The organism is Duganella sp. CF402 (assembly GCF_900109645.1).
Lineage (GTDB): Bacteria > Pseudomonadota > Gammaproteobacteria > Burkholderiales > Burkholderiaceae_D > Rugamonas.
Genome location: NZ_FOBG01000002.1, coordinates 794,151 through 849,656, shown reverse-complemented (window position 1 = coordinate 849,656; position 55,506 = coordinate 794,151). Strand labels below are relative to the sequence as shown.

At 61.5% G+C, this 55,506-nt stretch carries 54 protein-coding genes and 1 pseudogene (1 of these 55 cut by a window edge); 25 read left to right on the top strand and 30 right to left on the bottom strand.

Features of this window, described 5'->3' with window-relative positions:
- A protein-coding gene (locus tag BMZ70_RS28935) for a hypothetical protein (protein WP_229205536.1) crosses the window boundary here: on the bottom strand, positions 1 to 196 show its 5' portion. Its footprint begins 53 nt before the window's first position; the window shows 196 of its 249 coding nt (coding positions 1–196); it begins with the start codon at positions 194 to 196; the stop codon falls past the left edge of the window.
- Positions 197 to 323: 127 nt separating this feature from the next.
- Between BMZ70_RS28935 and BMZ70_RS21845 the strand changes: the two genes are divergently transcribed.
- On the top strand, positions 324 to 779 hold the full coding sequence (locus BMZ70_RS21845; RefSeq protein WP_373922537.1) for a hypothetical protein: 456 nt from the start codon (positions 324 to 326) through the stop codon (positions 777 to 779).
- A complete protein-coding gene (locus tag BMZ70_RS21840; protein ID WP_092279378.1) occupies positions 740 to 1,663 on the top strand; it encodes a DUF2145 domain-containing protein in 924 nt (307 codons plus the stop codon). The genes BMZ70_RS21845 and BMZ70_RS21840 overlap by 40 nt, the downstream gene beginning before the upstream one ends.
- Here the strand turns inward: BMZ70_RS21840 and BMZ70_RS21835 are convergent.
- The 3 genes from BMZ70_RS21835 to def all read right to left on the bottom strand — a co-directional run bounded on the left by BMZ70_RS21835 (position 1,660) and on the right by def (position 3,890).
- The gene (locus BMZ70_RS21835) at positions 1,660 to 2,298 is read right to left on the bottom strand and encodes an NAD(P)H-dependent oxidoreductase (RefSeq protein WP_092279376.1); all 639 of its coding nucleotides are present in this window, start codon (positions 2,296 to 2,298) and stop codon (positions 1,660 to 1,662) included. The two genes, BMZ70_RS21840 and BMZ70_RS21835, sit on opposite strands and share 4 nt — an antisense overlap.
- Before the next feature lie 99 nt (positions 2,299 to 2,397).
- Positions 2,398 to 3,348, bottom strand: a complete 951-nt coding sequence (fmt, locus tag BMZ70_RS21830; RefSeq protein ID WP_092279374.1) for a methionyl-tRNA formyltransferase — start codon at positions 3,346 to 3,348, stop codon at positions 2,398 to 2,400.
- Positions 3,348 to 3,890, bottom strand: coding sequence for a peptide deformylase (gene def / locus BMZ70_RS21825; protein ID WP_092279372.1), 543 nt, complete (start codon positions 3,888 to 3,890; stop codon positions 3,348 to 3,350). The genes fmt and def overlap by 1 nt, the downstream gene beginning before the upstream one ends.
- Before the next feature lie 173 nt (positions 3,891 to 4,063).
- On the opposite strand from def, the gene BMZ70_RS21820 reads away from it, so the two are divergent.
- From BMZ70_RS21820 to BMZ70_RS21805, 4 genes are all read left to right on the top strand, one after another.
- Positions 4,064 to 5,155: a LysM peptidoglycan-binding domain-containing protein gene (locus BMZ70_RS21820; RefSeq protein ID WP_092279371.1), complete on the top strand. Its 1,092-nt coding sequence runs from the start codon at positions 4,064 to 4,066 to the stop codon at positions 5,153 to 5,155.
- Between the two features lie 8 nt (positions 5,156 to 5,163).
- The gene (dprA, locus tag BMZ70_RS21815; RefSeq protein ID WP_092279369.1) at positions 5,164 to 6,300 is read left to right on the top strand and encodes a DNA-processing protein DprA; all 1,137 of its coding nucleotides are present in this window, start codon (positions 5,164 to 5,166) and stop codon (positions 6,298 to 6,300) included.
- Positions 6,301 to 6,343: 43 nt separating this feature from the next.
- Positions 6,344 to 6,808, top strand: a complete 465-nt coding sequence (locus BMZ70_RS21810; RefSeq protein WP_092279367.1) for a Smg family protein — start codon at positions 6,344 to 6,346, stop codon at positions 6,806 to 6,808.
- A gap of 198 nt (positions 6,809 to 7,006) precedes the next feature.
- On the top strand, positions 7,007 to 9,661 hold the full coding sequence (locus BMZ70_RS21805) for a DNA topoisomerase III (protein WP_092279365.1): 2,655 nt from the start codon (positions 7,007 to 7,009) through the stop codon (positions 9,659 to 9,661).
- Here the strand turns inward: BMZ70_RS21805 and BMZ70_RS21800 are convergent.
- On the bottom strand, positions 9,633 to 10,289 hold the full coding sequence (locus tag BMZ70_RS21800) for a hypothetical protein (protein ID WP_092279363.1): 657 nt from the start codon (positions 10,287 to 10,289) through the stop codon (positions 9,633 to 9,635). The genes BMZ70_RS21805 and BMZ70_RS21800 overlap by 29 nt on opposite strands.
- A gap of 523 nt (positions 10,290 to 10,812) precedes the next feature.
- Here BMZ70_RS21800 and BMZ70_RS21790 point away from each other — a divergent pair.
- From BMZ70_RS21790 to BMZ70_RS29340, 8 genes and pseudogenes are all read left to right on the top strand, one after another.
- Positions 10,813 to 11,283 carry a hypothetical protein gene (locus tag BMZ70_RS21790; RefSeq protein ID WP_229205534.1) on the top strand — a complete coding sequence of 157 codons (471 nt, stop codon included), beginning with the start codon at positions 10,813 to 10,815 and terminating at the stop codon, positions 11,281 to 11,283.
- A 189-nt stretch (positions 11,284 to 11,472) separates the two neighbouring features.
- Entirely contained in the window at positions 11,473 to 11,895 is a 423-nt protein-coding gene (locus BMZ70_RS21785; protein ID WP_092279357.1) for a hypothetical protein, read from the top strand.
- A 33-nt stretch (positions 11,896 to 11,928) separates the two neighbouring features.
- A complete protein-coding gene (locus BMZ70_RS21780; RefSeq protein ID WP_229205533.1) occupies positions 11,929 to 12,357 on the top strand; it encodes a demethoxyubiquinone hydroxylase family protein in 429 nt (142 codons plus the stop codon).
- A 66-nt stretch (positions 12,358 to 12,423) separates the two neighbouring features.
- Positions 12,424 to 13,029, top strand: a complete 606-nt coding sequence (locus tag BMZ70_RS28610; RefSeq protein WP_207231576.1) for a hypothetical protein — start codon at positions 12,424 to 12,426, stop codon at positions 13,027 to 13,029.
- Positions 13,026 to 13,517 (top strand): hypothetical protein, encoded by a 492-nt coding sequence (locus tag BMZ70_RS28120; protein WP_130301085.1) that lies wholly within the window; start codon positions 13,026 to 13,028, stop codon positions 13,515 to 13,517. Before BMZ70_RS28610 ends, BMZ70_RS28120 begins: the two co-directional genes overlap by 4 nt.
- A 543-nt stretch (positions 13,518 to 14,060) precedes the next feature.
- A complete protein-coding gene (locus BMZ70_RS21765; protein ID WP_307184163.1) occupies positions 14,061 to 14,333 on the top strand; it encodes a type II toxin-antitoxin system HicA family toxin in 273 nt (90 codons plus the stop codon).
- Positions 14,330 to 14,662, top strand: coding sequence for a type II toxin-antitoxin system HicB family antitoxin (locus tag BMZ70_RS21760; protein ID WP_092279353.1), 333 nt, complete (start codon positions 14,330 to 14,332; stop codon positions 14,660 to 14,662). The genes BMZ70_RS21765 and BMZ70_RS21760 overlap by 4 nt, the downstream gene beginning before the upstream one ends.
- Positions 14,663 to 14,903: 241 nt before the next feature.
- Positions 14,904 to 15,086: pseudogene (locus BMZ70_RS29340) on the top strand (hypothetical protein); the annotation flags it as partial.
- A gap of 18 nt (positions 15,087 to 15,104) precedes the next feature.
- Here the strand turns inward: BMZ70_RS29340 and BMZ70_RS28115 are convergent.
- From BMZ70_RS28115 to BMZ70_RS21745, 3 genes are read right to left on the bottom strand one after another with little or no spacing between them, the layout of a single operon-like run.
- Positions 15,105 to 15,290 (bottom strand): hypothetical protein, encoded by a 186-nt coding sequence (locus BMZ70_RS28115; RefSeq protein ID WP_130301087.1) that lies wholly within the window; start codon positions 15,288 to 15,290, stop codon positions 15,105 to 15,107.
- 52 nt (positions 15,291 to 15,342) lie between these two features.
- The gene (locus tag BMZ70_RS21750) at positions 15,343 to 16,011 is read right to left on the bottom strand and encodes a hypothetical protein (protein ID WP_092279349.1); all 669 of its coding nucleotides are present in this window, start codon (positions 16,009 to 16,011) and stop codon (positions 15,343 to 15,345) included.
- Positions 16,008 to 17,027: an NADP-dependent oxidoreductase gene (locus tag BMZ70_RS21745; RefSeq protein WP_092279347.1), complete on the bottom strand. Its 1,020-nt coding sequence runs from the start codon at positions 17,025 to 17,027 to the stop codon at positions 16,008 to 16,010. The genes BMZ70_RS21750 and BMZ70_RS21745 overlap by 4 nt, the downstream gene beginning before the upstream one ends.
- 75 nt (positions 17,028 to 17,102) lie before the next feature.
- On the opposite strand from BMZ70_RS21745, the gene BMZ70_RS21740 reads away from it, so the two are divergent.
- The 3 genes from BMZ70_RS21740 to BMZ70_RS21730 all read left to right on the top strand — a co-directional run bounded on the left by BMZ70_RS21740 (position 17,103) and on the right by BMZ70_RS21730 (position 20,195).
- A complete protein-coding gene (locus tag BMZ70_RS21740; RefSeq protein WP_092279345.1) occupies positions 17,103 to 17,999 on the top strand; it encodes a LysR family transcriptional regulator in 897 nt (298 codons plus the stop codon).
- A gap of 18 nt (positions 18,000 to 18,017) precedes the next feature.
- Positions 18,018 to 18,500: a hypothetical protein gene (locus BMZ70_RS21735; protein ID WP_092279343.1), complete on the top strand. Its 483-nt coding sequence runs from the start codon at positions 18,018 to 18,020 to the stop codon at positions 18,498 to 18,500.
- A gap of 126 nt (positions 18,501 to 18,626) precedes the next feature.
- Positions 18,627 to 20,195: a methyl-accepting chemotaxis protein gene (locus tag BMZ70_RS21730; RefSeq protein ID WP_092279341.1), complete on the top strand. Its 1,569-nt coding sequence runs from the start codon at positions 18,627 to 18,629 to the stop codon at positions 20,193 to 20,195.
- 120 nt (positions 20,196 to 20,315) lie between these two features.
- Here the strand turns inward: BMZ70_RS21730 and BMZ70_RS21725 are convergent, their stop codons facing one another.
- The 4 genes from BMZ70_RS21725 to BMZ70_RS21710 form a co-directional block, all read right to left on the bottom strand.
- Positions 20,316 to 23,900: a M1 family aminopeptidase gene (locus tag BMZ70_RS21725; protein ID WP_092279339.1), complete on the bottom strand. Its 3,585-nt coding sequence runs from the start codon at positions 23,898 to 23,900 to the stop codon at positions 20,316 to 20,318.
- 9 nt (positions 23,901 to 23,909) lie between these two features.
- Positions 23,910 to 24,803 (bottom strand): ABC transporter ATP-binding protein, encoded by an 894-nt coding sequence (locus tag BMZ70_RS21720; protein WP_092279337.1) that lies wholly within the window; start codon positions 24,801 to 24,803, stop codon positions 23,910 to 23,912.
- Between the two features lie 167 nt (positions 24,804 to 24,970).
- Positions 24,971 to 26,167, bottom strand: coding sequence for an ABC transporter permease (locus BMZ70_RS21715; protein WP_092279335.1), 1,197 nt, complete (start codon positions 26,165 to 26,167; stop codon positions 24,971 to 24,973).
- Between the two features lie 3 nt (positions 26,168 to 26,170).
- Positions 26,171 to 26,950 carry an ABC transporter ATP-binding protein gene (locus tag BMZ70_RS21710; RefSeq protein ID WP_092279333.1) on the bottom strand — a complete coding sequence of 260 codons (780 nt, stop codon included), beginning with the start codon at positions 26,948 to 26,950 and terminating at the stop codon, positions 26,171 to 26,173.
- A gap of 112 nt (positions 26,951 to 27,062) precedes the next feature.
- Between BMZ70_RS21710 and BMZ70_RS21705 the strand changes: the two genes are divergently transcribed.
- Positions 27,063 to 27,497: a hypothetical protein gene (locus BMZ70_RS21705; protein WP_092279331.1), complete on the top strand. Its 435-nt coding sequence runs from the start codon at positions 27,063 to 27,065 to the stop codon at positions 27,495 to 27,497.
- A gap of 35 nt (positions 27,498 to 27,532) precedes the next feature.
- Positions 27,533 to 28,174, top strand: a complete 642-nt coding sequence (coq7, locus tag BMZ70_RS21700) for a 2-polyprenyl-3-methyl-6-methoxy-1,4-benzoquinone monooxygenase (RefSeq protein WP_092279329.1) — start codon at positions 27,533 to 27,535, stop codon at positions 28,172 to 28,174.
- A gap of 198 nt (positions 28,175 to 28,372) precedes the next feature.
- Here the strand turns inward: coq7 and BMZ70_RS21695 are convergent, their stop codons facing one another.
- Positions 28,373 to 28,798: an OsmC family protein gene (locus BMZ70_RS21695; RefSeq protein WP_092279327.1), complete on the bottom strand. Its 426-nt coding sequence runs from the start codon at positions 28,796 to 28,798 to the stop codon at positions 28,373 to 28,375.
- Positions 28,799 to 29,023: 225 nt separating this feature from the next.
- On the opposite strand from BMZ70_RS21695, the gene rplM reads away from it, so the two are divergent.
- The 4 genes from rplM to erpA all read left to right on the top strand — a co-directional run bounded on the left by rplM (position 29,024) and on the right by erpA (position 31,493).
- Positions 29,024 to 29,452 carry a 50S ribosomal protein L13 gene (rplM, locus tag BMZ70_RS21690; protein WP_056157909.1) on the top strand — a complete coding sequence of 143 codons (429 nt, stop codon included), beginning with the start codon at positions 29,024 to 29,026 and terminating at the stop codon, positions 29,450 to 29,452.
- 9 nt (positions 29,453 to 29,461) lie between these two features.
- Positions 29,462 to 29,854 carry a 30S ribosomal protein S9 gene (gene rpsI, locus BMZ70_RS21685; RefSeq protein WP_092279325.1) on the top strand — a complete coding sequence of 131 codons (393 nt, stop codon included), beginning with the start codon at positions 29,462 to 29,464 and terminating at the stop codon, positions 29,852 to 29,854.
- A gap of 165 nt (positions 29,855 to 30,019) precedes the next feature.
- Entirely contained in the window at positions 30,020 to 31,057 is a 1,038-nt protein-coding gene (gene argC, locus BMZ70_RS21680; protein ID WP_092279323.1) for an N-acetyl-gamma-glutamyl-phosphate reductase, read from the top strand.
- A gap of 85 nt (positions 31,058 to 31,142) precedes the next feature.
- Positions 31,143 to 31,493, top strand: coding sequence for an iron-sulfur cluster insertion protein ErpA (erpA, locus tag BMZ70_RS21675; RefSeq protein ID WP_092279321.1), 351 nt, complete (start codon positions 31,143 to 31,145; stop codon positions 31,491 to 31,493).
- 46 nt (positions 31,494 to 31,539) lie between these two features.
- Here the strand turns inward: erpA and BMZ70_RS21670 are convergent, their stop codons facing one another.
- Positions 31,540 to 32,661 (bottom strand): FAD-dependent oxidoreductase, encoded by a 1,122-nt coding sequence (locus BMZ70_RS21670; RefSeq protein ID WP_092279319.1) that lies wholly within the window; start codon positions 32,659 to 32,661, stop codon positions 31,540 to 31,542.
- 72 nt (positions 32,662 to 32,733) lie between these two features.
- On the opposite strand from BMZ70_RS21670, the gene BMZ70_RS21665 reads away from it, so the two are divergent.
- Entirely contained in the window at positions 32,734 to 33,402 is a 669-nt protein-coding gene (locus BMZ70_RS21665; RefSeq protein ID WP_092279317.1) for a TetR/AcrR family transcriptional regulator, read from the top strand.
- Here BMZ70_RS21665 and BMZ70_RS21660 read toward each other — a convergent pair.
- The 3 genes from BMZ70_RS21660 to BMZ70_RS21650 are packed head-to-tail and all read right to left on the bottom strand — an operon-like array spanning position 33,391 to position 37,270.
- Entirely contained in the window at positions 33,391 to 34,503 is a 1,113-nt protein-coding gene (locus BMZ70_RS21660) for a lactonase family protein (RefSeq protein ID WP_092279315.1), read from the bottom strand. The genes BMZ70_RS21665 and BMZ70_RS21660 overlap by 12 nt on opposite strands.
- A complete protein-coding gene (locus tag BMZ70_RS21655; RefSeq protein ID WP_229205532.1) occupies positions 34,500 to 35,708 on the bottom strand; it encodes an MFS transporter in 1,209 nt (402 codons plus the stop codon). The genes BMZ70_RS21660 and BMZ70_RS21655 overlap by 4 nt, the downstream gene beginning before the upstream one ends.
- Positions 35,705 to 37,270, bottom strand: coding sequence for a methyl-accepting chemotaxis protein (locus BMZ70_RS21650; RefSeq protein ID WP_092279311.1), 1,566 nt, complete (start codon positions 37,268 to 37,270; stop codon positions 35,705 to 35,707). Before BMZ70_RS21650 ends, BMZ70_RS21655 begins: the two co-directional genes overlap by 4 nt.
- Before the next feature lie 227 nt (positions 37,271 to 37,497).
- Between BMZ70_RS21650 and BMZ70_RS21645 the strand changes: the two genes are divergently transcribed.
- Complete coding sequence (locus BMZ70_RS21645; protein ID WP_092279309.1) at positions 37,498 to 39,375, top strand: DPP IV N-terminal domain-containing protein; 1,878 nt, start codon at positions 37,498 to 37,500, stop codon at positions 39,373 to 39,375.
- Here the strand turns inward: BMZ70_RS21645 and BMZ70_RS21640 are convergent.
- From BMZ70_RS21640 to BMZ70_RS21580, 13 genes are all read right to left on the bottom strand, one after another.
- Positions 39,372 to 40,235: a helix-turn-helix domain-containing protein gene (locus BMZ70_RS21640; protein ID WP_092279307.1), complete on the bottom strand. Its 864-nt coding sequence runs from the start codon at positions 40,233 to 40,235 to the stop codon at positions 39,372 to 39,374. The two genes, BMZ70_RS21645 and BMZ70_RS21640, sit on opposite strands and share 4 nt — an antisense overlap.
- Positions 40,232 to 42,631 carry an efflux RND transporter permease subunit gene (locus BMZ70_RS21635; RefSeq protein ID WP_092279305.1) on the bottom strand — a complete coding sequence of 800 codons (2,400 nt, stop codon included), beginning with the start codon at positions 42,629 to 42,631 and terminating at the stop codon, positions 40,232 to 40,234. Before BMZ70_RS21635 ends, BMZ70_RS21640 begins: the two co-directional genes overlap by 4 nt.
- Positions 42,628 to 43,896 (bottom strand): WD40/YVTN/BNR-like repeat-containing protein, encoded by a 1,269-nt coding sequence (locus tag BMZ70_RS21630; RefSeq protein ID WP_092279303.1) that lies wholly within the window; start codon positions 43,894 to 43,896, stop codon positions 42,628 to 42,630. The genes BMZ70_RS21635 and BMZ70_RS21630 overlap by 4 nt, the downstream gene beginning before the upstream one ends.
- Before the next feature lies 1 nt (position 43,897).
- On the bottom strand, positions 43,898 to 45,238 hold the full coding sequence (locus BMZ70_RS21625) for a DUF1329 domain-containing protein (RefSeq protein ID WP_092279301.1): 1,341 nt from the start codon (positions 45,236 to 45,238) through the stop codon (positions 43,898 to 43,900).
- Between the two features lie 18 nt (positions 45,239 to 45,256).
- Complete coding sequence (locus BMZ70_RS21620) at positions 45,257 to 46,822, bottom strand: DUF1302 domain-containing protein (RefSeq protein ID WP_229205531.1); 1,566 nt, start codon at positions 46,820 to 46,822, stop codon at positions 45,257 to 45,259.
- Between the two features lie 126 nt (positions 46,823 to 46,948).
- On the bottom strand, positions 46,949 to 47,827 hold the full coding sequence (locus BMZ70_RS21615) for a substrate-binding domain-containing protein (protein ID WP_092279299.1): 879 nt from the start codon (positions 47,825 to 47,827) through the stop codon (positions 46,949 to 46,951).
- A 13-nt stretch (positions 47,828 to 47,840) separates the two neighbouring features.
- Positions 47,841 to 49,391: an acetolactate synthase large subunit gene (locus BMZ70_RS21610; RefSeq protein ID WP_092279297.1), complete on the bottom strand. Its 1,551-nt coding sequence runs from the start codon at positions 49,389 to 49,391 to the stop codon at positions 47,841 to 47,843.
- A 1-nt stretch (position 49,392) separates the two neighbouring features.
- Positions 49,393 to 50,250 carry an HpcH/HpaI aldolase family protein gene (locus tag BMZ70_RS21605; RefSeq protein WP_092279295.1) on the bottom strand — a complete coding sequence of 286 codons (858 nt, stop codon included), beginning with the start codon at positions 50,248 to 50,250 and terminating at the stop codon, positions 49,393 to 49,395.
- 18 nt (positions 50,251 to 50,268) lie between these two features.
- The gene (locus BMZ70_RS21600; RefSeq protein WP_092279293.1) at positions 50,269 to 51,255 is read right to left on the bottom strand and encodes a DODA-type extradiol aromatic ring-opening family dioxygenase; all 987 of its coding nucleotides are present in this window, start codon (positions 51,253 to 51,255) and stop codon (positions 50,269 to 50,271) included.
- A 27-nt stretch (positions 51,256 to 51,282) separates the two neighbouring features.
- Positions 51,283 to 52,581 carry an MFS transporter gene (locus tag BMZ70_RS21595; RefSeq protein ID WP_092279291.1) on the bottom strand — a complete coding sequence of 433 codons (1,299 nt, stop codon included), beginning with the start codon at positions 52,579 to 52,581 and terminating at the stop codon, positions 51,283 to 51,285.
- An 18-nt stretch (positions 52,582 to 52,599) separates the two neighbouring features.
- Complete coding sequence (locus BMZ70_RS21590; protein WP_092279289.1) at positions 52,600 to 53,448, bottom strand: amidohydrolase family protein; 849 nt, start codon at positions 53,446 to 53,448, stop codon at positions 52,600 to 52,602.
- Between the two features lies 1 nt (position 53,449).
- Entirely contained in the window at positions 53,450 to 54,475 is a 1,026-nt protein-coding gene (locus tag BMZ70_RS21585) for an amidohydrolase family protein (protein WP_092279287.1), read from the bottom strand.
- Between the two features lie 18 nt (positions 54,476 to 54,493).
- A complete protein-coding gene (locus BMZ70_RS21580; RefSeq protein ID WP_092279285.1) occupies positions 54,494 to 55,459 on the bottom strand; it encodes an ABC transporter substrate-binding protein in 966 nt (321 codons plus the stop codon).
- Positions 55,460 to 55,506 lie beyond the last annotated feature (47 nt).

Sequence of the window (55,506 nt, the reverse complement as noted above, 5' to 3'; positions counted from 1 at the left end):
GGGTCAGTTGTATGGTTTTCATGATTTCCGCCACTTGCGGCAGGCCTTCCTGTTCGCTCTCGTAAGCGTTCAGTCCCTTGGCCGCCTCTTGCACGTAGAAGTAGGTCGGGATGCAGGCCAGCAGCAGCGCGATCACGCTGAGGAACAGGAACTTGTGGGCCAGGCGCAGTCGGCCAAGGAAGGAATAGGTAGGCACGGCAAACCTCCTGAAAAGCAGCAGTCTGATTTCATCATATGCCTGATTTGGTGATAATCGGAGAGATTTCTTTCTGTGCGCCACCTTTTTGTGGCGTAAAATTCTCTCATTTTGTCGTGTTGAGGAAATGTTGATGAAGTGCTCTTTACGTTTGATCGTCGCAGTTGCCGTGATGGGGCTGGCTTTGAATGCACAGGCGGAAAGCATCGCCTCGTCGGCGTCGAGCGCCGGTTCCGCGTCCAGCGGCAGCGTGTCCGATTCGCTGTCCAGCTCGAGCAATAGCTCGCACAACGGCCATAAGGTGGCGGATGGCGATTACCGCATCATCCAGATCGCCGCCACGCCGGAGCGTGCCGGCCGCACCCGCGTCACCCTGCAGACCGACGATCCGCAGCAGCGCATCGTGCTCGACCTGCCGCAAGCGACTTTCGACCAGCAGCAGCTGGCGGTCGGCGATGCGATGTATGCGCACAACCGCGTGTACGGCATTGAGTTTGGCCGCGTCGATAATCGCCAGCCGTTCTACCTGGTGCTGGCCGATGAATGGCATGGCGAGCTGGCCTCGCGTCCGCTGAGCCTTTGAAGCGACTCCGCCTGCTGGCGCTGTGCTTGCTGTTCGCAGCAGGCGCAGCCCACGCATCCTCCGGCCGCTTCTGCGACCGCTCGCAAGAACTGACCGCCGCCGAGCAAGACCGCCTGCTGCGCTTTGCCGCCGTGCTGCGCGACGAGTTGGCCGCCACTGATGATGGTGTCGCGCTGGTCAGCCGTTCAGGGCTGGATCTGTCGCGCTTTAACATCCGCTATTCACATGCCGCCATTGCATGGCGTTCGGAGCAGGGCCTATGGTCGGCGCGCCAGCTGTACTACGCTTGCGATGAACACCGCCCGCGCATTTACGACCAGGGCCTGGCCGGCTTCGCGATGGGCACCGATGATCCCAAGCTGGGCTACCTGAGCATCGTGCGCTTGCCGCCGCAGGCGGTGCTGCCACTGCGCCCCGATACGCCTCGCGCGCTGCACCTGCTGGCCGCGCAATACAGCGCCAATGCCTACGTCTACAGCCTGCGCTACCAGAACTGCAATCAATGGCTGATCGAAATGCTGGCCGCAGGTTGGGGTGATCTGAAGGATGGCGAGGATTTACGCGAGCGCGCGCAAGCATGGCTGCGCAAGGAAGGCTATGCGCCGGAACCGGTGGAGGTGGGGTCGCGTTTCTGGATGCTGGCCTCGTACTTCGTGCCGCTGCTGCATCTGGACGATCATCCCGATGAAGACCGCGCCGCGCTCAAGCTGCACATCAGCCTGCCGACGACGGTGGAGAGTTTTGTGCGCGCCCGCTTTCCGCAAAGCGAGCGCGTGGAGCTGTGCCACGATGAAAAACAGATCGTCATCCATCGCGGCTGGACGCCAATCGCCGAAGGCTGCAAGCCAGCCGACGGCGACCGCGTCATTTCGCTGCTGGATTAGTTCAGTTCGGTGATGAACTTCTCGACAGGACGGCGCACCTTCTTCAGGTTGACCAGCCAGTCGCCATCTTCCTGGCGATAGCCCAGCGGCAGGATCACCACGCTGCGCAGATTGCGTTCCTTCAGGCCCAGGATCTGGTCGACGGCGGCTGGATCAAAACCTTCCATCGGCGTGCTGTCCACGCCTTCCGCAGCGGCCGCCACCAGCGCCACGCCGAGGCCGATGTAAGCCTGGCGCGCAGCGGCGTCGAAGTTGGCGACGTCACCGCGCGCGGCCACGATGCCGTGCAGCTGCTTGCGATAGGCTTCCCAGCCTTCGTTGATGAAGCCGCGCACTTCGTTGGTGTAATCGAACATCGAGTCGATGCGGGCAGGAGTGATGTTGTCCCATGCCGCGAACACCAGCAGGTGCGAGGCGTCGGTCACTTGCGACTGGCCCCATGCCACTTCGCGGATCTTGGAACGCAGTTCGGTGTTCTTCACCACGAACACTTCAAACGGCTGCAGGCCGCTCGAGGTCGGGGTCAGGCGGATGGCTTCGAGGATGCGGTTCAGCTTGTCCTCGTCCAGCTTTTTGGCCGGGTCGAATTTCTTGGTGGCGTAGCGCCAGTTGAGGTGATTGATTACGTCGCTCATATGCATATTCCCTTTGGCTATAAGGCCCGGCGCCAAATGGGCCGGGCAATAGACCATCATAGCGAATCTGCAGAGATCGTGCTTGAGACCGCTATATTTTCAGTTGAAGTGCAGGCCTTCGAGCGGGAAGCCCTTGATGAATTCAGCTGCCGGCAGGCGCTTGCCGCCCGGCTTTTGCAGCTGGGTCAAACGCAATGCACCGGTGCCGCAGGCGACCACGATGCCATGTTGCGCATCGGCCGACAGCACCTTGCCGGCAGGGCCGTTGGCATCGGCCACTTCCGCGCCCCACAACTTGACGCTGACGCCATTGACCGTGCCATGCGCACCGGGGAAGGGATTGAAGGCGCGGATCTTGCGGCTGATCTCCACCGCCGATTGCGTGAAGTCCAGCGCCGCTTCTTCCTTGCTGATCTTGGCGGCGTAGTTCACGCCTTCTTCCGGCTGCACTGTCGCCGGCAGCTGGCCGGCTTGCAGTTTGTTGAGCGCATCGACAATCATCTTGCCGCCCAGTGCCGCCAGCTTGTCGTGCAGGCTGCCGGTGGTATCGCTGTCTTCGATGGCCACGCGTTCGATCAGCAGCATCGGGCCGGTGTCCAGGCCTTCTTCCATCTGCATGATGGTGATGCCGGTTTCCGCGTCGCCCGCTTCGATCGCGCGATGGATCGGCGCGGCGCCACGCCAGCGCGGCAGCAGCGAACCGTGAATGTTGAGGCAAGGCTTGATGTCCAGCGTCGAGCGCGGCAGGATCAGGCCGTAGGCGGCCACCACCATCACGTCGTACGGCGTGGCCAGCAGGCGGTCGTGCGCGGCCTTGGCTTCCTCGGCGCGCTGCGGATCCTTGCTGTCCATGCGCAGCGACAGCGGCTGCAATACCTCGATGCCTTGCGACAGCGCGTACTGCTTCACCGCCGACGGCTGCAGCTGCATGCCGCGGCCGGCCGGGCGATCGGGCTGGGTCAGCACCAGCGGGATCTCAAAACCGGCCTCGTGCAGCGACTGCAGGGCCACGGCGGCAAATTCCGGCGTGCCGGCGAAGACGACTTTCATTAGAAGCGACGGCCCTGGGCGCGCAGCTGGGCTTCGCGCTGCATGCCGCGCTCTTCCTTCTGCAGCTTGGTCTTGATGCGGTTGCGCTTCAGCGGCGACAGGTACTCGACGAACACCTTGCCTTGCAGGTGGTCCATCTCGTGCTGGATGCACACGGCCAGCAGGCCGTCGGCGTCCACTTCAAACGGCTGGCCCTTGACGTCGAAGGCACGGACTTTGACTTTCGATGGACGCTCGACACCGTCGTACACGCCCGGCACCGACAGGCAGCCTTCGTCGTAGACTTGCTTGTCGTCGCTGCTCCACAGGATTTCCGGATTGATGTAGGCGACCAGGCCGCTCTTGTCTTCGGTGATGTCGATCACCACCACTTGCTCGTGCACGTCGACTTGCGAAGCGGCCAGGCCGATGCCCGGTGCCTCGTACATGGTTTCGGCCATGTCGGCCACCAGCTTTTCCAGGCGCTCGTCAAACGCGGTGACCGGAACGGCCACTTTGTGCAGGCGAGGATCGGGGTAACGCAGAATATTTAAAATTGCCATGATAACTAAGTGAAAACTATGTGAGTGCCTTGCTAATACGCCTGTCGCAGCACGGGTTTCCCGAGCGCGGTTTCGCTTGCTAGTTCAGGGTTTTATGGGCAGAATTTGATTCAATTTGGCAAGCTTTCCTGCTTTGCTGCCGTGTGCTTGCGGCGCACTTACTGGATCTATTAATGAAAAATTTTAGCACAGTCGGTACCCGCTACGCATTGGCCGCCCTGTTTGCGGTCGCCTCGGCGGCCTCGGCCGCTCCCCTCAAGTGCGAGTTCCGGGCCGATGCGCCGGACCGTCACGTGGTGGTCAAGGGCGATACGCTGTGGGATATTTCCGGTGTGTTCCTGCAAAAACCGTGGTGCTGGCCCACCGTGTGGGGCATGAACCGCGACGAAATCGCCAATCCGCACTGGATTTATCCGGGCCAGATCATCTGGTTCGACCGCGCCGCCGGCCGCCTGCGGCTGGGCAATCAGCTCGGCGAGGGCGTCAACGACCCAGCAACGCAAAAGCTGGAACCGCGCGTCCGCACCGAAGGCCTGGGCAAGGACGCCGTGCCGTCCATCCCGCCGGGCGTGATCGAGCCGTTCCTGACCCAGCCACTGATCATCGAAGATGACGAGTTGAAAGGCGCGCCGCGCATCGTCGCCACCCAGGAGGGCCGCGTGTTCCTCGGCAAGGGCGACAAGGCCTATGTGCGCGGCGAACTGAAAGACAACACCTCGTTCCAGGTGTTCCGCCCCGGCACGCCGCTGAAAGACCCCATCACCAAGCAAGTCATCGGCTACGAGGCGTTCTACCTCGGCACGCTGAAACTGCAAACCGAGGCCAAGGCCGGCTCCGACGTGCACACCTTCACCGTGGCCACCGCCAACCAGGAAATGGGCAAGGGCGACCAGCTGCGCGCCGTGCCGCCGATGCCGATGCAGAACTATGCGCCGCACCCGCCCGAGCAGGCGGTGGAGGCGCGCATCGTGGCGGTGTACGGCGGCGTCACCCACGCCGGCCAGAACCAGATTGTCAGCATTAATCGCGGAAAGCTTGACGGACTCGATGTCGGCTCTGTTTTACAGCTGTACCATGCAGGAAGAACTGTGAGCGATTCCACGGCCAAGACCAGCTGGTTCGGGCGCGAGCAGCAGGTCAAGCTGCCGGACGAGGAAGTAGGCAGCTTGTTTATCTTCCGCACGTTCAAACACATCTCCTACGGCCTGATCATGCAGGTACGGGCGCCGGTGGAAGTGGGTGACGTTGCCAAGTCGCCGGAGTAAACCGTGCCGTGCAAGCCACGGATTCCACTGTCGAATTGACCAGGCCAGCGCTGGCGGGCTGGCTGCGTCTGCAACAGACCGGCGGTGTCGGCCTGCTGACCGCGCATAAGCTGCTGGAACGCTTTCTCCACCCCCAAGCCATCTTTGACGCCAGCCGCAGCGAGCTGCTGGAAGTGGTCAGCGCGCGCCAGGCGGACGCCTTGCTGGCGCCGCCATCGGGCGCGGCGGCGGCTTGCATCGATGAGTGGCTGGACGCCATGCTGGCCTGGCAGGCGCAGCCCGGCCACCGCCTGCTGCCGTTCGATCATCCCGATTATCCCGACCACCTGCGCCATATCGTGGCCGCGCCCTTGCTGCTGTACCTCAAAGGACGGGCCGAACTGCTGGCGTGCCGTGCGGTAGCGGTGGTCGGCTCACGCAACGCCAGCCGGCAGGGTGTGCTGAACGCCGAGCGCATGGCGCAGACCTTGTCGGATGCGGGCGTGACCGTGGTCTCCGGGCTGGCGTTGGGCATCGATGCGGCAGCCCACCTCGGCGGTTTGAGCGGCCCCGGCGGCACCATCGCCGTGCTGGGCACCGGCATCGACCGCATTTACCCGGCCCGCAACGGCGCACTGGCGCGGCGCATCGCCGAGGAGGGCTGCCTCGTCAGCGAATGTCCGCTGGGCACGCCGCCTTCACGCGATAACTTCCCGCGCCGCAACCGCATCATCAGCGGCTTGTCGCGCGGCGTGCTGGTGGTGGAGGCGGCGTCGCAGTCCGGCTCCCTGATCACCGCGCGGCTGGCGGTAGGACAGGGGCGCGATGTGTACGCCGTCCCCGGCTCGATTCATGCGACACTGTCCAAAGGCTGCCATGAATTGATCCGCGAAGGGGCGCGGCTGGTGGAATCCGGCTACGACGTGTTGCAAGAGTTGCAGATGCAGGCCGACGCCGAAGCCGGCGCGCGCGGGCGCTTCACGCCGGACGACAGCTTCGTCGACCGCATCCTTGACGCGATGGGCGACGATCCGCTGGCGGCCGACCTGCTGGCCCTGCATCTGGGCCAAGCGCCGGGCGAGCTGCAAGGCCAGTTGCTGGCGCTGGAACTGGCCGGTTTGCTTGAACGTTTGCCAGGCGGAATGTTTCAAAGGTTGCGGGTTTGAACAGCACTTGTCTCCGATTCGTTTTAACTGATAGAGTAGAGCCATGTTCGACGTCCTTGTTTATCTCTACGAGACTTATTACCGTCCCGATGCCTGCCCCGAGCCGGCTGCATTGGCCAAGAAGCTGTCGGCCGTCGGTTTTGACGATGTCGAGATCTCCGAGGCCCTGGTGTGGCTGACTGACCTGACGGAAATTGCCGGGGTGGAACATGCGCTGACCGCTGCCTCCACCGGCACCCGTTTCTACGTGGAAGAGGAAACGGACGCACTGGGCGGCGCCGCCATCGGCTTCATCCAGTTTCTGGAATCGGCCAAGGTCCTGACCCCGCTGCAGCGCGAGATCGTGGTTGAACGCGCGCTGGCGCTGGACGAGGCGCCGGTGTCGCTGGGCAAGCTCAAGGTCATCGTGCTGATGCTGCTCTGGAGCCAGGGCAAGGAACCGGACGCGCTGATGTTTGACGACCTGTTCGGCTCGGATGAAGACCAGGCGCCACGCCTGTTGCATTAATTCCGCATAAAAACTTCCCTTTAGGAAATACAACAGGCCATAATTGGCGCTGTGGTGCACTGCGCTTGCAGTCTGCCGAGCAATCAGCTTATTATTGTCGCCTTGATAAGACTGTGACGGAAACATGTAGATTGCGGCGCGATCCATGTATCATGCGCATGCAAATCCTCCAAAGTGTTAAAAACGAGATACTAAAATATGAGCAAAACCCTCATCATCGCCGAAAAACCGTCGGTCGCGAATGACATCGCGAAGACGCTGGGCGGCTTCACCAAGCACGATGAGTACTTTGAATCCGACGAGTACGTGTTGTCCTCCGCCGTCGGTCACCTGCTGGAAATCGCCGTCCCGGAAGAACACGACGTCAAGCGCGGCAAATGGAGCTTCGCGCACCTGCCGATGATCCCGCCGTACTTTGCGCTGAACCCGATCGCCAAGACCGAAGCGCGGCTCAAGGTGCTGAACAAGCTGATCAAGCGTAAAGACGTCACCACCCTGATCAACGCATGCGACGCGGGCCGCGAAGGAGAACTGATCTTCCGCCTGATCGCCCAGAACGCCAAGGCCAAGCAACCGGTCAAGCGCCTGTGGCTGCAATCGATGACGCCGACCGCGATCCGCGACGGCTTCTCGCACCTGCGCACCGACGACGACATGCTGCCGCTGGCCGACGCCGCCCGCTGCCGCTCGGAAGCGGACTGGCTGATCGGCATCAACGGTACCCGCGCCATGACCGCCTTCAACTCGAAAGAGGGCGGCTTCTACCTGACCACCGTGGGCCGCGTGCAAACGCCGACCCTGTCGATCGTGGTTGAGCGCGAAGAAAAGATCAAGAAATTCGTCTCGCGCGACTTCTGGGAAGTGCGCGCCGAATTCGTCTGCGCCGCCGGCGTGTACGAAGGCCGCTGGCTGGACACCAAGTTCAAGAAGGACGAGACCGATCCTGAGAAGCGCGCCGAGCGCCTGTGGAGCAAGGCTGCGGCCGACTCCATCGCGCTGGCCGTGCGCGGCAAGCAAGCCACCGTCACCGAAGAAGCCAAGCCGACCACCTCGATGTCGCCGGGCCTGTTCGACCTGACCAGCCTGCAGCGCGAAGCCAACTCGCGCTTCGGCTTCTCGGCCAAGAACACCCTGGGCCTGGCGCAAGCGCTGTACGAAAAACACAAAGTGCTGACCTACCCGCGTACCGATTCGCGCCACCTGCCGGAAGATTACCTGGCGACCGTGCAGCAGACGCTGGAAGTGGTGAAAGAGAATAACAACTACCACCAGTTCGCCAAGCAGATCCTGGACAAGGGCTGGGTCAAGCCGAACAAGCGCATCTTCGACAACACCAAGATCTCGGACCACTTTGCGATCATCCCAACCACGATCGCGCCAAAGAACCTGTCCGAGCCGGAGCAGAAACTGTACGACCTGGTGACGCGCCGCTTCCTGGCTGTGTTCTTCCCGGTTGCCGAGTTCCAGGTCACCACCCGCTTTACCGAAGTGTCGGGCCACACCTTCAAGACCGAAGGCAAAGTCATGACCAATCCGGGCTGGCTGGCGATCTACGGCAAGGAAGCCGACGGCGACGACAAAGAGAAGGAAGGCAACAACAAGAGCCTGGTGCCGGTTGCCAAGGGCGAGAAAGTGTTGACCGATAAAGTCGACGCCAACGGCCTGGTCACCAAGCCGCCTGCGCGCTACACCGAGGCGACGCTGCTGTCGGCAATGGAAGGCGCGGGCAAGCTGGTGGAAGACGACGAATTGCGCGATGCAATGGCCGGCAAAGGCCTGGGCACGCCAGCCACGCGCGCCGCCACCATCGAGGGTTTGATCTCCGAGAAGTATCTGCTGCGCGAAGGCCGCGAACTGATGCCGACCGCCAAAGCGTTCCAGCTGATGACGCTGCTGCGTGGCCTGGGCGTGAACGAACTGACCGCACCTGAGCTGACCGGCGAGTGGGAATACAAGCTGTCGCAAATGGAGAAAGGCAAAATCTCGCGTGACGAATTCATGCGCGAGATTGCGCAGATGACGCAAGTGATCGTCAAGCGCGCCAAGGAATACAACAACGATACGATTCCGGGTGACTACCACACCATGCACACGCCGTGCCCGAACTGCGGCAGCGTGGTGAAGGAAAACTATCGCCGCTTCGCCTGCACCAAGTGCGAATTCTCGATGAGCAAAACGCCGGGCGGCCGCCAGTTTGAAATCGAGGAAGTGGAACAGCTGCTGAAAGACCGCACCATCGGTCCGCTGCAAGGCTTCCGCTCCAAGATGGGCCGTCCGTTCGCCGCCATCCTGCGTATCGTGCGTGATGAAGAGATCAAGAACTTCAAGCTCGAGTTCGATTTCGGCCAGAACGACGATTCGGAAGATTCGGAACCGGTCGACTTCAGCGAGCAGACCCCGTTGGGTCCGTGCCCGAAATGCAACGGCGGCGTGTACGAGATGGGCCTGGCGTATGTGTGCGAACACAGCGTGGCGAAACCGAAGACCTGCGATTTCCGCAGCGGCCGCATCATCCTGCAACAGGAAATCCTGCCGGAGCAAATGGCCAAGCTGCTCAACGACGGCAAGACTGATCTGCTGCCGGGCTTCGTCTCGCAGCGCACGCGCCGTCCGTTCAAGGCCTTCCTGGTGAAGGGCAAGGACGGCAAGATCAGCTTCGAGTTCGAGGAGCGCAAGGCGAAAACGCCGGCAAAAGGCAAGGCAGCCGCAGCCGCTGCTGACGACGGCGCCGAGGAAAAAGCCCCGGTGAAAAAAGCCGCAGCGGTGAAAAAGCCGGCGGCGAAAAAAGCCGCAGCCAAGAAGCCAGCGGCCAAGAAAGCAGCGCCTAAAAAAGCTGCTGCCACCGCAGAGTAAAACAACGGGACCTTCGGGTCCCGTTTCTTATTGCGCCGCGCTTTTTTTCCAGCGCCGTGAGATAGGCACTCGCCGCCATCGCGCGCGCCGCCTTCTCCTGCATGTGCTTGACCTCGTATTCGTGGATATTGTTGATGACCTGCTGCGCGGCTTCGTAGCGGTCGATCACATCATCGTCATGGAAAAGTAGCTGGCCGTCTTCCACGCTGATGACATCGCGATTCTCCTCAACGACAGTGAACATCTCGCGCACCGCAGTGATCCAGCGATCGCGATTGGCATAGAACTCCGCCTGTCCCGCGAGCGTGCTGTTGAGCGAAGCGATGAAACCCCGCTCATACTCATACGCCTTCTCTACCGGCAGCGACGCGATCGCCGCCGTAAGCTGTTGCATGGCCGCCGTAACGAACTTGGCAAAGATCTGTTGATGTGCCTGATGCAGCTCGGTGAGCCGGCCGACCGTATCGAGCGCTTGCTGCGTACCTTCTTTGGTGGCGACACTCTCCAGCGTGAACAGCCGTTCCAACTGCAACGCCGCCTGCGCCTGCTCATAAGCCAACGCCGCCTGCTGCGCCATCCCTCCGACTTGCTGCGCCAGTTGAATCAATTGGAGTTCAGTAGGGTGCATGCGCCGATCCAGATAGATAAAAATATTGCAAATATTATCATTAAATTCAGCATGTAATTCGACAGTTCGCCAGAGTGCTTGCCCTTGCTGTCATTATCTGGCATGTTGATGTTTTTAAAACGTCAATATGACGTCCACTTTAGGTTGGGCATCCCTATGGATTACTTAACTCCTAGCTGCCCGAAATGTGGCAGCAGTGCACATGTCGTTTCAAAACTAATCTTGATCGGGAAGTTAAGCCCCAAGGGAATTTTTTCGGACTCCGGAGAACGAGCCGGATACCAACGGAAAGATCAACTTGCGATCGATGAGTGCCTTCCTGGAATCATTCGTAAACAACCTTTGGAGCAATTTATAGATGGTTATTTTTGTGATGAGTGCGGTAACGGATTTGTACCCGATGAGTTCCTGCGCAATGAGAATTAAAACTTGCGCAAGCGTTTTGATGCACTTGCCCAACCCTTCAATCAACTCGGACGTGCTAAAGCGCGCCGGTTATCGCGCACGTTGGTAGCCTTAGCACATGCGCATACTCGCCTTAGTACTTCCTATTCTTTTTTCTATGTCAGCCACAGCCGGTGATTTCTTTCCTCATGACTACAAGCGATTCCCGTTCAAGGAAGGGGATCTCTTAGTTAGCAAGCGAGGCGACCACAAGTTCGCCGTAAATAAAATTTTGAAGGTCGACCGTTTCGATTTCAAGAAGGGAAGCAGCATCAACATTCAGGGCCAGCAATTTACTGCGACGGATGACGATTTTCTGTTAGTTGTCAGTGCTGCGTACGGCGCAGATGAATTTGCCTCATTTGAGCAAGCCCAAGACGCGGCTTTGTCGGGCAAGTGGACTGTTGAACTCGGCCACATTCCAAACCGGCCTCCTGGTGCTGCTGCTGGCCAAACCGTAGTTGGCCACGCCCCAGTTTTGAATTCTGAACTGGATGGCTACAAAGTATGGCGAAAAGCGTTCGAGAGGGGAGAAGCCGGTGTCTTCTAATGACGGTTTTCCCCAATCATACATTCCTGCCGGCGCCGTAAGGCGCGGCTGAATTTGAACGCTAGGGTTCAGGGATGCCTATGCATCGAAAACCAAGAGCTGGAGTTCAAATGCTAAAGCCACTAACAATTAGCTCCTGCGGACGGCCCGCAGCCGTCACTGATCGAGCACGTTAGCCTCACACCGCACATGGGATACGAAGTTCACATTACGCGAAAAGAAAACTGGTTTGATGACGGACCGGAGATATCTCTAATCGAATGGCTTGATGTTGTAAATGCTGATCCTGAAATGCGCAACGACGGATACGCGGAAACGACTGTTAGCGGTGGCTCAGTCTTGCGAATTGAAGATCCAAGCATGTCCGTTTGGCTCGCGTATCCCGGCCACCAGAAAAATGGGAACATGGCTTGGATGTGGCTCAGTCATGGATGTGTCGTTACAAAGAACCCTGATGAAGAAATAATTGGGAAAATGGCTATCATCGCTCAAAGACTCTCCGCGAAAGTACAAGGGGATGAAGGTGAAGTGTACGGCATTGAGGGTCAACTGTTATCTGAAGCAACGACCAGGCCCGCTCCGCCACCTAAGCCGTGGTGGCGGTTTTGGTAGCGACGACTAGCCCCGCAGTCAACAGGCCTAACTATGCCCGCTGATATGGCCCCATCTCCACTTGTTGTTCGCGATTACGCCAACCGCGTGCTCAAGGTTAACCATGCTGGCGAAAACGGCGCTGTAAACATTTATCGAGGCCAGATATTCGCTGCGCATCTGACAGCTCCGGGCGGCTTGTTCTTGGGGTTTGTCACGGGGCTGTTCGGTCGCCGCGCGATTGCGGCAACTACGGTAGCGGTCGAGCGCGTTGTGCTGCAGCATTTGGAGAAACAACTCTTATCGTTACGGGATACTGACACTGCCGCCTATGCGGCAGTTTTGTCCATCGTTGAAGAGGAGCGACTGCATCATGATCAATCTGCCGCGCACCTCAAAGTCGGCCAGTTTTGGCCTCGCGTCTTAACGCCAGTCGTGGCTGGATCTACGGAGGTCGTCATATGGCTTGGGATGCGGCTGTAATGCATACTCTCCGTTCCAGCGGCCCCGTGCCGGCAGCGCTGAACCTTTACGTTGGAGCTCATGAACATGAAGCATTTCCTGCTGTCGCTGCTCCTTTTCCCCATGTTAGCCTGGTGCGCTCCGCCGATGAAGACCGACTCCGATAGCAATCCTCTTCTCGATCAGTACAGTGAAGAGGGATTTGTAGACTGCGTACTGCGCATTGTTGATCGGTCGGAATCGCCTGAACACTATCGGCTTCGGTTGCGGGCCAATTACGGTGGTCAAGTTGTCGGGATGGACGTGGTCGTGGTCAAGCATATCCAAGGCGGCTTCGATGCGGAGATGAATCTCAACAAGGAGCATGTGTACAGGCGCGGAGTGGCCTTTATCCGAACCGGCCCCGAGAGCGACAGGCTCATCAGCGCGTTGGCAAAGCTGTATGGGCACGAAAAGCCCATGCGTCAAATGATTTCCGAGGAGACGTTCACGGCAATCGCACTGCATCAAGGGGCAATCGACATGGAGCGGGAGCCGGTGAAGATCAAGATTTTCGGGCGCGATGGTGAATCGTTCGACGAGGACGCATATTACGAGTCGTTCTTCAATCTCGACTTGAGGGCTGGTTTCGTTTTCTGGAACGAGAAAGATCAGGGCTATCGAGAGCCTCTCATCAGGGGGCTCACACAATGAGCTGGACACCGCTTGATCGGCAAATGTACAAGTTTTCCGCGACGAGTTCTGCGCTTATTTTGACCACGGTGCTGGCCACCCCGCACTGCTTGGCGGATTTGACCAGCACTCTTGAGTTAAGACCTTCAGTTTCTTCTGACCATGTTGCCAATGCCATTTGGAGCGACGAAAACACCTTCTTTTTACTTTCGCTATACGATAGACCGGCAAGCTGTCCTGAAACAACGAAAGCAGTGCAGCAAGTGCTACAACTTATGCCTAACAGAAAATTGTCTGATGGAGAGAATAGCTATTCAATAGTGGCCGAACTTCCTCTTTGCCTTTCGCGAAGCGCTGAAGGTGCGGTGTCGCTGTGCGAATATGGGGAGCTGCTTCTCGAGTATCACGAGGCGAGAAGAGAGTATCTAGGCGAGTATTCCTTCCAACTAAGTGATGGCAGCGAGCGCTCCGGTTCGTTCCGTGCTATTTACTGCCCCTCAGGTAGCTGAGGGGCGATGTTCTTATTAACCGCCGAGAAGCGCTCGTGAACGTATGGAATTCATCTTTGAGTTAGTGCTCGAGTTCCTCATCCAGCTAGTCGGCGAGGTACTATTCGAGCTTGGTCTGCGCTCTATGGCGGAGCCATTTCGTAGGCGCCCGAATCCTTGGCTCGCTGCATTTGGCTACGCTATCTTTGGCGCTATTCTCGGTGGCTTAAGCCTTTGGCTATTCCCTCATCATATGGTGGCCAACTTCACGTGGCGGTACTTTAATCTCGTCTTCACTCCTGTGGCCGTCGGGCTGTGTATGTCATGGCTGGGCTCATGGCGTTCCCGTCGAGGTCAGCAAGTACTACGAATTGACCGCTTCTCGTTTGGCTTCCTCTTTGCTATCTGCTTTGCCCTGGTGCGATTCTTTTGGGCGAGCTGAATCACGGCTGGTGCTGCGTCTTTAGAAGAAACAGGTTGGCATGATCGGCCTCAACACCCTTGTTATCGAAGAGGGTATATGTTGGTGACCGTTGCGAGCCAACTCAATAAAGGTACCATTTCATGGTACTATTTTTCCTGATGAAGCGTAAGTGTCAGCGCACCCTCGAGGCCATCTGTTCCCACCCGGTCAGTGCCAATGTGCCTTGGCGCGATATCGAAGCGCTCTTTGTTGAGCTTGGTGCGGATGTTAGTGAGCGGGAGGGGAGTCGCGTGGCGATTGTTCTATTTGGTGAGGTGCGAGTGTTTCACCGCCCGCATCCTTCGCCCAATACCGATAAAGGTGTGGTGGCAAGTATTCGCAGATGGATGGAGCAACACGGAGTGAAGCCATGAGCGTTATGACCTTGGATGATTTCCAGGCCAAGATTGAGTATGACCCGGAGCTGGATCTTTTCCGGGGAGAGATTCTTGGACTGAACGGTGGGGCCGATTTCTTTGGTAAGAATCCCCGACAGCTACGTGTGGAATTCAAGAAGTCGCTTGAAATCTTCCTGGCTGTTTGCCGCGAGCAGGGTATCGAACCTCGACGTCAGTTTTCAGGAAAATTCAATCTCCGAATTTCTCCTGAACTCCACGAAAAGCTGGCTATTGCAGCGCAGGTCGAAGGAAAGAGCATTAATACGATTGCGCAGGAGGCACTTCAAAAGAGAGTCGCCTCGTAGCTTCGGCGACTAACGCTTCGAGCGATGAGAGAATTCTATGGACATCATCAATAATCCACCGAAACTTGGAAAGCATGAGGCGCTTGATGAGCAGTTCGGCCGGTGGTGGCGCTTTTTGAACGATTTGGGTGTGGCTGTTTTTCTTCTGTTTCTGTCGTGTTTAGGCGCAGGCGAGAATAAGCATCTTTGCGCTGTCTTATCCGGGGCACTACTGGGGTGGAGGTATGCAGTTGGACGAGTCATGTTTCCCTCATTTATAACTCACCTCCGTAATGAAGGCAGTACGATACGTGTAGTCCGGTTGGGCAAGGAGCGCGCTGAAGACGAAGGTGTTCGCATCGGTACAGTGCGCCGTCCGCCGCGCGGCGTGCCCAAGGTGAAGTTCGCTTCTGAGAACTGGTATGACGTAGCATGGCGTGAGCTAAGGCTGATGACTTGCTGTTTAGCCGGCGACATTTTTGTCTCCTGAATTTGCACTGCGCCATTCGCGATATTTGCGCATGGCCGCTGCAAGCTTAGGTTTTGGAATGTCGACGCTGTCCAGCGATTTGACGAAAATTTGCCAGTCCTCTGTGCGGGGGACGAGCATTGCGTCTTCCGCAGATGTTCCTTGTTTGGTGGCCGGCATGGCGACCTCTCTGGAATCTGGTTGTGCAACTATATTCCGATTTCAGAAAGTGCTACTTTAAATCGTCGGTGTAGAAGTAGATGGTGCCTTTGATGGCGTCGCAGCGGGAGTGGAGGGCGGTGGCTAGCTCGGCTGGACTGGGTTCGCGCAGGTCTTGTTTGATGACGCTGATGCTGTCGGTCGCCGCGCCCGGTGTGGCGCGATAGGACAGGATGTGGTCGTAATCGGGACGGCTGTCGATTTGCTTCACCAGGTAGCGCTGCTTGCCGCTGCCGATTTGCAGGTAGGTCGATGTGCTGCTGGCGCGCTGCTCAGGTGACAGCTTGCGGAACAGGAGTACTTTGTCGACCACGATGGTGGAGGCCGCGTACTGTGTTTTGCCGCCTTGCTCAAAATGGCCAGAAACCAGATCGGCCTTGAAGTGCTTGAGCGGCGAGGGGGCTTGTGGCATCAGGCGCGAGAGCTCGAATTTCTCCGGCGCGATGGTCCACAAAGCGGTCTTGCCTTCGAGGCGCTTGCGCAATGCGGCATCGGTGGCCGCATCGGCCACGTGTACCTGCAGGATCACCTGATAATCATGCGGCGCATGGAACATCGGCAGGTGCGATGCGTACAGGCCGTCCTTGCCGCCGAATAGCGCCATGCCGTGCTCGCCATAGGTGACGTCGGCAGCGAAGGCGCCGCCGCTCAGCAGCAGTATGAACAGTGCGGCGATCTTCATGCTTTCACCAGCAGCTTGCCGCGATGGTCGCCGGTGAACAGCGAGTTCAGCGCCGATGGCAGTTGCTCGAAACCGTCGATCACGGTTTCTTCAAACACGATTTCGCCGGCCTTTACCCACGGTGCGACGATGCGGATCATTTCGTCCATGCGGTGCAGGTAGTCGCGCGCCAACATGCCTTGGATGGTGGCGCGCTGGTACAGCATGTGGTGCAGCAGGCGCGGGCCGAGTTCCGGCGTTTCCAATCCGCCGCTGTACTGGCTGATCTGGCCGCAAATCACGATACGTGCGCGGCGATTGATCAGCGGGATGACGGCGTCGGTCACCATGCCGCCGACGTTGTCGAAGTAGACGTCGACGCCGCCGGTCAGGCGTTTGATTTCCGCGCCGAGCGCATCGGCATTGGAAAACGCTTTGTAGTCGATAGCCCAGTCTGCGCCCAGCGTGTCGCGCACCCAGTCGCACTTGGCCGCGCCGCCGGCGATGCCCAGCACGCGCGCGCCGTGGCGCTTGGCGAACTGCACCACCAGCGATCCGACCGCGCCGGCCGCGCCGGACACGACCACCACTTCGCCTGCATGTGGTTTGCCCGATTCGGTCAGGCCGAACCACGCGGTGCGGCCCGGCATGCCGAGCACGCCGAGGGCGGTGGTCACAGGCGCCAGTTCCGGATCGATGCGCTTCAGGGCGCTGGCGTGCACGCGCGCGTGGGTCTGCCAGCCGGTGTAGCTCTGCACCCAGTCGCCTTCGACAAAGCCTGGCGCGTTGGAGGCCAGCACCTGCGCCACCACGGCGCCTTGCTGCACGGTGTTCAACGGATGCGGATCGGCATCGTAGGTCGGCTTGCTCGACTGGCCGATGCGCATGTAGGGATCGACGCTGAAGTAGCGCGATGCAATCAGCACTTCGCCGTCGGCCAGCGTGGTGTCCAGCGCTTGCTCGATGAGTTCGTAGTGGTCGGTGGTGATCTGGCCCGTCGGCTGGCGGCGGTAGATCCATTGTTTGGTCGTAATCATAGGCCTGAATGGTAAGATGATGATCGTATCCAGTAAAGCAACTTAAATTCACTTTTTGTTTCCCATCAGGAAACCATGAATCTCAGCGATTTACGCATCTTTGTCAGCGCCGCGCGCCGTCCTTCGCTGGGCGCGGCGGCGCAGGAGATGCATTTGACGCCATCGGCCGTCTCGAAAGCCCTCAAGCGGCTGGAGGATGAGCTGGGCAAGCCGCTGTTCGACCGCAGCGCCAAACAGCTGGTGCTGAATGACAGCGGCCAATTGCTGCTGAGTCGCGCGCAGACCTTGCTGGCGCTGGCCGACCAGGCCAAGGCTGACCTGATGGGCGAGCAAGCCGCGATCGACAGCCGCATCGGCGGGCCGGCGATTTTGTTGTGGCGGCACGGTGGCACGTTATCGCATGCGCTGCAAGCGTATCCCGATGCCAGCCTGCGCATGCAGGCCATGTTTGAAGACGAAGCACTGGCGGCGCTGGCGCGTGGCGATATCAACGCCGCCATCGTCACCAGCGATGTGATCGAAGGGCGTGGCGAGCATTGGTCGGAGGAGTGGGAAGTCACGCCGCTGGGCAGCATCACGCTGCACCTGATGGCGGGCAGGCAGCACCCGCTGGTGAAGGCGCGCAAGCTGAAGGCGAAGACGGTGGAAGTCCTGACGCACGACTTCGCCTGCCCGTCGCGCTCGTTGTTCTGCGGCGTGCAGCGTGGCGCCCATTCCGACGGCTGGCGCGACGACCAGCTGCCGCGCAAGATCCGCTACTGGACCGACGACCTGCAACTGCTGCTGACGCTGGTGAAAGCCGGCCAGGCGCTGGCCTACCTGCCGGACTTCGCGCTGGCCGATAGCGAACTGCGCCGCATCGAAGTGGTCGACTGTGCCTTCGAATGCGTGGAGCACGTGGCGCTGGTGTGGAACCGTGCCCAAGCCAGCGCCTGGCAGCGAGAACTCGCCGCCGCACTCGGCCCAGTTTAGTGCTATATTGAACTTATCATGACCGTCTCGCTCAACACTGTTACCTCCAATGCGGCTTATCAGCCGTATGTGCCGACCGTCGCCCCGGCGTCGTCGGCTGCGGCGTTGTCGTCGCAGGCGGTGAGCTTGTCGGCGCAGTCGGCGGTGGTGGCGTCGCTCGGTGGTTCTACCGGCGCCACGGTGTACACCCCTAGCGGTCTGCTCACCACCTTGCAGCAGGCCGGTGCGGTCGAGGAGCCGGTCAGCGTGCCTGACGAGGGCAGCAATGTTGATACTTCCACCACGGCGCAGCAGGCGCTGAATCAGGGCATCGTCTCGACGTTGGCGTCCAGCGCTTCCGGGGCTGGCGTTTATACCGGCGCCGGTACGGTCGGCGGACTGTCCGAGCAAGCCTCCGCCAACTGGGCGGAACTGCTGAAAAGCAATCCCAATCTTGCCAGTACGGTCATTTCCAGCTCCTTTAACTCGGGCCTGGTCAGCTCGCTTGTGGTTACTGCGTAGAGCAATAAAGTCTTTTCCGTGATAAGCTATTGATTCTTTAGGGCAACTTAATTTCTTCTGCCTGAATCGCAGTTTCAATAGTAGCAACGCTTCGTCCCCAACATCGCCTTCGCGGGCGCACTCATCATGAAAAATTTGAAAATTGGCACGCGCCTGGCGGCGGGCTTTGGCTTGGTATTGGCGTTAATGATTTTGATGACGGTCATCGGCATCCGTCACATGGGCACGGTGGCCGCGGCCACGCGCGACATGATGCAGCAGCCGCTGGCCAAGGAACGCATGATTTCGGACTGGTATCGTTTGATTCACACCAGCGTGCGCCGCACTTCGGCCATTTCCAAGAGCTCGGATCCGTCGCTCGGCCCGTACTTTGCCGAAGAAACCGCCTCGTCCACGGCCGAGGTCAACGGCTTGCAGAAGAAGGTCGAGCCGCTGCTGGAAAGCGATGAGGAAAAAGCCATCTTCAGCGGCATGATGGACAACCGCAAGCGCTACCTCGCCGCGCGCGACGCCATTGTCGCGCTGAAAAAAGAAGGCAAGCTGGAAGAGGCTGCCGAAGTGCTGGATCAACGCTTCACGCCGGCCGGCAAGGCTTATCTCGGCTCGCTGAGCGGCCTGCTCGATTTGCAGCGCAAGAGCATCGATGCCAACGCGGCCCGCATTGAAGAGCTGTATGAAAGCAGCCGCACCTTTATGATCGTGTTCGGTCTGGTGGTGCTGGCGTTGGGCGGCGTGTGCGCATGGCGTTTGACGCGCGGCATCACGGTGCCGCTGAGCCAGGCGGTGGAGATTGCCGTCGCCGTGGCGCAAAAGGATTTGACCTCGCATATCGAAGTCACCAGCCAGGATGAAACCGGCCGCTTGCTGCAAGCCTTGCAGCAAATGAATGATGGCTTGATCAGCATCGTGACCGAAGTGCGTAACGGCACGGAGAGCATTTCGACCGCATCGAGCCAGATCGCCGCCGGCAACCTGGATTTGTCGGGCCGTACAGAAGAACAGGCGTCCAGCCTGGAAGAAACCGCGTCTTCGATGGAAGAGCTGACCCAGACCGTGAAGCAGAATGCCGACAACGCGCGCCAGGCCAATCAGCTGGCGGTGAAAGCGTCGGAAGTGGCGCAGCGCGGCGGCGGCGTGGTGTCGGAAGTGGTGACGACGATGGATGCTATCACCGGTTCCTCGCGCAAGATCGCCGATATCATCAGTGTGATTGACGGCATTGCGTTCCAGACCAATATCCTGGCGCTGAATGCGGCGGTGGAAGCAGCGCGTGCCGGCGAGCAGGGCCGTGGTTTTGCGGTGGTGGCGTCGGAAGTGCGCAATTTGGCGCAGCGCTCGGCAGCGGCGGCCAAGGAGATCAAGACGCTGATTGATGATTCGCTGGAGAAGGTCAACGCCGGCAGCGCGCTGGTCACGCAGGCCGGCAGCACCATGAGCGATGTGGTGGACAGCATCCAGCGTGTCACCGATATCATGGGCGAAATTACTTCGGCTTCGCTGGAGCAGAGCAGCGGTATCGAGCAGGTCAATCAGGCGATCGGGCAGATGGATCAGGTCACGCAGCAGAATGCGGCGCTGGTGGAAGAGGCTGCGGCTGCTGCGGGCTCGCTGCACGATCAGGCTGATGCGCTGACCGCCATCGTGTCGGTATTCAAGCTGCACGAGGCACCTGCCACCCACCTGCGCCTGCGCTAACCACCGTCATTCCGCCCACTGGGCGAAATGACCTCCGGCGGAGGCCGGAGCCCATAGAAAGCATGCGTTACCTTGTTGCATGCTGTGTATGGGTTCCGGCCTCCGCCGGAATGACGGGGTTTATTGGGTTTGTAACTCGACGTTAATCATGTTGTCGTCCGGCTTGCGGTCGATCAGTTTGTTATCCGGATCAATCCCCGCCTTGGCCGGACGGCCATTCACCACCACCGTGTAGCGGTTCTCTTTCTGCGCGACCAGCATGCGCTCGCGGAACAGGCTGCTGCCATCCTTGTCGTCGACGCCGACATCGATCCAGTCGCGCAGCGGCACGTCTTTCTCTTCGCCTTGCTCACCGGCGCGCACCTTGGCTGCGCTGACCGCGAAGCTCACCTCATACCGTCCATCGCTCAGCTTGCGCGCCGTCGCCGAGACCGCGTGGTTCTCGTACAGCACGATATTGTTGAACAGGTCGTCGATCAAATATGCCTGGTCGGCTGGCGTGATTTTGCGCAGCGCATCCACCAGCACCGTCACGCTCGGATACGGCCCGGACTGGCGGCCATACTGGTTCAGCACATCCTTCAGCGCGGCGTTGACCTTGGCCTCGCCCAGCATGTCCTGTAGTTGGTACATGGCCAGGCTGCCTTTGCGGTACTGGATGTAGTTCTGATTTTCATTCTCCGCCAGCGGCAGTTCCTTCTTGCGCTCGAGCGCGCGGCCGATCAGATACTGGTCGAGGTCGTAGTGCAGGAAGCGGCGCATCTTGGCCGCGCCGAAATTCTTCTTCATCACCATCAGCGCTGAATACTCGGCCAGCGTTTCGCTCAGCACGGTGCCGCCGCGCGTGTTGCCGCTCACCAGCTGGTGGCCCCACCACTGGTGTGCCACTTCGTGCGCGGTGACGTAGAACGGATAGTCGATATCCTTCGGATTCTTGTCGTTGACCTTGGCGATGAAGCCCACCGATTCCGAGTACGGAATGGTGTTCGGATACGACTGCGCAAACTGCGCATAGCGCGGGAATTCGACGATGCGCACCAGCTTGTGCTGGTACGGCCCGAAGTTTTTGGTGTAGTAGTCCAGCGACTCCTTGATGCCCTTGTCCATACGCTCGAGGTTGTACTCGTGCCCCGGATGGTAGTACAGCTCGATGCCCACGTCCTGCCACCAGTCGCGCTTGACGAGGTAGCGCGCCGACTGGAAGGCGTACATGTTCAGCATCGGCTGGTCGACCTTGTAGTGGAAATAGCGGCGGCCCTTGCTGGTCCAGTCCTTGACCAGCATGCCTGGCGCGATGGCGGTCTGGTCGGCGCTGGTGCCGACGGTGGCGTCGAAGCTGACCCAGTCGGCGTCGTTGCCGGCGAAGTTGTTGGCCAGGCCGGCCGGATCGTCGCGCGGCAGCATGCGTTCGCGCGCCGCCAGCTTGTGTTTCTTGCGGTCGCTGGCGTCGTTCAGTTCCCAGTCCTGCTGGTAGCCGATGTGCGGCATGATGCCGTTGTTGAAGAAGGTGCCGTTGCCGATCACCGGCGTGTCGCGCCCCAGGCCCAAAATGCCCAGCGGCGAGTAGCTGATGTCAAACTCCATCGCCAGCTGTTCGCCAGGCGCCAGCGGCTTGACCAGCTTGTAGCTGTAGAAGCCCAGCTCTCCATCCTGCAGGCCGTTGCGCACTTCCTGGCTGAAGCGCACGCGGTACTGCGCCACGCCATTGTCCTGTGAGACGATGATGTCGCTGACCGGCTGCGTGCTCTTGTTCACCAAGGTGTAGCGACCCTTGACGATCAGCATGCGCTTGTCCGGCCAGATGTCCACGTTGAGCTTGACGTCGGTGATGCGCGGCTGCGGCAGTACGGCGTACTGCTTGTACTTGCGCTCGTAGTCGGCTTTTTCGGCTTCCTTGTGGTAGGCCGATTTGAAGCAGTCGGCCACGTACTGGTTGTAGAACAGCACGCCGCCGGCGCTGGCGAAGATCAGCACGCCCACGGCGATGGTGGTCAGCACCGGCACGGTCAGCGCGTGGCGCGCCAGCTGCAGGCGCTGGCGCCAGCCGTCGTTGGTGCCGCGCGCCCAGAACAGCAGCGACAGCACGATCAGCAGCAGCGCCGCGCCGCCCCAGTAGGCTTCGTACCAGCGCTCGCGCACCAGGAAGTGGCCGTAGCCGTTCATGGCCGAGTAGGTGATGCCGGGCATGTTGCCGTAGATGAGCATCGGATTGTCCAGCCCGATGCTGCCCGCCGTGATGCTGATGATGAAGTAGACGATCATCGCGAAGTAGGCGATGTAGCGCTGGTTGATGATCACTTGCAGCGCAATCGCCAGCACCGCCGTCAGTGCGTAGCCCGGCATCTGCACCAGGAACAGGTGGTACAGGTACAGGCCTGGCTCCAGCAGGAAGTAGCCCTGGAAGATTTGCACCGCCATACCGGTCAGCATGATGATCAGCATCAGCAGCGCCTGCAGGCCGATCAGCGCGAACAGCTTGGCCAGCAGCGGCAGCCAGCTTGGCACCGGCAATGCATCCAGCATCTGGCCCATGTGCGCTTCGCGTTCGCGCCAGATCAGTTCGCCCGCGTAGAAAGTGGTGATCACCATCATGAACAGCGCGAAGGTGCTGCTGACCACTTCCAGCACCTGGTAGGTGACCGGGTAGGTGTTGGTGCCCCACAGTGATCCCATGTCCAGCGAGGATGCGCACATCATCAGCACGCCGGCCAGCACGATCACCAGGAAGTAGATGTTCTTGGTGGTTTCGCGCAGGTTGAGCCAGCTGGAACGCAGCAGCAGCCAGCCGAGGCTGCGGGCCTGGAAGTCCGGCTTCTCTTGCGTGTTGGTGGAGGTGTGCGACAGGTGCTGTGGAATCTCACCTTCGCCGGTGCTGGTGCGCTTGCCATTGCCGCTGTCGCTGTTGGCGATGAAGTGGAAACGCCAGTAGCCGACCAGCAGGCCGGCCAGCGCGGCCGAGGCCCAGATCACGCGGTTCAGCAGGTACACGCCTTCCGGCACGAACAGGCGGGTGTTGCGCTCGATGATGGGCCAGTATTCGGTCAGGCGGATCACGGCGGTGGTGCCGAACGGATCGATCAGGGCGGCGAAGGTTTTGTAGTCGAGGTCGCGCGCCAGGCCGGGCGCCACCATGTAGCCGATCAGCATCACCACGCTGGAAATGTAGACCGGCAGCATGCGCCGCGTCAGCGCCGCCAGGATGAAGAACACCGCGCCGAAGATGAAGATGTTGGGCAGGATGACGATCAGGTAGGGGATCACATAAGCGATCGCATCCGCATGCGCCAGCCGTTCGGGATCGATGCCGGGGATGAAGCTGCCCAGCCAGGCGCCGAGCAGGATGCTGGTGAAGATCACCGCCAGCGTCATGTAGGCGCCGAGGAAGCGGCCGAACATGTACTCGTGTTTTTTGATCGGCGCACTGAAGAAGAAGTGCTGCATGTCGTACTCGAAGTCCTGCTGCACCGAGCGCCCCATCATGGCGGCGATGACGATCACGCCGATCGAGCCGAGGAAGCTGGTGGTGAACATGAGCGAGCGCGGCGAGTCGATCAGCTGGCTGCCGAAGGTGACCGAGGCGCCTTTGAAGAAGCCGCCGGCGGCGGCCATCCACAACATGGTCAGCGCCAGGAAGCCGAAGAAGTACACCCAGGTGGACAGCAGCTTGAGGCGCTGGCGCGCTTCAAAGAAGGCGATGGCAAACATGATCTGCCCTTAATCGCAGCTGTTCGCGGCGCGATGGCGGCCGGCGATGGTGGCGAAGTAGACGTCTTCCAGGTCGCCGATGGCTTCCTCGAAGCCGTCGCCGGGATCGGTGTCGCTGTAGACGTGGATCAGGGTGCGGCCCGACAGCAGGCGCGACGAGATCACCGGATGGCGCAGCTGGAACGAGGGCAGGTCGGCCTTGTTGATGAAGCGGGCCCAGATCTTGTCGCTGACGTCGTGGATCAGCTCCTGGGTCGGCCCGCACAGCAGCAGGTGGCCCTTGTTGATGATGGCCATGTTGGCACACAGGTCGGCCACGTCGGACACGATGTGGGTGGACAGGATCACGGTCTTGTCTTCGCCGATATCGGACAGCAGGTTGTGGAAGCGCACGCGCTCTTGCGGGTCGAGGCCGGCGGTCGGCTCGTCGACGATGATCAGTTTCGGATCGCCCAGCAGCGCCTGGGCAATGCCGAAGCGCTGGCGCATGCCGCCCGAGAAGCCGCCCAGGCGCTGATGGCGCACCTCGAACAGATTGGTTTGCTGGAGCAGGCCATCGACGACTTCGCGGCGGCGGTTGCGGTTGCTCAGGCCCTTCAGCACGGCGAAGTGGTCGAGCAGTTCGTAAGCGGTCACTTTCGGGTAGACGCCGAAATCCTGCGGCAGGTAGCCGAGCAGGCGGCGGATTTCATCCTTTTCATCCAGCACGTCCATGTCGCCGAAGAACACCGAGCCGGAGTCGCATTCTTGCAAAGTTGCCAACGTGCGCATCAGCGTCGACTTGCCGGCGCCGTTGGGGCCGAGCAAGCCGAACATCCCGGTCGGGATGGTGAGCGAAATATTGTCCAACGCAACGACACCGTTGCTGTAGGTCTTGGACAAGTTGCTGATGCTTAATTCCATGCTAACTCCAGATTCTGCGCGACAAACCACTTTTCACATGATGGCATTGTATTGAATTTGATCCATAGTCGGGGCGCCATTGCGATGTACAGCAAATTGACGCGCCAGAGTGCAGAATTGGCGGAACAGGCCGTTCGGACTCATGCATGGTTGAATAGACAACTTATTCAATTCCTGAACAAAACCTGCTCGCGGTTGAACCACCAGCGGCACAGGGCCAGCAGCAGCCCGGCGGTCAGGGTAGTTGACAGTAATATCACGGAGAACATGCGATAGTCCATCGTCCCTTTGACCAACTCCTTCATCGCCAGCGAGACATTGGTCAGCGGCACCATCGCCCATTTCCAGTTCAGCTCCACGCCGGGCAGCAGCGCCGCCAGCGTTGGCAGGATGGTGACGATGATCAGCGGCGAGATCAGCCCTGCCGCCTCCTTGTAGCTCTTGGCGTAGACCGAAATCGACAGCAGGATGGCGGCGAAAATGGCGGCGGTCGGCACCAGCATCAGCGCCACCATGATCAGGTCCAGCACGCCGATGGCGCGCACCATCAGTACCAGATCGCCGCCGATCTGCGGGCCGAAGAAATGCAGCAGCACGCCCATGCTGCCTATCATCAGCAGCGCCGAGGTCAGGCCAATGGTGAACAGCATCAGGAACTTGGCCAACACGATGGCGGTGCGCGAGACCGGCGCCAGCAGCAGGGTTTCCAGCGTGCCGCGCTCCTTCTCGCCTGCGCCGGTATCGATCGCCGGATACATGGCCGCCATCAGGCACACCATCAGCAGCACATAGGGCAGCATGCCGCCGATCACCGCGCCCATCTGCTCGCGCTTGTCGGCGGTGGAGTGGTCTTCCAACGTGATCGGATCGAGTGCGAACGCCAGTTGCTGCTTGTTGAGGTTGAAGGCGGACAGGGCGCGCTCGCGCAGCTCGCGGTTCTCGTTGCCGATTACCGCTTGCACGCGCTTGCGGGTGAGGTCGATGGCGGCGGCGCTGTTGTAGTGCAGCTGGATCACGCCTTGCTGCTGGGCGCCAAGCTGGTCGTTGAGGCCGGACGGGATCACCAGCGCGAACTTGATGCGATCGGCGGCGATGGCCGCCTTGATCTCGTCCGGGCTGGCCAGCACGATTTCATGGAAGCCCTTTTCTTTCGCAAAGCGTTCGGCCAGTTGCGGCGCGTGTTGCTGGCCGAAGATGGCGTAGGCCATGTCGGCCGTGCTGGCCTGCTTGAACATGCTGGACGACAGGAAAGCGAAGCCGCCAAAGATCAGCGGCATGGCGAATACGGGAATGAACACGGTGAAGAAAAAGGTGCGGCGGTCGCGCGCCAGTTCCAGCAATTCCTTGAGGTAGATGGTCCACATGGTTCAGGCTTCCTTGTTGATGACGCCGACAAAGGCGTCGTACAAATCGGCGCTGCCGCCGAGGTGGCGCAGCTCATCCATCGTGCCGTGGAAGGCGGTCTTGCCGTGGTTGATGATGCACACGCGGTCGCACAGTTTTTCCACCTCGTGCAGGTGGTGGGTGGAGAAAATCAGCGGCACGCGCAGCGCCTTGTAACTGGCGATAAAGTCGAGCAGGATCTTGGCCGACATCACGTCGAGGCCGGTGGTGGGTTCGTCGAGGATGACGATTTGCGGTTCGTGCACCACGGTGCGGGCGATGGCGCATTTCTGCTTCATGCCGGTAGACAGCTGGTCGGCGCGCTTGTTGCCGAACTCGTGCATTTGCAGCAGGTCGAACAACTCGTCGCAGCGGCGCTTGAGGTAGGCCGGACTCATGCCGTGCAGGCGGCCGAAGTATTCGATGTTTTCGCGTGCGGTGAGGCGGCCGTACAGCCCGGTCGAGCCGGACAGGAAGCCGATGTGCTGGCGCGCGACCAAGGGATTTTCCAGCAGGTCGATGCCGTTGGCGTGGATGCTGCCGGCGTCGGGCTTGAGGGCGGTGGACAGCAGGCGCAGGGTGGTGGTCTTGCCGGCGCCGTTGGGGCCGAGCAGACCCAGGACCTCGCCCGGCGCACAGCGGAAGCTGACGTCGCGCACCGCGTGGAACCAGCCATCGTGATCGCGCGGATCGCGCGCCGTTGCAGTTTTGCCGCCGCGCGCCGGCAGGCGAAAGCGTTTGGCCAGGCTTCTTACCTCGATCATCGCGCTTATCCCAGAGTGGAAAGTTTCAAGAATAGCATGTCAAAAATCTTGCACGCAAGCTACTGGATTCACAAAACTCTTGCTATAGTCGTACAGGGGAGCCTGGTGAAAAATGAATGCACAACTCAAGGAAAAAATACTGGCGGTGATGCAGAGTGGCGTCGACCGCGACGAAGCCACCGGTTTCTTCCGCGTGGCGCTGGGGCTGTACTACCTGTCCGGCCTGATGACCAAGGAAACGCTGGACTTCAAGCAGCTCGACCGCGATTTCAACCGCTTCATCTACCACACCATCGGCAAGGGCCACAGCATCACCAGCATCCTGCAATACATGAGCGGCGAGAAGGTGGTGCGGGTGGTCGAATCCAAGCGCTTCCTGCGCGCGTTTGCCGAGCACTGCACCGAGGTGCCGCTGGAGAACATCCCGTTCCTGCTGGGGCTGAACCTGGGCGTGGCGAAAGACATTTCCAAAATCGACGTGCGTGGCCCGGTGGCCGACTACATCGAACGCCAGCGACAGCTGCGCGAAGCGGCGGATGCCAGTTAAAATATTGCTTTCTGTTTGACGATACGGGTTTGCTCATGGCCGCACATCACCACACTCCGCTGGACCGATTCATTGCCGGCGCCGACAAGGCGCTGCGCGTGGTGAGCGGCGTCGCCTCGGCTTCGCGGCCGACGCCGGCGGCGCATGCGGCCGATGCGGAGATGAGCGAAGCGGAGCGCCGCCATGCGGCCGGGCTGATGCGTGTGAACCATGTCGGCGAAGTGTGCGCGCAAGCGCTGTACAACGCGCAGGCGCGCTTTGCCCGCACTGAAGAAATTCGCGAGCAGTTCGAGCATTCGAGCCGCGAGGAAGAGGACCACCTGGCGTGGACCGCGCAACGGCTGGGCGAGCTGAATTCACACATCAGCGTATTGAATCCGCTGTTCTACGCCGGTGCCTACGCGCTGGGCACGGTGGCTGCGGTGCTGGGCGACGCCCGCAGCCTGGGCTTCGTGGTGGAAACCGAGCGGCAAGTGGAGGCGCACCTGGAAAGCCACCTGGACAAATTGCCGCCGCAAGATGCCAAATCGCGCGCCATCGTCAACCAGATGCGCATCGACGAAATCGAGCACGGCCAGGCCGCCCAGAACCTCGGCGCCGCCACCGTGCCGGCGCCGGTGCAGCAAGTGATGTCGGTGATGGGCAAAGTCATGACCAGCACCGCGTATTACATCTGAGTCCTCATTCGGGGTCAGCTCTGTCATTTGGACACGCAGAGACGATATCTGACAAATATCAATACAGGCACTTCGAATCTGGAGTAGCGGCTGGTGCTGCTGATCTGGAGTTTGTAATGACTAAATATTGTGCAGTGCTTTGATATTTCTCAATTGTCGTCTGCGCGTGTCCAAATGACAGAGCTGACCCCGAATTACTTAGGCGACTTCGACGATCTCGAAGGAGTGGGTGATTTCGGCGGTCTTGCCCAGCATGATCGAGGCCGAACAGTATTTGTCGTGCGACAGGGTGATGGCGCGTTCCACTGCTTCCGGTTTCAGGCCTTTGCCGGTCACCACGAAGTGGAAGTTGATCTTGGTGAACACTTTTGGCTCGGTGTCGGCGCGTTCGGCTTTCAGCGTGCACTCGCAGCCACGGATGTCGGCGCGGCCTTTTTTCAGGATCAGGACCACGTCGTAGGCGGTGCAGCCGCCGGTGCCCAGCAGCACCATTTCCATCGGACGCGCCGCCAGGTTGTGGCCGCCGCCTTCCGGTGCGCCGTCCATGTTGACCAGGTGGCCGGAGCCGGTCTGGGCCAGGAAACTCATGCCCGACGGGCCATTCCAGCTAACTTTGCATTCCATTGCACATTCTCCGTGTGAAAAACTTTGTCCATATTGTAATGGACCCCGCCAACCCTGTGTTTGTGCGGCCTGAACGCTATATCGGGCTTGACTTGCCAGCCTTCAAGCGGTTATCATTGTCGGCTTTCCATTCGCTCAGGAAAGTAAATAAAAAGGCCGAGTCCGCTGATGTTGCTGGCGGAACCACCATTTGAGCGGTAATTTCTATATACAGAAAGTCATCACATGAAAACTTTTTCCGCTAAAGGACATGAAGTCCAGCGCGACTGGTTCGTGATTGACGCGACGGACAAAGTCCTCGGACGTGTTGCCAGCGAAGTGGCACTCCGACTGCGCGGCAAACACAAGCCTGAGTTCACCCCTCACGTCGATACCGGCGATTTCATCGTCATCATCAACGCAGGCAAACTGCGCGTGACCGGTACCAAAGCAACCGAGAAGACCTACTACCGTCACTCGGGCTACCCAGGTGGCATCTACGAGACCAACTTCCTGAAAATGCAACAGCGTTTCCCAGGTCGTGCTCTGGAGAAGGCCGTTAAGGGCATGCTGCCAAAAGGCCCACTGGGCTACGCAATGATCAAGAAGCTGAAAGTGTACGCCGAAGGTTCGCACCCGCACGCTGCCCAGCAACCTAAAGCACTCGAAATCTAAGGAACTGACATGATCGGTAACTACAATTACGGCACCGGCCGTCGCAAGAGTGCAGTAGCTCGTGTGTTCATCAAAGCTGGCACCGGCCAGATCATCGTTAACGGCAAGCCAGCGTCGGAATACTTCTCGCGCGAAACCGGCCTGATGGTGATTCGTCAACCACTGGAACTGACCGGCAACGTTGAACGTTTTGACATCAAAGTCAACGTCCACGGCGGCGGCGAGTCCGGCCAGGCAGGTGCAGTTCGTCACGGCATCACCCGCGCTCTGATCGATTACGATTCGGGCCTGAAAGGTGATCTGGCACGCGCAGGCTTCGTAACCCGCGATGCACGTGAAGTTGAACGTAAAAAAGTTGGTCTGCGCAAAGCACGTCGCGCAAAACAATTCTCGAAGCGTTAATTTTTACGCTCTGGTGCGCTGCTTGCGGCGCATCACCGAAAAAGCCGCCGGCCTTGTGTCGGGCGGCTTTTTTACCATTTGGCTCCCGTCATACGCCGGTAGCCGTTGCCTGATAAAATGGCACCCATTTCTCCACGCATCTCCTCACACTTCAAGGAAAGAACAATGATCAAAGTTGGCATCGTCGGCGGCACCGGATACACCGGGGTAGAACTGCTGCGTTTGTTGGCAGTCCACCCGAACGTGGAACTGACGGCAATCACCTCGCGCAAAGAGGACGGCTTGCCAGTGGCTGATATGTTCCCTTCGCTGCGTGGCCGCGTGAACATCGCCTTCTCGTCGCCGGACAAGGCCGACCTGACCAAATGCGACGTGGTGTTCTTCGCCACCCCGCACGGCGTGGCGATGGCGCAAGCGCCGGAACTGTTTAAAGCCGGTGTCAAGGTCATCGACCTGGCGGCCGACTTCCGCATCAAGGACAAGGTTGTCTTCGAAAAATGGTACAAGATCGACCACACCTGCCCGGAACTGCTGGAAGAAGCAGCCTACGGTCTGGCCGAACTGAACCGTGACAACATCAAGAACGCCCGTCTGGTCGCCAATCCGGGCTGCTACCCGACCACCATGCAGCTGGGCTACTACCCGCTGCTGAAGAACGCGCTGGTCGATGCCGGCTCGCTGATCGCCGACTGCAAGTCGGGCGTGTCGGGCGCCGGCCGCAAGGCGGAAATCGGTACTTTGTTCTCGGAATCGTCGGATAACTTCAAGGCCTACGGCGTGGCCGGCCACCGCCACACGCCGGAGACCTCGGCACAGCTGCAGAAGTTCACCGCCGACAAAGTCGGCCTGATCTTCACCCCGCACCTGGTGCCGATGATTCGCGGCATGCACTCGACCCTGTACGCGCGCCTGACCAAGGACATCAGCAACGAAGACTTGCAGAAGCTGTTCGAAGACCAATATAAGGACAGCGCCTTCGTCGACGTGATGCCGTTCGGCTCGCATCCTGAAACCCGCTCGACCCGTGGCTCGAACATGCTGCGCCTGGCGCTGCACCGTCCGGACAACGGCAACACCGTGATCGTGCTGGTGGTGCAGGACAACCTGGTCAAGGGCGCATCGGGCCAAGCCGTGCAATGTATGAACCTGATGTTCGGCCTGGAAGAAACCACCGGCTTGACGCAAATCGCCTTGTTGCCGTAAAACCCGCAGTTTTTGCGGGCTGCGGAGCATAAATCACACCAAGGGTCTATAATGGCCTTTAATTGTTTTCTCGTAGGAGTTAGAAATGAATGCTGTTGCCGAAATGCCAGCACCTATCGTTTTCACCGATAGCGCTGCTGAAAAGGTCGCCCAACTGATCGAAGAGGAAGGCAATCCCGACCTGAAACTGCGCGTATTCGTGCAGGGCGGCGGCTGCTCCGGCTTCCAGTATGGTTTCACCTTCGACGAAATCGTCAACGAAGACGACACCACGATGGTCAAGAACGGCGTCCAGCTGTTGATCGATTCGATGAGCTACCAGTATCTGGTCGGCGCGGAAATCGACTACAAGGACGACCTGGAAGGCGCCCAATTCGTGATCAAGAACCCAACCGCGACTTCGACCTGCGGCTGCGGTTCCTCGTTCTCGGTATAAATTCGGATTCGTCCACAAAAGCGGCGGCCTGCGGGCCGCCGTTTTTTTATGGATTGAACATTTTCACCAGGCTGTGCGGGGCGTGTTCACCGTACAGGACCTGGTTGACTTCTTCCGCTTCGGCGGCCGCCTTGGCGCTGCGGGGGAATAGGGCGTTTTCGTAGGCGGCCAGTGCGGCTTCTACGTCGCCGGGATGGGCGGCCAGGGCCTTGGCCAGTTCGGCGCCGTCCAGCATGGCGAGGTTGGCGCCTTCGCCGGATGGTGCCATCAGGTGGGCGGCGTCGCCGAGCAGCGTGACGCCGGGCACGCGCGGCCAGCGATGGTCTGGCGGCAGGGAGTGGATCTTGCGCAGCACCGGTGCGTTGTCGCTGTCGGTGATGAGCGCGGTCAGCGCCGGCAGCCAGCCTTCAAATTCTGCGGCGATACGGGCCTTGGCAGCCGGGCCGTCGCTGAAGTCGATCTCGTCCAGCCATGCTTCCGGTTTGCTCAAGGCGATGTAGGCATGCACCACGCCGTCCGGCTCGCGGTGCGACAGGATGCCTTTGCCCGGTGCGAGCGCGAACATGGAGCCGCCACCCGCAGCGGCAGCGGTGGCTGGATGATCGCGGTCGGCATTGCGCAGCCAGGCTTCGATCAGCGCGATGCCGGTGTAGGCCGGCTTGGCATTGGACAGCAGGGGACGCACGCGCGACCACGCGCCGTCCGCGCCGACCAGCAGGCCGCAGGTGACGGTCGAGCCATCGGCAAAGTGCAGTCGGTGCTGGCCGTCGCCGAGCGGGACCACCTGCGCCAGTTTGCGGCCCCATTGCACGGCGCCGTCGGGCAGGGATTCCAGCAGGATGCGGCGCAGCTCGCCGCGCTGGACTTCGGGGCGGCCGCCGGTGCCGTCGTCGTGCTGCTCGAACAGCACCGCGCCATGCTGGTCCAGCACGCGGGTGGCCTGGCCGCCGTGGTGGATCAGGGCGGTAAATTCCTCGAACAGGCCGGCATCCTTGAGCGCCAGCTGGCCGTTGAAATCGTGAATGTCGAGCAGGCCGCCCTGGGTGCGGGCAGCGGCCGAGGCGTCGGCTTCGTAGACGGTGGCGGCGATGCCGTGCAGATGGAGCACGCGGGCCAGCACCAGCCCGCCCAGCCCGGCGCCAATGATGGCGATTGATGTGTTTTTCATAATTTACCCATAATGGAACATTGTTCCATTCGGATTTTGCGACAGGCCGCCGGGTATGTCAAGATAGCGGCCATGAAGAAAAACACTCCGCGCCGCGAGGATGGCCTGTCCCGCGAGCGCATTATTGAAGCCTCGATTGCGCTGCTGGACAGCAGCGGCGAGAGCGGCCTGACCTTCCGTGCCCTTGCCGAACGGCTGGCTACCGGCGCCGGTGCGATTTACTGGCACGTGGCCAACAAGAGCGATTTGCTGACTGCCGCCTGCGATGCGATTGTCGCCCGCACGCTGGATGAGGCGCCACCTGCCGATGCCGCGCCGCAGGACGTGGTGCGCGCGTTGGCCTTGGGCTTGTTCGATGCGATCGATGCGCATCCGTGGCTGGGCTCGGCGCTGACGAACGCACCGTTGCAAATGCCGATGGTGCGCATTCTCGAGCGGCTGGGGCAGCAGGTGAGGGCGATGGGCGTACCGCCGGCGGCGCAACTCGCGTCGGCGTCGGCGCTGCTCAGCTATGTGGTTGGCGTCAGCGTGCAGAATGCGGCCAATGCGCAGTTCGGGCGCCAGCTCGGCGGCGACCGCGAGGCGATCCTGGCGCAGGTGGCGCAAGGATGGGCGCAGCTGGACGCGGAGGCGTTTCCGTTCACGCGCAGCATCGCGGCGCAGTTCGCTGCGCATGATGACCGTGCCGACTTCCTCGCCGGCATTGACTTGATCCTGCGCGGGATGACGTCAGCGCTCTGAGACGAAGGTGATGCTGACGGCGCTTGGCGCTTCGGCGGAAATGCCGGTGTCGGCCAGCAGGCCGGTGCTCTTGTTGATGCTGAACACGTTCACGCTGTTGCTGCGTTGGTGCGCCACCAGCAGCCATTTGCCGGATGGGTGGATGCTCATGGCCCACGGAACTTCGCCGCCGGTGGCGATGCGTTGCTCGAAGCTCAGTTCACCGGTGTTGGCGTTGACGCGGTAGGCGACCAGCGAGCGTTCGCCGCGATCCTCCACGTAGACGAAGCGGCCGTCGGGGCTGAGGCGGATCTCGGCGCCGCTGCGTATGCCGTCGAAGCTGGCGCTGCTGGTCTGCTGCGTTTGTACAGGCGTGAGCTGGCCTTGCTGGGCGTCCCAGCGTAGCGTGGTCACCTCGGCGGTGAGTTCGTTGAGCAGCCAGACAAAGTGGCCATCAGCGCTGAACACCAGATGGCGCGGCCCGCTGCCCGGCGGCGCGACGTAAGCGCGGCTCGCGTCGCCAGCCAGCGTATGGTTCGCGCGGTCGAAGGCGTAGATGAACACGCGGTCGGCGCCGAGGTCGGGCACGAGGGTATAGCGGCCGGAGGGATCGACCGCCGCGCTGTGTGCGTGCGGACTGGTTTGGCGGCGATGCGGGCCGGAGCCGGTGGCTTTGATGGTGGATGTCAATCCGTCCAGGCTGCCGTCCGCGCGCACGGCGATGCTGGAGGCCGAACCGCCGCCGAAGTTTGAGACCAGCAGCGTGCCCGCCGCGCCGGCCGCCGGCGCATCCAACCACAGATAGGTCGCGCCGTTGCCGCCGCTGGGCGCGTCGTTCAGTTTGCGCAGCGCACCGGTCGTGCGGTCGATGGCGAATGCGACGACCGCGCCTTCCTTGCCCGGCTGGTCGTCCGTCGCATACAGCACCGACAACTGCGGATGCGCCACGGTCCATGTTGGCCGCAAGCCTTCCGCCACCGGACCGATCACACTGAGCTTGCCGCTATCCGCATCAAAGTGCAACGCGCGCAGCTGGTTGCCCTGCGATCCCACATACACCAGATCCGCCTGCGCCAGCCCGGCGGACAAGATCATGCAAGCAGCAGCCAGTAATCGCTTCATTGTTTCGCTCCAGGTTGAACAGGAATTGTAGGCCGGAACAGCCGGTCCCGGTGCAGCAGCGCGGGGAACAACTTCGCCCACCATGCCGCGATCAGCATCGTCGCCACACCGCCAGCCAGCACCGCACCGGACGCGCCCAGCCACTCCGCCGCCACACCAGCGCGGAACTGGCCCAACTGGTTGCTGGCCGCAATGCTGGTCGCATGCACCGCGCCGACCCGTCCGCGCAAGGCATCATCGGTTTCAATCTGAACCAGCGAATGCCGCAGCACAGTGCTGACGATATCGGCCGCACCCATCAAGGCCAGCACCAGCAGCGCCGCCAGCAGATTGGTGCAGAACGAGAACCCAATCGTAATCAGCCCATACGCGAACACCGCGCCATACATGCGCTGGCCGATCTTGTGCTCGAGCGGCCAGCGCGTCATCAGCGCCGTCATCGCGAGGCCGCCGACTGCCGGCGCCGCGCGCAACAGGCCCAGTCCCCACGGGCCGGTGTGCAGGATATCCTTGGCCACCATCGGCAGCAATGGCATGCCGCCGCCGAGCAGCGTGGCGAACATATCGAGCGTCATCGCGCCGAGAATCACCGGGTTGTTGCGAATGAAGCCGATGCCAGCGAACATGGCGCTCCACGTCACCGCCTCACGTGAACGTACCACAGCCGGCGCCGCAATCAACACCGCCAGCACGGCAGACGCCAAAAACGCCGCCGTGCAAATCGCATACACCAGATCCGCGCCGCCCGCGTACAGAAAGCCGCCCAGCGCCGGCCCGCTCACCATCGCCAGCTTGTTGATGGAAGCATTGACCGCCAACGCCTGCGGCAGCTCCCTGGCCGGCACCAGCATCGGAATCAGCGCCTGCTGCGCCGGCAATTGCAGCGAACGCGCAACGCCGATCAGCACACACACCGACAGAATCGCCCCCGGCCCGGCCCAGCCGCCGTAGCTGGCCCAGGCCAGCACCGCCGAGGCAACGCCTTGCAACGCCAGGCTGGCCGCGAACACCATGCGGCGGTCAAGCGAATCCACCACCAGCCCGGCGGGCACAGTCAGCAGCAGCGCCGGGATAAATTGCACCAGCCCGACCAGGCCGAGATACCAGCCGCTGGACGTCAAATCGTAAATCTGCCAGCCCAGCGCCACCGCGATAATGTTATTGCCCATCACGCCCAGGAAGCGCCCGGCGAGATAGCGTCTCACAGGATTTCCGCTCCCTGCTTGAACACCGCCACCGCCATCACCAGTTGCGCGGCCTGGCCTTTCAGATTAGCCGCCGCCGTTGCGCTTTCATCGACCAGCACCGCGTTCTGCTGCGTCACGCGATCCATCTGCGCCACCGCCTGCCCGATCTGGCCGACACTGCTGCTTTGCTCCGCGCTGGCCGAACTGATCTCGGCTACGATATCCGTCACCCGCGCAATCGCGGCGACGATTTCCCCCATCGTCGCACCGGCCTGCCCGACCAACGCGCCGCCTTGCTGCGCCTGTTCCACGCTGGTGGTAATCAAAGCCTTGATCTCATGCGCCGCTGTCGCGCTGCGCTGGGCGAGATTGCGTACCTCCGATGCCACCACCGCAAAGCCGCGTCCTTGCTCGCCCGCGCGCGCCGCTTCCACCGCTGCATTCAGCGCGAGGATATTGGTCTGGAACGCAATGCCATCGATGACGCCGATGATGTCCGCAATCCGCGTCGCGCTATCCTGTATGCCCTTCATGGTTTGCACCACCTGGCCGACCACCTCGCCGCCGCGCGCCGCCACGGTCGACGCGCCTTGCGCCAATTGCTTGGCCTGCACCGCGCTGTCGGCATTGGTGCGCACCGTCGCGCCCAGCTGCTCCATCGTCGCGGCGGTCTGCTGCAAGGCGCTGGCCTGCTGCTCGGTGCGTGCGCTCAGCGCCTGGCTTCCTTGCGCGATATCGGCGCTGGCGGTGGCCACGCTTTCCGAATTGCTGCGCACATCCGACACCACCCGGGTCAGCGAACCTTGCATGTCATTGAGCGCAGCCAGCAGCGGCGAGAATTCATCACGCACCGGGTCGTGCACCGCCACCGACAGATCGCCATCACGCACACGTTCCGCCACCGCGCGCGATTCGGCCACGCGGCGTCCCAGCAGCGTCGCCACATGCCATGACAGCAGCGTCAGGCCGGCGATGGAGACGGCGGCCAAGGCGATCAGCACCTTCAGCGTGCGCTGCGCTTCGGCCTCGACCTCGCCCAGTTCATCGCGCAACTCGCCTTCCTGCAGTTTCACAGCATTGCGCAGCGCTGCCAGCAATTCGGTGCGGGCGGGGACGGTTTTATCCATCAGGAAGGCGAGCGCTTCGTCTTTCTGACCGGCCTGGATCAGCCGCGTATCCTCGGCGGCGACCGCCCAGAAAGTCTCCAGCAGCAGCGGCACCTTGGCGAAACGTTCGCGCTCCTCGCCGGTGAGCAGGTTTTGCTGGTAGGCTTGCATCGCCGTCTCGACCAACTGGCGCTTATCGCCGATGCCGTCGAGCTGGCGCTTCAGTTCTTTCTCGCTGCGGGCGAGGATGGACTGGCGCAGCAACAGCAGCACCCGCGTCACTTCCAGCTCGGTGGTGGAGACGCGCTGCAACTGCGGCACGCGCAGGCTCTCCGTCTGGCGCGCCAGCTGGGTGACGTGGTTCAAGTTGAAATAGGCAAAAACGGCAACGCCGGCAAACGCCAGCGACAGCACGCCGCACACCAGATGCAGGCGTCGTGCAATGCCGAAGCCTTTATAGGATAGATGTCTCATGCGGCAAGATTAGTAGATGCCAGAACAGGCGTCTCTGTACAAAAATGACATTCACCGGCACTTTTCATTCGGGGTCAGAGCCGACAATCGGACATTTCGCGAGCGAAATGTCCGATTGTCGGCTCTGACCCCGAATGAAAAAGTACCAGCGATTTTCACTTTTGTTTAAGGACAGGCGGCCTGCCGGACACCATACTGTCATCACACAACAACTATCAGGAGCACACATGGATCGCAGAAAAGTCCTCCGCCTGTTCGGCACGGCCGCAGTGGTGGCGCAGCTGCCGCTGGCTGCCATCGCGAGGGCGGCGGAGGTGAAGAAAAAGGGCGTGATGTTGATGAACCGCATCGCCCCATCGATTTCCGAGCTGTACATCGCCGATCTGGACGGTGGCAACGAACGCAAGCTGCTGGCCGACAGCGCTTTCGATTACAACGCCACCCGCTCGGTGGACGGCAAGTGGCTGGTGTTCACCTCCGAGCGCCGCGCCGACGGCCAGTCCGATATCTACCGCGCCCGCGCGGACGGCAGCGGCATCGAAGCGCTGGTATCGACCTCGTCGATGGAGGACGCGCCCGTGCTGTCGCCGGACGGCAAGAAGCTGGCCTACGTCTCCACCGCCAACGGCTACCGCGCCAACATCTGGGTGCGCGACATGGCGTCCGGCAAAGTGAAGAAAATCACCGGCATCGGCGCGGTGAAGGGCAAGGAAGGCAAGCCGGATAGCTACTTCCGCCCAACGTGGTCGCCGGATGGCAAGTGGATCGCGTTCTCCAGCGACCGTGACACTGAATGGACCGGCCACGATCACGGTCAAGGCTGGGAACACACGCAGGAACTGAGCATCTACATCATCCGCCCTGACGGCACCGGTTTCCGCAAGGTGGTGTCGAAGCCGGGCTACTGCCTCGGCTCGCCGCAATGGTCGCCGGATGGCAAGCGCATTGTGTTCTACGAGATGACGGTGGAAGCGACCTGGGGCGCGCGCCGCCCGAACTACGTGGGCAAGGCGTACTCGCAAATCGTGTCGGTGGATGTGGCGACCGGCAAGGACCGCGTCGAGCACACCACCGGCACTGACCTGAAGCTGCAACCGCAATACATCAGCAATAGCGAAATCGGCTATCTCATCAAGTACGGTCCGAACGAAGGCCTGGCGTATACCTCGGGCCGCGCGCCGGTGAAGCAGACCTTCATCCGCTCGCCAAGCTGGACCTCGGATGGCAAGTCGGTTATTTACGAGAAGGTGTCGTTCAAGCCGGTGCGTCCGCTGCTCAAGCCGTTGTACAGCTGGGATCCTGAGTACGATTATCGCCACGTTGACGTGTATCCGCTGATGTCGCGTGATGGCTGGATCGTCTACACCGACAAACAGTTAGGTAATAGTTCGATCTGGGTGATGCGTCCCGACGGCAGCGAGCGCCGCAAGGTATTCGAATCAAGCGGTCGCGGTCTGGATGAGACTAAAGTCCGTATGGGCCTGGCCGGCGCCTTCCAGCCGTGCTGGTCGCCGGATGGCGAGTGGATTGCGTTCGGCCTCGGCTACTGGTTCGCCGAGCGCAATACCATGACCGCCGCACTGTGGCGCGTGCGTCGCGATGGCAGCGCGGCGGAACAGCTGACTGATGGCACGCTGCATTCGGGCTTCCCGAGCTACTCGGCCGATGGCAAGGAGTTGGTGTTCCGTGTGTGGAGCGAGAAAGAGAAGGGCTTGCGGATTCTGAACCTGGAAACGCGCCAGATCCGCGTACTGACCACCGGCATTGATAACCTGCCTGGCTGGTCGCCGGACGGCAAGCGCATCGTCTTCACGCGCCGCCGCGAGGATGGCAATTATGACGTGTACACCATTCGTCCAGACGGCAGCGATTTGTTCCGCGCGACCGATCACGAATCGAGTGATGGCCACGCCGTGTGGGCTGCCGATGGCCGCATCATGTGGAGCGGATCGCAGCACGGCTTCCGCGACGAAGCGGCGCTGTACGAACAAACCTTCCAGCAGTACGGCCAGATCTACGTGATGAATGCCGACGGCAGCAACAAGCGTCTGCTCACCGACAGCAAGTGGGAAGACTCGATGCCGTTGTACTTGCCGTCGAACTAAGTCTTCGCAGTAGTACGGAAGTGGCTGGGCGTTTGCCCGACTTCGCGGCGGAAGAAACGAGTGAAATACGCCGCGTCGTTGAAGCCCAGCCGAAACGCGATCTGCTCCACGGGCAGGTCGCTGAAGATCAGGCTGCGCTTGGCCTCGGTCACAATGCGGGAATGAATCACCTTGGTCGGGCTCTGGCCCAGCGCCGAGGTGCACACCGAGCGCAACTGCGACACCGACACCGCCATCATCGACGCATATTCCTGCAGTCGCAAATTCTCTCCATAATGCCGGTTCACCAGATCGCGGAAGCGCTCGGCCTGGCGCACGCTGTTCGGGCTGGCGCCCTCGTATTCGAACTGGCCGTTTGGCATGGCGCGGATCAGGGTAATCAGCAGCATGGTCAGCAAGGCTTCCAGCGCCGCCGCACGGCCAACTGAGCTGGACAACATCTCCTGCTCCAGCCGGCGTATCAACTGATAAGACTCACGCTCCACCTCCGGCGTGTACGACAGAGGAATGATGCGCGGCCCGGACCACAACTGCGTGAACTCCTGCAGCTTGGCCGTAATCTGCGCAAGGTAGCTGACCTCAATCGTCACCACCCAGCGGTCCTGGTCCACCTCATAGTCGAGGCCGTGCACGGAATCGGTCGGCATCAGCATGGCGCAGGGACCGACGAAAGGCACGCGGTTGCCTTCCAGTTCCACCACGCCGCGACCCTCGCGCACGAAGATCAGCTGGCCATATTCAGGATGGGTGTGCGGGGCGATCTGCCATCGTCCCCGGTTGGCGACATGGCCGACGTGGACGAACCAGTCGTCGTCCACGTGGCCATCGACATACAAGCGTAGTCGGGGGACTGGGGTCATACCGCGCGTTTGAGCGAGACTTCAGGCTGTGCTTGTGCCGCCGCTGCTTGCGCCGGCGGCTTCAACAGGAAGCGCGCCAGCGCCGGCAGCAGCACCAGAGCACCGATCATGTTCACGATGAACATGAACGCCAGCAGCACGCCCATGTCGGCCTGGAACTTGATCGGCGACAGCGACCACGTCGCCACACCGAGCGCCAAGGTCACGCCGGTCAGCATCACCACGCGGCCGGTGAACAGCAGGGCGCGGTGATACGCCTGCGCCAGCGACAAGCCAAGCCGCATCTGCTGCAGCATGATGCTCAACACATACAGCGCGTAATCGATACCGATGCCCACGCCCAGCGCCACCACCGGCAGCGTTGCCACCTTGAGGCCTATATCCAGCCACACCATCAGCGCTTCGGCCAGCACCGAGGTCAGCATCAGCGGGATGATGGCGCAGGCCACGGCACGCCAGTCGCGGAAGGTGACGTAGGCCAGGATCAGCACGGCGCCGTACACCAGCAACAGCATTTCGTGGTTGGCCTTTTCGACTACGGCGTTGGTGGCGGCTTCGAAACCGGCGTTGCCGGCGGCCAGCAGGAACCTGGCGTCTTCGCTGTCGTTCTGTTTGGCGAAGGCTTCCACCGCTTCGCTCACGCGGCGCAGAGTGGCGGCCTTGTGGTCGGTCAGGTAGACCTGCAATTGCAGCAGCGAGAAGTCTGAGTTGACCAAGCTGCGCGGCGCGCGCGAGCTGGCGGTGTTGAGGGCGGCCTGGTTCGGTTGCAGTTCGTACCAGCGCGGATTGCCTTCGTTCATGCCGACTGCGGTCTGGCGCGCCAGCGACGCCACCGATTGCGTGGTCTCCACACCTTCCACTTGCCGCAACTGCCATTCCAGATCATCCACACGCTCCAGCACCGGCAGTTTCATGGCGCCTTGCACCGGCGTGCGCACCATCACCACCAGCACGTCGCTGCTGGTGCTGTAGTGCTGGGTGAGGTAGCTGTTGTCGATGTTGTAGCGCGATTGCGGACGCAGTTCCGGTGCGCCGGCATCAAGGTCGCCCACTTGCAGTGCGCCGCTGGCGTACAGGCCGTAGGCGCCCAGCGCGATGGCGACCGCGATGGTGCCCAGCGCCCAGCGCGATTCGGTGAACTTGCACAGGAAGGTCCATAAGGTGCGGCGATCGTCGCTTTCGTTGTCGGCCAGAGAGGCGCGCTTGGCGGCTTTTTCGCTGACGCCGGTGTAGCTGAGCAGCACCGGCAGCAGGATCAGGTTGGTGATGACCAGAATCGCTACCCCCAGGCTGGCGGTGATGGCGAGGCGGCGGATAGACTGGATATCCAGCATCATCAGCACGGCGAAGCCGACGGCGTCACAGGCCAGCGCGGTGAAGCCAGCCATGAACAGGCGGCGGAAGGTGAAGCGTGCGGCCACCAGGCGGTCCATGCCGCGACCGATATCCTGCATGATGCCGTTCATCTTTTGCGCGCCGTGACTCATGCCGATGGCGAACACCAGGAATGGCACCAGCACGGCGTAGGGATCGAGCGCGTAGCCCAGCATCGGCAGCAGGCCCAGTTGCCACACCACGGCCACCAGCGAGCAGGTCACGACCAGCAAGGTGCTGCGGATGCAGCGGGTGTACCAGTAGACGATGGCGGTGACGATGGCGGCTGCCAGCGCGAAGAAGGCCAGCACTTGCACCAGTCCTTCGAGCAGATCGCCAGCCACTTTAGCGAAGCCGGTGATGTGGATTTCTATGCTGTCCGAGTGGTATTTGGCGCGCAGCTGTTCCAGTGCCTGCGAGAGTTTGGCGTAGTCGAGTTCCTTGCCGTCTTCATCGCGCTCGGCGAGCGGCACGATCAGGGCGCTGGACTGGAAGTCTTTGGCGACCAGCTGGCCGACTTCGCCGGAGCGTTCGATGTTGAGGCGGACGCGGGCCAACGTGGCGGCGCTGCCGTCGTAGTCGTCGGGGATGACGGTGCCGCCTTCGAAGCCGCGTTCGGTGACGGCGGTCCAGCGGGTGGAGGGTGTCCACAGCGATTTCAGCTGGCCGCGCACGACGCCGGGCAGCAGGAATACGTCATCGTTGAAACGGCGCAGGGTGTCGAGATAGTCCTTGTCGAGGATGCTGCCGTTGCCTTTGTGCTCGACCACGATGCGCAGGCTGTTGGCTTGCGAGACCAGCTTCTTGCGTTCTGCGAGGTAGTTTTGCAGGTAGGGGTGATTCATCGGCAGCATGCCGTCGAAGCTGGCGTTGGGGACGATGCGGCTGGCTTGCCAGCCGAGCACTACAGTCACCAGCAGGCAGAACGCCAGCAGTGCGCGGCGGTAGCCGAACACGAAACGTTCCAGCCGGTTGCCGGAGTTGGGATCGAAGGGAGCTTGATTGTGAGGCGTGGTGTTCATGGCTTTGCGGCGTTAGATGAATTGGCCGGGATGGCGCGGCCGGCCGGCGCGGCGGCGGTCAGGCTGGCGGCGGGCAGGCGCAGGAGGCCGCGTGTGCCGGTGATGATGAGCGTGCCGTCAGGGGCCACGGTGGCGCCGGTGAAGGGGAAGCGCGTCTTCAGCGGCAAGGTGGTGAAAGTTTGCCCCTGGTCTTTGCTGGCGACGATCTGGCCGGCGGAGCCGAGCAGCAGCACGGTGTCGTCCGGCAGTTGCAGGCCGGTGATGAGCGAGGCATCGACCGGTGTTTGCACTTCGCTCCATGCCGCGCCGGCTTGCGCGCTGCGATAGACTTTGCCGCGCAGGCCGTACAGCATCAGCGTTCCTTGTTTGGTGGTGAGGCCGCCGAACAGGCTGCCGCTGGCTGGCGAGGTTTGCGCCGCAAATGCTGCGTTGGGTGCAACAGCGCGCAGCAGCACGCCTTGTTCGCCAAACAGGTATTGCTCCTGCTGACGTTCGGCGATGCCGTAGTAGGTGGCGCCGTTTGGATTCGGCAGGTTCTTCATCAACGCTTGCCAGGTCTTGCCGCCGTCCGTGGTGGAGTAGGCGAGGCCGTAGGCGCCGACCACCAGCACTGAGCCGTCAGCCTGCAGGCGCAGGTCAAGGAAGGGCTTGTCGGCGCCTTCGTCTACCAGGCGGTGAGCGTCTTCAAGGAGAAGATTGAGCGGATGATCGGCGTTGTTGGGATCTGGCTTGACGGCGTCCCATGCCGCTTGGGCGGCTTGCTCGGCGAGGGCGGCGGCCTGCTGGCCGTCGAACACGCGCTGCCAGCTGGCACCGCCGTCGGTGCTGCGCAGGACCGCTCCCATATTACCGACCGCCCAGCCGTCGCGTTCATTGGCGAAGCGCAGTGCAGTCAGCGTCACGCTGACCGGCACCTCTGCCTGCGTCCAGTGCCGGCCCGAGTCATCGGAATAGATGATCAGACCACGCTCGCCGGCCGCCACCAGACGATTACCGACGCGAACCACGGCCATTAAATTAGCCTGCTCCGGCCGCGCCGCCTTGAGCGCAGCGCGCTGAAGGGCGGCAGGCAGCGCGGATGCCGCCGGCGCGGCAGCGAGAGCCGCGCCACACCAGCCGGCTGCGCACGCCGCCAGAACAGTCGCGGCGGCGACGTGCGCCGCGCGTTGCGATGCGGCGGCCGAGCGGCCATCGCGCCCGCCAGCCGCTTGCGCCGCCGGCATTGCGGCTGCGAACAGCCGCTGTTTGGTGCTAAACGACTTCATATCAACGCACGCCGCCGCTTGCCAGTGCGCTGGAGGTGAACTTGGTCAGCTGCTTGGCATCGTAGTCCTGATACGACACGCCGCCGGTTTCGTTGATCGCCGCCGCGTACACCCAGCCGCCCGACAGCAGGTCGAACCAGGTGTAGCTCAGGGTGCTCGCCGATGGCTCGTCGCCAGCCAGCAGGGTGAAGGCCTGGCCGGTCTTCCACAGCTTGCCTTGCGCATCCCAGGTATCGGCCAGCACCGCTTGCCAGGTATCCTCATCCAGATACAGGCGACGCTTGGCCGCCACGTTGCGCTTGTCCTTGGCCAGCGAAGCTTCCAGCACCCACACGCGATGCAGTTCCCAACGCACGGCGTCCGGATTCAGCGCGCCCTTGCCGATCACCGCATTCACCGGCTTGCGGAACAAACCGTTGTTGTTGTACGGGATGTAGATTTCCTTCTTGCCGATCAGCTTCACTTCGTAACGGTCTTGCGCACCGATGAACAGGTTCACGTCATCGAAGTTGGCCAGACCTGCCGCTGATGCGTCCGGCGTGTCATACACCAGCGAGGGCGACTTGCGCACGCGGCGCTGGCCCGGCACATACTGCCAGCCGTCTTTCGGCTTGCTGTAGTTGTCCACGTAGTCGATGGTCATCAATGCCTGGCCGGCATTGGCTGGCGGCTCGGTCACGTCCAGACGCGCACGCGCCCACTCGCCGCTGAAGCCGTCCGCCTTGCCTTTCGGGTCATAGTACGGATAGGCCAGGCTGGTCTTCTGGCGATTGGTCAGCACGCGGTCGCCGTTGGCGGTCATCACGTATTTGTCGGCGGTGAAAGTGGTCAGCTGGCCGCGATAACTGAGCATGTGATTCCACAGCGCTTCATGGCCGTTCTTTGGTACCGGGAATGGAATGCCGCCGTAAGCGCCTTCCACCGTCAGGCCGCCGTTGGTCAGCTTGGCGCGGGTCGCGTTGGCTGCTACTGCATCATAGATCGCCTGCGAGAACACCGCGCTGCGGTGCGATGGGTACACGTCGATGCGCAGGCCAGGCAATTTGGCCAGCAGCGCCTTGGTGCCGTCGCTCAGCTTGTCGGCGTATTGCGCCACGTTGGCGTTGGTGATCGAAGCGATCGGCTTCTCGGCCGCGTAGGGATCCGGACGTTTGTTGTCCGCGCCCGGTTTGGTGTCAACGGCCTTGCCGTCCCATGCCGGAATCGAACCGTCCTTGTTGGCGGCGCGCTCGGCGCCCATCGGCGTCAGCGTGCCGGATTTCAGGTTAGGCGCTTGCGCAAAAGCGCTGGCGACGATGGTGGCCAGGCTGACGGCCATCAGGTTGCGAATGTTCTTTTTCATCTGAATGTCTCCTCTTGATCAGAAGCTGGTTTGCAGGCTGAAACGCACGTAGTCGCGATCCAGCAGCGGCTGGCTGGTGGTCTTGCCGCGATAGTTGATGAAGGTTACGTTGGCGATGTACTTGGTCAGGTAGGTGCCGGTGACGCCGACCGCGAGCTCGCCGCCCTTATCCGGGCTGCCGGAGAACGGGAACGCAGTATCGATCACCGAACGGCCCTTGAACGCCCAGCCCACATTCACCGGGGTGCTGAGGTCGAGGCCGGACAGCACTTGATACCAGGTCGGCGTGAACACCACGCGGCCGCCGTAGGCGGTTTTGTTCAGCGTGGTATCGACCTTGGCGACGTTTTCCTTCACGCTCAACAGGTGGTTGCCCGACAGCTCGCCCACCACGCTCAGGCCATCCCATGCTGCGGTTGCGCCGCTGACGATGGTGGTGGACAGGTTCAGGTGCGCGGTACGGCCGGTTGGATACGGCGTGTTATTGTTCAACCAGTCCGCAGTCTGGCCGACCGGCAGCACCACCGTGCCTTGCTTGGCGTTCAGCGTCTGGCCATCGCGCACCGAGGCTTCGAAGCCGACGTTGGCAATGCCCACCAGACGCGATACGCTGGCGCCGACCATCTTCACGCCGTTCGGCACCGCGAGGTAGTAGCGGCGGGTGGCGGCTTGCGTGACCACTTGCGTCGAGGTGTCGTTGTAGCGCAGGGCGTAGAAGCCGAGGTCGGCGTCCAGCAGTTCGCTGCGGGTGTTCAGCGCCAGGCCGAAGTTGTTCGACAGGTCGCCTTTGGCAAGGCCCATATTGGTCAGCTTGAGCGGACCGGCGTAAATCGCTTCCGCGCCGTCGCCCAGCATGTCGGTCGAGCTCAGGTAGCTGCCGGCCGGATGCAAGCGGGTCGGGCGATACTTGAACTGCACGTAGGCTTCGACGCTGGTGTCGTTGGTCAGCTGCAAAGTGCTGGACAGCTGCGGCACTGGGATGGTGGTTTCCTTGGCCTGCGTGCCCGGAATCGACAGCTTGTACAGGTCGATCGGCGCCATGCCCTTGGCGATGCCGTTCATGCCGAAGAACAGCGTGGTGCCCCAGATCAGCGAGTGTTGGCCGAGGCGGTACGACAGGTTGGCGTCGCCGATCTGGTTGTGGCCGAAGACGAACCAGTCCAGCATCTCGGCGTTGCGGCCGGCGATGCGGGCGGTCTCTGGCGAGAACCAGCTGACTGGACGGCTCAGGTTGTTGCTGGTGGCAGCCGAGCTGTTGGAGGTGTTCTGGTTGTACACCGAGTCGTACCACGCCGCGCCGGACAGGCGCAGGCCGAAGCCGTCCTTCTGGATATCGAACTCGGTCAGCAGGTCGTAGCGGCTGGAGATCAGGCCGGTGCTGAAGTTGCGGTCACCGTCGTCGTTGTTGACCTTGGCGGCGCCGGTGGTCAGCGCCGGATTGGCCGACTCCACGCGCGCGCCGGCGCTGTATTTCAGGGTGTTGTCCCAGCGGATCTGCCAGTCACCGCCTGGGTTCAGATCCGCTGCATGTGCCGCGCCACCCGCCATCATTGCGATGGCGGATGCGATTGCCAATTTCTTCATTTTGTCTCCGTTGTTGTTGTGAAGTGAACCGCGTCGTTCCGGCGAAGGCCGGAACCCATGCTGAGCATGCTAGCCAGCGTTCTATGGACCGCACCGGCGGACCGTCCGCCTGCGCCGGAATGACGTTTATCCGAGACTGCCGGTGATGTCGTCGAACAGTTCGTCGACAGACAAGCGTCGCGGGATAATCTTTTGATCGAGCGCCCAGTCGATGGCCAGCTGGATGCCCTTGCGGTTGGCTTCCAGCCCGATCGGCGGGAAGATCGCTGGCACGCCGCCTTCGGCTTGCTGGCGGCCCTGGATAATCATTCGGTAGATTTCGCGCACCACGTCCGGGTTCTTCTTCGACACGTCTTCATGCACCACGAAGAAGTGATTGACCGGCACCACGTTTTCGCGCTCGAACCATTTCAGTGCGGCGTTATGGGCATCCGGTACCAGCGTGCGTACGCGCTCGTCCTTCGGCATGTCCTCGCCCAGCAGGGCTGCGGCCAGTTCGCCTTTCATCATCAGGTCCGGAATCGAGGAACCGGCCGGCAGGCGCTTGCAGTTTTCCGGATCGGTGTATTCGGCCAAGTGGCCGTCGCCCAGCGTGCGCCACAGGACTTTGTCCAGGTCCACGCCGTATTCATGGCGCAGGATGCCGCGTATCCACAGCGCGGTGGTCTGGGTGTAGGTGCGCACGCCGACTTCCTTGCCTTCGATATCTTTCGGATCGAGGTGGCCGAAGTCGATATTGAAACCGGCGCAGTGGTGCTGGAAGCGGCCCGAGATCGGCGCCGGCAGCAGCACGTACGGCTTGCCGTAAGCCTTGGCTTGCAGGAAGGTGACGATGGCCAGTTCACCGGCGTCGAACTGGTTCTCGCGCACCATCGCCTTGAAGCCGTTGTGCGCAGGCGTAGGACCGCAGAAGTCCAGCTTGACGATGTCGGACGTGATGCGGCCGTCCAGCAGTGCCTTGGTGACTTTGTATTCGGAGAGGTTGGTGCGTAATACGGTGGTCATAGTGGTTCCTTGATTAGTACAGGCGGACTTCAATCAGGGTCGGACCCTGTTCGCGCGTGGAGTTGTGCATGGCTTTGTAGAAGCCTTCGGCGGTATCGACCGCCACGGCGGGCACGCCCATGCTCTTGGCCATTGCCAGCCAGTCGATGCGCGGCTTGTCGATGTCGATCATGGCCAGCGCTTGCGGGCCCGGTGCGCCGGCGCCCATGTTGGCGTATTCGGCTTTCAGGATCGCGTAGCTGTTGTTGGCGAAGATGATGGTGGTGACGTTCAGGCCTTCGCGCGCTTGCGTCCACAGCGACTGGATGGTGTACATGGCGCTGCCGTCGCCGACCATGCAGAACACGCGGCGGTCCGGGCAGGCCAGCGCGGCGCCGGTGGCGACCGGGGTGCCGTAGCCGATGGAGCCGCCCATGTTGTTGATCAGATCGTGCGGGGCGGCGCCCACGGTCAGGCCCATTGTTTCGCGGCCGGTGGTCAGCGATTCGTCGACCAGGATGCAGTGTTCGGGCAGTGCGGCTGCCAGTGCGGCGGCGATGCTGGCCGGGTTCAATGCGCCTTGCGGGATGACGGCTTCGGCGCGCTGTTGCAGGATGGCTTGCGCGCCGCCTGCGTCCAGCGCGTAGAGCAGCATGTCGAGCGCGGCTTCGCTGTCTTCGTCGGCTTCGGCCAGCGTGTGGACCATCGTGCCCGGTGCTTTCAGCAGGCTCGGCTTGTCCGGGTAGCTGAAGAAGGCGATCGGCTCGGTGGTTTCCAGCGTGATGATGTGCTTGAAGCCTTTGAGGAATTCCAGCGCTTGCGGCACGGCATAAGGGATGCGTTCCAGCGTCACGCGGCCCGCACCGCGTTCGATGCGCGAGGTGAAGAACTGGGTCGCCAGACGGCAGCCGGTAGCGGCCTTCAGCTTGCCGGCCAGCTCCACCGCGCGGCCACGGGTGGCGCGGTTGGCGAGGATCACCAGCGCCGGCTCACCCGAGCGCAGCACCTTGGCGATGGCTTCGATGCGCGCCGGCTCGGGGCGCTTGATCTGTGGCGCGGTGATCGGCGGCAGCAGCGGTTGCTCGCCCGCTTCCTGCCACGAGGTGTCGCCCGGCAGCAGCAGCGTGGCGATCTGGGCCGGATGCTCGCTGGCTTTGGCGATGGCGGTCGCTACGTCCCATGCCACGGAGGCCGAACTCTCGGAGCGGCGCACCCAATGGCTGAGCGGACGCGCCAGGCCTTCGATATCCGAAGTCAGCGGCGGATCGTACTTCAGGTGCGACGCCGAATGCTCGCCCACGATGTTGACCATGCCCGACGATGCGCGCTTGGCGTTGTGGATGTTCGCCAGCCCGTTCGCCAGGCCGGGGCCGAGGTGCAGCAGCGTCGATGCTGGCGTGCCCTTCATGCGGTAGTAGCCGTCCGCCGCGCCGGTGCATACACCCTCGAACAGGCACAGCACGGACTTCATGCGCGGATTCTCCAGCGCCTTCAGGAAGTGCATCTCCGAGGTGCCGGGATTGGCGAAGCAGATATCAACACCCTGGTCGGTCAATGTCTTGACCAGGCTTTCGGCGCCGTTCATCTTAGTACCCCGCCATTTCGCGTGCCTTGCCGATCACGCCATAGCTGCGCTGCGGCGCCGACATCAGGAAGCTATAGCCTTCCTTGAGCAGACGTTCGTAGTTGGCGGCGGTGACGTGCGGATTGCCGACCTTGACGCCGTGCTTGTGGCAGGTTGCCACGATCTGCGCCATTGCGGCCAGCACTTCAGGGTGGTCGTACTGGCGCGCCAGGCCCAGTTCCTGCGACAGGTCGCCTTCGCCGATCAGCACAAAGCCGATGCCCGGCACATTGGCCAGCATGTCGTCCAGGTTCTCGATCGCTTGCGTCGATTCGATCATCAGGCCGCACAGGATTTCGCCGTTTGGATTCAGCGGCCAGACATCGGCCTTGGCGTAGTACTCCTGCTGGGTCAGGCCCCAATAGCGCGAGGCGTTCATTGGGCCGTCGCCACGCACGCCTTTTGGCTCGTACAGCGGTGCATTTTTTGGACGCGCATAACGGCAAGAAGCCACCGCGTTGTAAGCCTGCTCCACAGTCGCCACGTGCGGCGTGATGACGCCGTACACGCCGCGATCCAGCACCTGCTTGGCGAACGACTGGTTCATCTCGACGCCATTGGCCGGAATGCGGGCCAGCGGGGTCACCTGCGGCGCCAGCGAGCCGGAGGTGGCGATCTGCTTGCGGTTCAGCAGGTACTGCAGCGAGTCGCCCAGTGCCGACACGTCGTACGGGTTGTGCTCCATTTCGAACACGATGCCGTCATACGGCGCGTCGCTCATGTCGATGGCGGATTGCTTGTCGATTTTCGAAAACGCGGTGAACGCGACTTTGCCTTGTTCCCAGGCGCGGATGATGCCATTCAAACGGGTATTGCTCATGATGTCCTCTTGGATTAGTTATTTTTCAGCGTTCCAGTACATGAAGCCCATGCCCTCGCCTGTACCGGCGGCGGTGCGCCAGCACGGTACGTAGTCGACCAGGGTCATCTCGGCGCCGGTTTCTTCCAGCGCCTTCATCACGCTGACGTACAGCTTGATTTCCGAAGTGCCGGACTGGTAGTAGCCGTCCGGTACGGCGGCCAGCCCGTCGTAGTCGTACTCGCCCAGCATCTTCATGATCTTGTGATCGAACTCTTCGTCGTTGACGAAGTGCGACAGGCCGCCCGAGGCGAAGATGCCGACGCGTACATCGGCAGGCCAGGCCTTGATCGCATCGCGCAGCACGCGACCGAACTCGATGCAGCGCGCCATCGACGGCTGGGTCGGCGGGTAGAAGCAATTCATGATGACCGGCACGTGCGGCGGCGGGTTGTCGTCCATGATCTGGTGGTAGACGAAGCTGTAGGCGTGCGGCGCGACCGGGTATTCCGGCAGCGGTTTCATCCACACGTTGTCCGGCCACTGGAACAGGTCGGTCAGGTCGAAGCCTTCTTTCTGGAAGCTGTCGATCAGGTGCTTGGCCAGCTCCGGATGGCACGGGTGGGTGACGTGGTGATCCGGCGCATACACCGAGCGCTGCGGCGGGCCGTTGTGCACTTCGGCGCCGCTGTAGATGGCGATCGACGGCGAGAAGTCGAGGAAGATTTCCTTCTGGTCCTTGCCGAGGATGATGGCCACGTCGATCTTGGCTTCGCGGTAGGCTTCAGCCATCTTGTCCAGCGCGGCGCGGCAGCGGGCGGCGCGCGCGGTGCGTTCCTTGATGGTCAGGTACTTTTCAAACGCCGCGCCACGGTGGGCTTCCAATTCCGGATAGGTCCAGGTGCGGTTCTGGAACCACAGCTCAGGATTGTTGCGGTCGCGTTCGCCATTTTTGAGCCAGTCTTCTGGCGCCTGGCCCAGCATGCCACTGTGCGGTACGGCCATGCCGAATACGATTTTTGCCATGAGTATTTCCTCTATGTGTTTTGTGTGTCAGGCTGCGGTTTTCTGCACGCCGTCTGGAGTTGTTTGCTTAGGCTCGGTAACTTTTGGCGCCCATTCAGGACGGAACAGGATGGCGGTGGCGACCGCGCCGATAATCAGGAAAACGAAGATCACCATCATCGGCAAGTCATAGCTGCCGCTGATGTGCAGCAGCCAGCCCGACAGGCTCGCCGCCACGCCGCCGGCCAGCGAGGTTGCGACCTGCTGCACGCCGGTGACTGCGCCGATGGCTTGCTTGGGGATCAGCGTCAGGCGCGACAGGGCAAGGTTGTTGGCGGTGGCCAGTCCCAGCAGCGACAGCGACAGCACGTTCCAGAACAGCGCCATTTCCAGCGTGTCCGCATACGCTCCCAGCAGCACCGTGCAACCGCCGATGAAACCGGCGATGATGAAGGCCTTGCGCACCAGCACCGGATTGCCGCCACGGGCGATCACGCGGTCCGCCGCCCAGCCAGCGATGGCGGCCACGATGGCGATGCCGGCAAAGCTGAAGAAGGTGTACAGGCCCGACTTGGCCAGCGACAGGCCGCGCTGCTCGACCAGGTAGGCCGGCATCCAGCTCATGCAGTAAAAGGTGAAGTAGCCGTAGCAGAAGTTGGTAATCATGCCGCCCCATACGACCGGGCTGGACAAGATCGCGCCAAACGTCACTGACGAGGCCTTGCGCTTGGCGGTGGCCAGTTGCTCCTTGTTGGGGAAGTCGTTGCGCACCAGGCCCAGCCACGGCGCCAGCCACAGCAGGCCGGCGATGCCGGTGGCGATGAACATGATGTTCCACGAGTAGTTGACGATCAGCCAGGCGCCCACCGGCGCGCCGATGGCGGGACCGAACTTGTTGCCCATCGCCAGAATCCCGACGGCGAGACCGTTCTGGCTCTCGTCGAAGTTGTTGCGGATCCAGCGGTAGCTGGCCGGGATCACGATGGCTTCGGTCGCGCCGATGATCAGGCGCATCATTACCAGGCTGCCCAGGGCCGTTACCGCGCCCATCGCCGCCGTCGCCAGGCACCAGGCGGCGAAGCAGATCGCGTACGGCCACTTGACGCCGTAACGGTCCGCCACCACGCCCATCGGAATCTGGAACAGGCCGTAGGACCAGAAGAAGGCGGCATTGATCCAGCCGCGATCCACACTCGACAGGTCGAACTCCTTCACGAAGTTATGGTCCGCCAGCGCCGACGAAATACTGGTGCGGTCGATGAAGGAAATCAGTACACCGATCGCCAGCAAGCCGAGGATGGTCCAGCGGCTGGTGATGCTTTGGGCGCCTTGCTTGTTCGTCTCCATATTTTTCTTTCTCTGGTCTTACGCCAGGCTTGGATACAGGGTCTTGGCGGTTTTTTCGAAGATCCAGGCGCGGTCTTCATCGCTCAGCGAAGCCAGGCCTTGTTGCGCGGTGGCGAGGATCTCGGACAGCGTGCCCGGCGAGGTCGGGAAGTTCGAGCCCCATGCCAGGCGCTGCGCGCCGAACTCTTTCACTACCGCCGGGAAGAAGGTCTCGGCGCTGGCTTTTTCCTTCTTCACGTCGCCGAAGATGCGCGGGGTCAGCTTGAAGTAGATGTTGTCCAGCGCGGCCAGGTCGAACATCGATTTAGCGTTGGCGTACGGTGGACCGTCGAGCACGTCCGGACGGCCGAGATGGTCGAGGATGATCTTCACTTTCGGGAAGCGCTTGGCCAGCGCGGTCACTTGCGGCAGGCCGATCGGGCCGGTCTGGATGCACATGGTGATGCCCAGTTCCGAGCACAGTTCCCATGCCGGATACGAGCGCGGGTCTTCCAGCTCGCTCGGATCGAACTCCTTGGTGCTGCCGCCGGTGAACAGGCGCAGGCCGGCCAGGCCGCGTTCTTTCCACTCGACGATGGTCTTGGCAGCATCAGGCTGCAGTACGTCGACCGAGCCGACTGCGACCAGGCGGTCCTTGTACTTGTTGCAGCCGTCGACCACGTAGCTGTTGTCGAAGCCGTAGGTGGTGGATGAGTGCACCACGGCGGCTTTCGCCACGCCGGCCGCGTCCATTGCGGCGATCAGCGCTTCCACGGTGCTTGGGCGTTCCTGCGACCAGTCCGAGCGTTTGCCGAACAGCGGCGCTGGCGGATAGGCTTGCTCGTCGTCCGAGATGATGTGCGGGTGAATGTCTACGATGGAGGTCATCTTATTTACCTTGTGCTTTCAAGCGTTGGTCCAGGCGTGGGAACACGCGGCGCGCGTTGCCTTCGTAAATCTTGTGGCGGTCTTCGGCGGTCAGCGCGGCGATGCCGTCGACATAGCGCTTGGTGTCGTCGAAGTAGTGGCCGGTGCAAGGGTCTTTGCCACGCACCGCGCCGATCATTTCGGAGCCGAACAGCACGTTGTCCGCAGGGATGACCTTGGTCAGCAGTTCCACGCCCGGCTGGTGGTAGACGCAGGTATCGAAGAAGATGTTGTTGAGCAGGCCTTCCAGCGGACGGTCCATCATCTCCAGCGACATGCCGCGGTAACGGCCCCAGTGGTAAGGCACGGCGCCGCCGCCATGCGGAATGATCAGGCGCAGGTTAGGGAAGTCCTTGAACAGGTTCGATTGCAGGATCTGCATGAAGGCCGAGGTGTCGGCGTTCAGGTAGTGGGCGCCGGTGCCGTGGAAGCATGGGTTGCACGAAGCGGCCACGTGGATCATGGCCGGCACGTCGAGGTCGCACAGCGCTTCGTACAGCGGATACCACTCTTTGTCGGTGATCGGGGTGCCGGTCCAGTAGCCGCCGGTGGGATCGGGATTCAGGTTGCAGCCGACGAAGCCCAGCTCTTCCACGCAACGGCGCAGCTCAGGGATGCTGTTCTTGGGTGGCGCCAGCGGCGATTGCGGCAACTGGCACACCGGCGCGAAATTGTCCGGGTACATTTCGGTGACGCGGTAGACCAGGTCGTTCGAGATTTCGGCCCACTCCAGGCTGGTGCGCTCGTTGCCGAGGTGATGGCTCATCAGGCCGGCAATCGGCGAGAACAGGGTCAGGTCGCCGCCGCGTTCCTGTTGCAGTTTCAGCTGGCCGCCGCCGATGGCTTCGCGGATCTGGTCGTCGGAGACGTAGGCCTCGTCGCGCGACGGGCCGTTGGCCGGATCGTTGGCGAATTCAACTTGCTTGGCGCGGAAGTCGCGGAAGGACTTTGGTACGGTCGTGAAGTGACCGTGGCAATCGATAATCATGGTGTCTCTCTTGTTTTCTTAGTTGGCGTTTGGATCAACGAACAGTTCGTTGACTGCCATGCGGCGCGCGGTCAGGCCTTGCTTGAAGGCGGTGGCTTCCAGCGTTTCGATGGTCTTCAGGTTTTCTGCGATGCCGTATGGCAGCGGGTCGTGGCCGACGATCTCTTGCAGCGCCTGGTATTTCTTGTCGGTGAGTTCGCCCGAGTCCAGCTTGGCCAGCCATTCCTTCTTGGCCTGGTCGAAGGCTTTGTAGAGCGATTTGGCAATCCACGGATGTTCGGCCAGTACCGAATCCTTGACGACGATGGTGCCGTGCATTGGATAGACGCCGGTGCGGCCGTAGTATTCCTTTTCCAGCTCGGCGGCGTTCGGCAGCAGGTCCGGGTAGTCGGCTTCCACTTCCTGCCAGCCGCCGGTTGGCGCGCCGGTGCGGCCGATGCCTGCCGCGCCTTCGTTGCCGGCCACCAGTTCGCCCTTGGCCATCATGTCGGCCAGCGAGGTGTCTGGTGCGGCGTGGATCACGTTGGCCGGAAGTTTCAGTTGGGTGACGTGTTCTTCATCATCCACCACCCAGGTGACTTTGGATGCGTCGAGGCCGAATTCGTCGATCAGCACCTGGCGGTTCCACACGCCGGTGGTGACCGAGTAGGCGCGCACGCCGACTTTCTTGCCTTCCAGGTCTTTCGGATGCTTGATGTTGGCGTCCGGACGGACCAGCAGGCCGCCGTGGTGGAAGCGCCGCACTACGAAGATCGGCAGGCCGACGAACGGCGCGCCATAGGAGCGGGCGATGATGTAGGTGGTGGGGGCCAGCTCGCAGACGTCGAATTCAACGTCGCGCACCATGCGGCGGAAGGCGCCGATCTGTGGTTTGACGGTGACGAATTCGGCATCGACACCCTCGATCGGGATGGAGCCGTTTTTGATTGCAATGGTGTGCGGGTGATCGGCAATTGCAATTTTGAGCTTAACTTTAGTGGCCAACTTCATTCTCCTTTGGTTTGATGTTGCAAGAATAGGAGTTGGACCTA

Coding starts and splice junctions, on each gene's coding strand:
- BMZ70_RS21845 (WP_373922537.1), top strand. CDS start 324: ATGTTGATGAAGTGCTCTTTACGTTTGATCGTCGCAGTTGCCGTGATG.
- BMZ70_RS21840 (WP_092279378.1), top strand. CDS start 740: ATGGCATGGCGAGCTGGCCTCGCGTCCGCTGAGCCTTTGAAGCGACTC.
- BMZ70_RS21835 (WP_092279376.1), bottom strand. CDS start 2,298: ATGAGCGACGTAATCAATCACCTCAACTGGCGCTACGCCACCAAGAAA.
- fmt (WP_092279374.1), bottom strand. CDS start 3,348: ATGAAAGTCGTCTTCGCCGGCACGCCGGAATTTGCCGCCGTGGCCCTG.
- def (WP_092279372.1), bottom strand. CDS start 3,890: ATGGCAATTTTAAATATTCTGCGTTACCCCGATCCTCGCCTGCACAAA.
- BMZ70_RS21820 (WP_092279371.1), top strand. CDS start 4,064: ATGAAAAATTTTAGCACAGTCGGTACCCGCTACGCATTGGCCGCCCTG.
- BMZ70_RS21810 (WP_092279367.1), top strand. CDS start 6,344: ATGTTCGACGTCCTTGTTTATCTCTACGAGACTTATTACCGTCCCGAT.
- BMZ70_RS21805 (WP_092279365.1), top strand. CDS start 7,007: ATGAGCAAAACCCTCATCATCGCCGAAAAACCGTCGGTCGCGAATGAC.
- BMZ70_RS21800 (WP_092279363.1), bottom strand. CDS start 10,289: ATGCACCCTACTGAACTCCAATTGATTCAACTGGCGCAGCAAGTCGGA.
- BMZ70_RS21790 (WP_229205534.1), top strand. CDS start 10,813: ATGCGCATACTCGCCTTAGTACTTCCTATTCTTTTTTCTATGTCAGCC.
- BMZ70_RS21785 (WP_092279357.1), top strand. CDS start 11,473: ATGGGATACGAAGTTCACATTACGCGAAAAGAAAACTGGTTTGATGAC.
- BMZ70_RS21780 (WP_229205533.1), top strand. CDS start 11,929: ATGCCCGCTGATATGGCCCCATCTCCACTTGTTGTTCGCGATTACGCC.
- BMZ70_RS28610 (WP_207231576.1), top strand. CDS start 12,424: ATGAAGCATTTCCTGCTGTCGCTGCTCCTTTTCCCCATGTTAGCCTGG.
- BMZ70_RS28120 (WP_130301085.1), top strand. CDS start 13,026: ATGAGCTGGACACCGCTTGATCGGCAAATGTACAAGTTTTCCGCGACG.
- BMZ70_RS21765 (WP_307184163.1), top strand. CDS start 14,061: ATGGTACTATTTTTCCTGATGAAGCGTAAGTGTCAGCGCACCCTCGAG.
- BMZ70_RS21760 (WP_092279353.1), top strand. CDS start 14,330: ATGAGCGTTATGACCTTGGATGATTTCCAGGCCAAGATTGAGTATGAC.
- BMZ70_RS28115 (WP_130301087.1), bottom strand. CDS start 15,290: ATGCCGGCCACCAAACAAGGAACATCTGCGGAAGACGCAATGCTCGTC.
- BMZ70_RS21750 (WP_092279349.1), bottom strand. CDS start 16,011: ATGAAGATCGCCGCACTGTTCATACTGCTGCTGAGCGGCGGCGCCTTC.
- BMZ70_RS21745 (WP_092279347.1), bottom strand. CDS start 17,027: ATGATTACGACCAAACAATGGATCTACCGCCGCCAGCCGACGGGCCAG.
- BMZ70_RS21740 (WP_092279345.1), top strand. CDS start 17,103: ATGAATCTCAGCGATTTACGCATCTTTGTCAGCGCCGCGCGCCGTCCT.
- BMZ70_RS21735 (WP_092279343.1), top strand. CDS start 18,018: ATGACCGTCTCGCTCAACACTGTTACCTCCAATGCGGCTTATCAGCCG.
- BMZ70_RS21730 (WP_092279341.1), top strand. CDS start 18,627: ATGAAAAATTTGAAAATTGGCACGCGCCTGGCGGCGGGCTTTGGCTTG.
- BMZ70_RS21725 (WP_092279339.1), bottom strand. CDS start 23,900: ATGTTTGCCATCGCCTTCTTTGAAGCGCGCCAGCGCCTCAAGCTGCTG.
- BMZ70_RS21720 (WP_092279337.1), bottom strand. CDS start 24,803: ATGGAATTAAGCATCAGCAACTTGTCCAAGACCTACAGCAACGGTGTC.
- BMZ70_RS21715 (WP_092279335.1), bottom strand. CDS start 26,167: ATGTGGACCATCTACCTCAAGGAATTGCTGGAACTGGCGCGCGACCGC.
- BMZ70_RS21710 (WP_092279333.1), bottom strand. CDS start 26,950: ATGATCGAGGTAAGAAGCCTGGCCAAACGCTTTCGCCTGCCGGCGCGC.
- BMZ70_RS21705 (WP_092279331.1), top strand. CDS start 27,063: ATGAATGCACAACTCAAGGAAAAAATACTGGCGGTGATGCAGAGTGGC.
- coq7 (WP_092279329.1), top strand. CDS start 27,533: ATGGCCGCACATCACCACACTCCGCTGGACCGATTCATTGCCGGCGCC.
- BMZ70_RS21695 (WP_092279327.1), bottom strand. CDS start 28,798: ATGGAATGCAAAGTTAGCTGGAATGGCCCGTCGGGCATGAGTTTCCTG.
- rplM (WP_056157909.1), top strand. CDS start 29,024: ATGAAAACTTTTTCCGCTAAAGGACATGAAGTCCAGCGCGACTGGTTC.
- rpsI (WP_092279325.1), top strand. CDS start 29,462: ATGATCGGTAACTACAATTACGGCACCGGCCGTCGCAAGAGTGCAGTA.
- argC (WP_092279323.1), top strand. CDS start 30,020: ATGATCAAAGTTGGCATCGTCGGCGGCACCGGATACACCGGGGTAGAA.
- erpA (WP_092279321.1), top strand. CDS start 31,143: ATGAATGCTGTTGCCGAAATGCCAGCACCTATCGTTTTCACCGATAGC.
- BMZ70_RS21670 (WP_092279319.1), bottom strand. CDS start 32,661: ATGAAAAACACATCAATCGCCATCATTGGCGCCGGGCTGGGCGGGCTG.
- BMZ70_RS21665 (WP_092279317.1), top strand. CDS start 32,734: ATGAAGAAAAACACTCCGCGCCGCGAGGATGGCCTGTCCCGCGAGCGC.
- BMZ70_RS21660 (WP_092279315.1), bottom strand. CDS start 34,503: ATGAAGCGATTACTGGCTGCTGCTTGCATGATCTTGTCCGCCGGGCTG.
- BMZ70_RS21650 (WP_092279311.1), bottom strand. CDS start 37,270: ATGAGACATCTATCCTATAAAGGCTTCGGCATTGCACGACGCCTGCAT.
- BMZ70_RS21645 (WP_092279309.1), top strand. CDS start 37,498: ATGGATCGCAGAAAAGTCCTCCGCCTGTTCGGCACGGCCGCAGTGGTG.
- BMZ70_RS21640 (WP_092279307.1), bottom strand. CDS start 40,235: ATGACCCCAGTCCCCCGACTACGCTTGTATGTCGATGGCCACGTGGAC.
- BMZ70_RS21635 (WP_092279305.1), bottom strand. CDS start 42,631: ATGAACACCACGCCTCACAATCAAGCTCCCTTCGATCCCAACTCCGGC.
- BMZ70_RS21630 (WP_092279303.1), bottom strand. CDS start 43,896: ATGAAGTCGTTTAGCACCAAACAGCGGCTGTTCGCAGCCGCAATGCCG.
- BMZ70_RS21625 (WP_092279301.1), bottom strand. CDS start 45,238: ATGAAAAAGAACATTCGCAACCTGATGGCCGTCAGCCTGGCCACCATC.
- BMZ70_RS21620 (WP_229205531.1), bottom strand. CDS start 46,822: ATGAAGAAATTGGCAATCGCATCCGCCATCGCAATGATGGCGGGTGGC.
- BMZ70_RS21615 (WP_092279299.1), bottom strand. CDS start 47,827: ATGACCACCGTATTACGCACCAACCTCTCCGAATACAAAGTCACCAAG.
- BMZ70_RS21610 (WP_092279297.1), bottom strand. CDS start 49,391: ATGAACGGCGCCGAAAGCCTGGTCAAGACATTGACCGACCAGGGTGTT.
- BMZ70_RS21605 (WP_092279295.1), bottom strand. CDS start 50,250: ATGAGCAATACCCGTTTGAATGGCATCATCCGCGCCTGGGAACAAGGC.
- BMZ70_RS21600 (WP_092279293.1), bottom strand. CDS start 51,255: ATGGCAAAAATCGTATTCGGCATGGCCGTACCGCACAGTGGCATGCTG.
- BMZ70_RS21595 (WP_092279291.1), bottom strand. CDS start 52,581: ATGGAGACGAACAAGCAAGGCGCCCAAAGCATCACCAGCCGCTGGACC.
- BMZ70_RS21590 (WP_092279289.1), bottom strand. CDS start 53,448: ATGACCTCCATCGTAGACATTCACCCGCACATCATCTCGGACGACGAG.
- BMZ70_RS21585 (WP_092279287.1), bottom strand. CDS start 54,475: ATGATTATCGATTGCCACGGTCACTTCACGACCGTACCAAAGTCCTTC.